At 49.3% G+C, this 56327-nt stretch carries 55 protein-coding genes, 2 tRNA genes and 1 riboswitch (1 of these 58 running past the window's edge); of the genes, 27 read left to right on the forward strand and 30 right to left on the reverse strand.

The genetic code is table 11. From position 1 onward, the window contains the following. Positions 1–194: 194 nt before the first annotated feature. The 7 genes from HMPREF2661_RS10420 to HMPREF2661_RS10455 all read right to left on the reverse strand — a co-directional run bounded on the left by HMPREF2661_RS10420 (position 195) and on the right by HMPREF2661_RS10455 (position 5472). Positions 195–1379, reverse strand: a complete 1185-nt coding sequence (locus tag HMPREF2661_RS10420) for a zonular occludens toxin family protein (protein ID WP_070823737.1) — start codon at positions 1377–1379, stop codon at positions 195–197. Positions 1380–1391: 12 nt separating this feature from the next. Beyond that, on the reverse strand, positions 1392–1670 hold the full coding sequence (locus tag HMPREF2661_RS10425; RefSeq protein WP_070823738.1) for a DUF2523 domain-containing protein: 279 nt from the start codon (positions 1668–1670) through the stop codon (positions 1392–1394). 2 nt (positions 1671–1672) lie between these two features. After that, the gene (locus HMPREF2661_RS10430) at positions 1673–3220 is read right to left on the reverse strand and encodes an IgG-binding virulence factor TspB family protein (protein ID WP_070823739.1); all 1548 of its coding nucleotides are present in this window, start codon (positions 3218–3220) and stop codon (positions 1673–1675) included. 441 nt (positions 3221–3661) lie between these two features. Next, positions 3662–3964 carry a hypothetical protein gene (locus HMPREF2661_RS10440; protein WP_070823741.1) on the reverse strand — a complete coding sequence of 101 codons (303 nt, stop codon included), beginning with the start codon at positions 3962–3964 and terminating at the stop codon, positions 3662–3664. Positions 3965–3973: 9 nt separating this feature from the next. Beyond that, positions 3974–4195 (reverse strand): hypothetical protein, encoded by a 222-nt coding sequence (locus tag HMPREF2661_RS10445; protein WP_070823742.1) that lies wholly within the window; start codon positions 4193–4195, stop codon positions 3974–3976. 85 nt (positions 4196–4280) lie between these two features. Next, complete coding sequence (locus tag HMPREF2661_RS10450; protein WP_070823743.1) at positions 4281–4550, reverse strand: hypothetical protein; 270 nt, start codon at positions 4548–4550, stop codon at positions 4281–4283. Between the two features lie 16 nt (positions 4551–4566). Next, complete coding sequence (locus tag HMPREF2661_RS10455; RefSeq protein WP_070823744.1) at positions 4567–5472, reverse strand: rolling circle replication-associated protein; 906 nt, start codon at positions 5470–5472, stop codon at positions 4567–4569. Between the two features lie 481 nt (positions 5473–5953). On the opposite strand from HMPREF2661_RS10455, the gene parC reads away from it, so the two are divergent. The 5 genes from parC to HMPREF2661_RS10480 all read left to right on the forward strand — a co-directional run bounded on the left by parC (position 5954) and on the right by HMPREF2661_RS10480 (position 13119). Further along, positions 5954–8257 (forward strand): DNA topoisomerase IV subunit A, encoded by a 2304-nt coding sequence (parC, locus tag HMPREF2661_RS10460; protein ID WP_070823745.1) that lies wholly within the window; start codon positions 5954–5956, stop codon positions 8255–8257. 70 nt (positions 8258–8327) lie between these two features. Continuing rightward, positions 8328–9914, forward strand: coding sequence for a two-component system sensor histidine kinase NtrB (locus HMPREF2661_RS10465; protein WP_036493354.1), 1587 nt, complete (start codon positions 8328–8330; stop codon positions 9912–9914). Next, positions 9907–11532 (forward strand): sigma-54-dependent transcriptional regulator, encoded by a 1626-nt coding sequence (locus HMPREF2661_RS10470; protein ID WP_070823746.1) that lies wholly within the window; start codon positions 9907–9909, stop codon positions 11530–11532. Before HMPREF2661_RS10465 ends, HMPREF2661_RS10470 begins: the two co-directional genes overlap by 8 nt. 48 nt (positions 11533–11580) lie before the next feature. Further along, the gene (locus HMPREF2661_RS10475; RefSeq protein WP_070823747.1) at positions 11581–12333 is read left to right on the forward strand and encodes a class I SAM-dependent methyltransferase; all 753 of its coding nucleotides are present in this window, start codon (positions 11581–11583) and stop codon (positions 12331–12333) included. 102 nt (positions 12334–12435) lie between these two features. Continuing rightward, positions 12436–13119, forward strand: a complete 684-nt coding sequence (locus HMPREF2661_RS10480) for a 2,3-diphosphoglycerate-dependent phosphoglycerate mutase (protein ID WP_036493345.1) — start codon at positions 12436–12438, stop codon at positions 13117–13119. Positions 13120–13253: 134 nt separating this feature from the next. Here the strand turns inward: HMPREF2661_RS10480 and HMPREF2661_RS10485 are convergent, their stop codons facing one another. Further along, positions 13254–14045 carry a DsbC family protein gene (locus HMPREF2661_RS10485; RefSeq protein ID WP_070823748.1) on the reverse strand — a complete coding sequence of 264 codons (792 nt, stop codon included), beginning with the start codon at positions 14043–14045 and terminating at the stop codon, positions 13254–13256. A gap of 135 nt (positions 14046–14180) precedes the next feature. Here HMPREF2661_RS10485 and HMPREF2661_RS10490 point away from each other — a divergent pair, with 135 nt between their 5' ends. Further along, the gene (locus tag HMPREF2661_RS10490; protein WP_070823749.1) at positions 14181–16370 is read left to right on the forward strand and encodes a primosomal protein N'; all 2190 of its coding nucleotides are present in this window, start codon (positions 14181–14183) and stop codon (positions 16368–16370) included. A gap of 80 nt (positions 16371–16450) precedes the next feature. Here HMPREF2661_RS10490 and HMPREF2661_RS10495 read toward each other — a convergent pair whose 3' ends face one another. The 3 genes from HMPREF2661_RS10495 to HMPREF2661_RS10505 form a co-directional block, all read right to left on the reverse strand. After that, positions 16451–17125, reverse strand: a complete 675-nt coding sequence (locus HMPREF2661_RS10495; RefSeq protein ID WP_070823750.1) for a hypothetical protein — start codon at positions 17123–17125, stop codon at positions 16451–16453. A 335-nt stretch (positions 17126–17460) separates the two neighbouring features. Next, positions 17461–17799: an iron-sulfur cluster insertion protein ErpA gene (gene erpA, locus HMPREF2661_RS10500; RefSeq protein WP_003680162.1), complete on the reverse strand. Its 339-nt coding sequence runs from the start codon at positions 17797–17799 to the stop codon at positions 17461–17463. 131 nt (positions 17800–17930) lie between these two features. Beyond that, complete coding sequence (locus HMPREF2661_RS10505; protein ID WP_003680158.1) at positions 17931–18617, reverse strand: S24 family peptidase; 687 nt, start codon at positions 18615–18617, stop codon at positions 17931–17933. A 261-nt stretch (positions 18618–18878) separates the two neighbouring features. Between HMPREF2661_RS10505 and HMPREF2661_RS10510 the strand changes: the two genes are divergently transcribed. Next, the gene (locus tag HMPREF2661_RS10510) at positions 18879–19154 is read left to right on the forward strand and encodes a hypothetical protein (RefSeq protein ID WP_003748371.1); all 276 of its coding nucleotides are present in this window, start codon (positions 18879–18881) and stop codon (positions 19152–19154) included. A gap of 75 nt (positions 19155–19229) precedes the next feature. Here the strand turns inward: HMPREF2661_RS10510 and argC are convergent, their stop codons facing one another. The 4 genes from argC to HMPREF2661_RS10525 all read right to left on the reverse strand — a co-directional run bounded on the left by argC (position 19230) and on the right by HMPREF2661_RS10525 (position 24700). Beyond that, positions 19230–20276, reverse strand: coding sequence for an N-acetyl-gamma-glutamyl-phosphate reductase (argC, locus tag HMPREF2661_RS10515; RefSeq protein WP_070823751.1), 1047 nt, complete (start codon positions 20274–20276; stop codon positions 19230–19232). Next, positions 20273–20509, reverse strand: coding sequence for a hypothetical protein (locus HMPREF2661_RS11530; protein ID WP_141760002.1), 237 nt, complete (start codon positions 20507–20509; stop codon positions 20273–20275). Before HMPREF2661_RS11530 ends, argC begins: the two co-directional genes overlap by 4 nt. 150 nt (positions 20510–20659) lie before the next feature. Beyond that, entirely contained in the window at positions 20660–22363 is a 1704-nt protein-coding gene (locus HMPREF2661_RS10520; protein WP_070823752.1) for an ABC transporter ATP-binding protein/permease, read from the reverse strand. Between the two features lie 129 nt (positions 22364–22492). Next, positions 22493–24700 carry a TonB-dependent siderophore receptor gene (locus HMPREF2661_RS10525; RefSeq protein WP_070823753.1) on the reverse strand — a complete coding sequence of 736 codons (2208 nt, stop codon included), beginning with the start codon at positions 24698–24700 and terminating at the stop codon, positions 22493–22495. Between the two features lie 564 nt (positions 24701–25264). Here HMPREF2661_RS10525 and serB point away from each other — a divergent pair. Then, entirely contained in the window at positions 25265–26095 is an 831-nt protein-coding gene (gene serB / locus HMPREF2661_RS10530) for a phosphoserine phosphatase SerB (protein ID WP_049321965.1), read from the forward strand. Between the two features lie 71 nt (positions 26096–26166). Here the strand turns inward: serB and lpxH are convergent, their stop codons facing one another. The 6 genes from lpxH to rpsT form a co-directional block, all read right to left on the reverse strand. Continuing rightward, positions 26167–26874: a UDP-2,3-diacylglucosamine diphosphatase gene (gene lpxH, locus HMPREF2661_RS10535; protein WP_049321966.1), complete on the reverse strand. Its 708-nt coding sequence runs from the start codon at positions 26872–26874 to the stop codon at positions 26167–26169. 156 nt (positions 26875–27030) lie between these two features. Then, on the reverse strand, positions 27031–28416 hold the full coding sequence (locus tag HMPREF2661_RS10540; protein WP_049321967.1) for a PIG-L deacetylase family protein: 1386 nt from the start codon (positions 28414–28416) through the stop codon (positions 27031–27033). Between the two features lie 239 nt (positions 28417–28655). Next, positions 28656–30464, reverse strand: coding sequence for an aspartate--tRNA ligase (aspS, locus tag HMPREF2661_RS10545; protein ID WP_049321968.1), 1809 nt, complete (start codon positions 30462–30464; stop codon positions 28656–28658). Between the two features lie 63 nt (positions 30465–30527). Continuing rightward, on the reverse strand, positions 30528–31229 hold the full coding sequence (locus HMPREF2661_RS10550) for a DUF502 domain-containing protein (RefSeq protein ID WP_003748391.1): 702 nt from the start codon (positions 31227–31229) through the stop codon (positions 30528–30530). Positions 31230–31381: 152 nt separating this feature from the next. Further along, positions 31382–32521 (reverse strand): phospholipase A, encoded by a 1140-nt coding sequence (locus HMPREF2661_RS10555; RefSeq protein WP_070823754.1) that lies wholly within the window; start codon positions 32519–32521, stop codon positions 31382–31384. Between the two features lie 169 nt (positions 32522–32690). Continuing rightward, entirely contained in the window at positions 32691–32954 is a 264-nt protein-coding gene (gene rpsT, locus HMPREF2661_RS10560) for a 30S ribosomal protein S20 (RefSeq protein WP_002212556.1), read from the reverse strand. A 308-nt stretch (positions 32955–33262) separates the two neighbouring features. Between rpsT and HMPREF2661_RS10565 the strand changes: the two genes are divergently transcribed. The 4 genes from HMPREF2661_RS10565 to HMPREF2661_RS11535 all read left to right on the forward strand — a co-directional run bounded on the left by HMPREF2661_RS10565 (position 33263) and on the right by HMPREF2661_RS11535 (position 36250). Then, complete coding sequence (locus HMPREF2661_RS10565; RefSeq protein ID WP_070823755.1) at positions 33263–34411, forward strand: extracellular solute-binding protein; 1149 nt, start codon at positions 33263–33265, stop codon at positions 34409–34411. Between the two features lie 170 nt (positions 34412–34581). Next, positions 34582–34983, forward strand: coding sequence for a GFA family protein (locus HMPREF2661_RS10570; RefSeq protein WP_019271357.1), 402 nt, complete (start codon positions 34582–34584; stop codon positions 34981–34983). An 89-nt stretch (positions 34984–35072) separates the two neighbouring features. After that, the gene (locus HMPREF2661_RS10575) at positions 35073–35492 is read left to right on the forward strand and encodes a hypothetical protein (RefSeq protein ID WP_070823756.1); all 420 of its coding nucleotides are present in this window, start codon (positions 35073–35075) and stop codon (positions 35490–35492) included. Positions 35493–35494: 2 nt separating this feature from the next. Beyond that, entirely contained in the window at positions 35495–36250 is a 756-nt protein-coding gene (locus tag HMPREF2661_RS11535) for a hypothetical protein (protein WP_107831965.1), read from the forward strand. 196 nt (positions 36251–36446) lie between these two features. Here the strand turns inward: HMPREF2661_RS11535 and HMPREF2661_RS10585 are convergent, their stop codons facing one another. Next, positions 36447–36878, reverse strand: a complete 432-nt coding sequence (locus tag HMPREF2661_RS10585) for an EamA family transporter (protein WP_063076147.1) — start codon at positions 36876–36878, stop codon at positions 36447–36449. Between the two features lie 178 nt (positions 36879–37056). Here HMPREF2661_RS10585 and HMPREF2661_RS10590 point away from each other — a divergent pair, with 178 nt between their 5' ends. Continuing rightward, the gene (locus HMPREF2661_RS10590; protein WP_070823757.1) at positions 37057–38733 is read left to right on the forward strand and encodes a formate--tetrahydrofolate ligase; all 1677 of its coding nucleotides are present in this window, start codon (positions 37057–37059) and stop codon (positions 38731–38733) included. Between the two features lie 65 nt (positions 38734–38798). Here the strand turns inward: HMPREF2661_RS10590 and HMPREF2661_RS10595 are convergent, their stop codons facing one another. Both HMPREF2661_RS10595 and fba read right to left on the reverse strand, forming a co-directional pair. After that, positions 38799–39728: a glycosyltransferase family 2 protein gene (locus HMPREF2661_RS10595; protein ID WP_070823758.1), complete on the reverse strand. Its 930-nt coding sequence runs from the start codon at positions 39726–39728 to the stop codon at positions 38799–38801. Positions 39729–39856: 128 nt separating this feature from the next. Next, positions 39857–40921: a class II fructose-bisphosphate aldolase gene (gene fba, locus HMPREF2661_RS10600; protein ID WP_003748401.1), complete on the reverse strand. Its 1065-nt coding sequence runs from the start codon at positions 40919–40921 to the stop codon at positions 39857–39859. Between the two features lie 150 nt (positions 40922–41071). Here fba and HMPREF2661_RS10605 point away from each other — a divergent pair, with 150 nt between their 5' ends. From HMPREF2661_RS10605 to HMPREF2661_RS10640, 8 genes are all read left to right on the forward strand, one after another. Continuing rightward, a complete protein-coding gene (locus tag HMPREF2661_RS10605; RefSeq protein WP_070823759.1) occupies positions 41072–41500 on the forward strand; it encodes an acyl-CoA thioesterase in 429 nt (142 codons plus the stop codon). A gap of 1 nt (position 41501) precedes the next feature. Then, positions 41502–42398: a tyrosine recombinase XerC gene (locus HMPREF2661_RS10610; RefSeq protein ID WP_070823760.1), complete on the forward strand. Its 897-nt coding sequence runs from the start codon at positions 41502–41504 to the stop codon at positions 42396–42398. A gap of 340 nt (positions 42399–42738) precedes the next feature. Then, positions 42739–43662 (forward strand): energy transducer TonB, encoded by a 924-nt coding sequence (locus HMPREF2661_RS10615; protein ID WP_070823761.1) that lies wholly within the window; start codon positions 42739–42741, stop codon positions 43660–43662. Between the two features lie 102 nt (positions 43663–43764). Beyond that, a complete protein-coding gene (locus HMPREF2661_RS10620; protein WP_049348756.1) occupies positions 43765–44424 on the forward strand; it encodes a MotA/TolQ/ExbB proton channel family protein in 660 nt (219 codons plus the stop codon). 3 nt (positions 44425–44427) lie between these two features. Continuing rightward, positions 44428–44865 carry an ExbD/TolR family protein gene (locus HMPREF2661_RS10625; protein ID WP_003748410.1) on the forward strand — a complete coding sequence of 146 codons (438 nt, stop codon included), beginning with the start codon at positions 44428–44430 and terminating at the stop codon, positions 44863–44865. A gap of 132 nt (positions 44866–44997) precedes the next feature. Continuing rightward, positions 44998–46659, forward strand: a complete 1662-nt coding sequence (locus tag HMPREF2661_RS10630; RefSeq protein ID WP_070823762.1) for an electron transfer flavoprotein-ubiquinone oxidoreductase — start codon at positions 44998–45000, stop codon at positions 46657–46659. An 83-nt stretch (positions 46660–46742) separates the two neighbouring features. Beyond that, positions 46743–47594, forward strand: a complete 852-nt coding sequence (gene folP / locus HMPREF2661_RS10635; protein ID WP_070589376.1) for a dihydropteroate synthase — start codon at positions 46743–46745, stop codon at positions 47592–47594. Positions 47595–47687: 93 nt separating this feature from the next. Continuing rightward, a tRNA-Ile gene (locus HMPREF2661_RS10640) sits at positions 47688–47763 on the forward strand. A gap of 599 nt (positions 47764–48362) precedes the next feature. Here the strand turns inward: HMPREF2661_RS10640 and HMPREF2661_RS10650 are convergent. After that, positions 48363–48821 carry an RrF2 family transcriptional regulator gene (locus HMPREF2661_RS10650; protein WP_004518811.1) on the reverse strand — a complete coding sequence of 153 codons (459 nt, stop codon included), beginning with the start codon at positions 48819–48821 and terminating at the stop codon, positions 48363–48365. 146 nt (positions 48822–48967) lie between these two features. Here HMPREF2661_RS10650 and HMPREF2661_RS10655 point away from each other — a divergent pair, with 146 nt between their 5' ends. After that, a complete protein-coding gene (locus HMPREF2661_RS10655) occupies positions 48968–49348 on the forward strand; it encodes a hypothetical protein (RefSeq protein WP_070823763.1) in 381 nt (126 codons plus the stop codon). 86 nt (positions 49349–49434) lie between these two features. Then, complete coding sequence (locus HMPREF2661_RS10660; protein ID WP_070823764.1) at positions 49435–50592, forward strand: NnrS family protein; 1158 nt, start codon at positions 49435–49437, stop codon at positions 50590–50592. 101 nt (positions 50593–50693) lie between these two features. Here HMPREF2661_RS10660 and HMPREF2661_RS10665 read toward each other — a convergent pair. From HMPREF2661_RS10665 to ispB, 3 genes are all read right to left on the reverse strand, one after another. After that, a tRNA-Arg gene (locus HMPREF2661_RS10665) sits at positions 50694–50768 on the reverse strand. A gap of 18 nt (positions 50769–50786) precedes the next feature. Continuing rightward, positions 50787–51233, reverse strand: coding sequence for a DUF441 domain-containing protein (locus tag HMPREF2661_RS10670; RefSeq protein ID WP_004518807.1), 447 nt, complete (start codon positions 51231–51233; stop codon positions 50787–50789). Positions 51234–51238: 5 nt separating this feature from the next. Next, the gene (gene ispB, locus HMPREF2661_RS10675) at positions 51239–52213 is read right to left on the reverse strand and encodes an octaprenyl diphosphate synthase (protein WP_070823765.1); all 975 of its coding nucleotides are present in this window, start codon (positions 52211–52213) and stop codon (positions 51239–51241) included. A 262-nt stretch (positions 52214–52475) separates the two neighbouring features. Between ispB and rplU the strand changes: the two genes are divergently transcribed. The 3 genes from rplU to ubiM all read left to right on the forward strand — a co-directional run bounded on the left by rplU (position 52476) and on the right by ubiM (position 54542). Beyond that, on the forward strand, positions 52476–52784 hold the full coding sequence (rplU, locus tag HMPREF2661_RS10680) for a 50S ribosomal protein L21 (RefSeq protein WP_002216394.1): 309 nt from the start codon (positions 52476–52478) through the stop codon (positions 52782–52784). Between the two features lie 27 nt (positions 52785–52811). Beyond that, entirely contained in the window at positions 52812–53084 is a 273-nt protein-coding gene (rpmA, locus tag HMPREF2661_RS10685) for a 50S ribosomal protein L27 (RefSeq protein ID WP_002212328.1), read from the forward strand. Positions 53085–53357: 273 nt separating this feature from the next. After that, positions 53358–54542 carry a 5-demethoxyubiquinol-8 5-hydroxylase UbiM gene (ubiM, locus tag HMPREF2661_RS10690; RefSeq protein ID WP_049351134.1) on the forward strand — a complete coding sequence of 395 codons (1185 nt, stop codon included), beginning with the start codon at positions 53358–53360 and terminating at the stop codon, positions 54540–54542. A gap of 67 nt (positions 54543–54609) precedes the next feature. Here ubiM and HMPREF2661_RS10695 read toward each other — a convergent pair whose 3' ends face one another. Together HMPREF2661_RS10695 and queF are read right to left on the reverse strand one after the other, a co-directional pair. Continuing rightward, entirely contained in the window at positions 54610–55287 is a 678-nt protein-coding gene (locus HMPREF2661_RS10695) for a 7-cyano-7-deazaguanine/7-aminomethyl-7-deazaguanine transporter (RefSeq protein WP_070823766.1), read from the reverse strand. Between the two features lie 100 nt (positions 55288–55387). Then, positions 55388–55861 carry a preQ(1) synthase gene (queF, locus tag HMPREF2661_RS10700; protein ID WP_070823767.1) on the reverse strand — a complete coding sequence of 158 codons (474 nt, stop codon included), beginning with the start codon at positions 55859–55861 and terminating at the stop codon, positions 55388–55390. A 3-nt stretch (positions 55862–55864) separates the two neighbouring features. Then, a riboswitch (PreQ1 riboswitch) is annotated at positions 55865–55909 on the reverse strand. Positions 55910–56057: 148 nt separating this feature from the next. Here queF and rfaQ point away from each other — a divergent pair. Continuing rightward, positions 56058–56327: the 5' portion of a putative lipopolysaccharide heptosyltransferase III gene (gene rfaQ, locus HMPREF2661_RS10705; protein ID WP_070823768.1), read on the forward strand. It continues 813 nt past the right edge of the window; the window shows 270 of its 1083 coding nt (coding positions 1–270); it begins with the start codon at positions 56058–56060; the stop codon falls past the right edge of the window.

Genomic DNA, 56327 nt, shown 5'->3' on the forward strand with positions numbered 1-56327 from the left:
TCGCCACGTGGCAGGGGTTGGCGCAAAAAACCGCACCAACCCTTCTTTAAAGCGTTTTTGGGTGGGCTAGCGTCAAGGGGTATCCAAAAAGATTTATAAAGACGATAAAGCTGTCTTTACAAATCTTTCTGGACGTCCTCCCCCTGACTTGATTAATGGTTGTTTTATTGATTTAGGTTCAATCCTGATCGGATTCATGAACCTGTTTTAGCGCCATTTTGTGCGCCGATTTCGTTTCCTTTTTCAACATAACCGTCATACATTAGATTCTGTTGACTTTTACCGCCCATAGATAAAACTTGTGGCCTTTCTATTTCTTGTTCGGTTTCTTTAACTTCTGCTGTTTCGGTCTTTTTGGCTTTATAAGGATTGAACGGCAAGCCATCTTTGATATAGCTTAAACAGGTTTTTTTGCTTATTTCCGCAATCTTAGAGCCTTGGTCTGTATAGCAATTACAGCCATTATCACTTTTTACGCAAGCAGAAGGCCAAGGCATGGCGGTTATTGATTTATTCACGCCGTCATATATTGGTGCGGTTTCAGGTCTATCTTCAATTCTCGGCTTGTAGTCATCTTCTGATAGATGTGGCTTCGGCGGTTCAGGAACAGCCGTTTGTGGCGTGTATTGCCCTTCTGCGTTGGTGCCGTTTGCTGTTGGAACAGCAACCGCCCCCACCGCTTCAGGGCTTGAGGCTTGCGCCTCAATTTTGGGCTTTTCCTGTTCTGCCTTCATTATATCTATCCGAGTATTCCAGCTTGAATAGATATACCAACCAGCGGTAATTAATAAGGCAAGGACGGCGGGGAAGATATATACAACACGGCTTAGCTTGGTTTTGATTTTGGTGTGTTCTTCGGCTGATTTATATACACCAAAAGCTTTTTTATTCAACGTATAAACGCTTTTTACAGCAGATGATACGTCTCTTGATGATGTCGGGTCTGCACACCTTTCCCATTCCAACATACGGCGAACGCCTAGATTTGTTTTACCGATATGGCAATGATGGCCAACCAAGGCGCGGACGTTACTATCAATTAATCTAGGATGTTGGGTCAACAAGAAAATATCAATGCCTTTATGGCGGTGCGTTTCAAGTTCGGCCACAAAATCGGGGACTTTTGAACCGCTTGGGCGTGGCCTAAATACGCGCTGACATTCGTCAATAACGAGTATTGCGCCTGTCGGTGCCCATTTGTGCCACGTCTGCATTGTTTCGCCTTCAGGAATAGGCAAATTTGGAATGATTTTTTCATCTACTTCAGGAATGCCGTCAAGATATAAAGGACGGTTTTTTAAGTCTTGACGTGTCATCAAGTCTGAAATCATTTTCAGGGTTTTGCCCGAACCCGGAACACCTGTAATTAAATAAAGCATACGTTACCCTTTTTATTTTTTACTGATAGAAGCTGACAATTTAGAAAGACTTTTAAGCGAAACAACAAAGGCGAAAGTGCCAAAAATCCAGTTCAGACAAACGCCAATTCCTGCGATATAGGCTAGATTCATTGCATCTGAAGGAATACCGCCGATTTGCGTTTGAACGTGTGATAAAAGAAAGCCTTGAATTTCGTTTAGCCCTACATAGCTGACGAATGACAGACCAAGAGCGGTTATAACTTTTCCTGCAACGGTCATTAAAACGCTTGTTATTAATTTGCCCCACATGATTAAAGCTCCTTGACTGCGTTAAAAGCGAAGAATCCGCACATTATGATCGTGCCTAAAATCAATATTGGGCGAAGTAATCGGGCAATATTACAGAAATAGTCATAGGGAATATCAAACGTTCCTAATACTCCTAAACTGAACGTAGGGTTTGCCGGGCAAGTGCCGTTAGTGCTGAATATATCTAGAGGTTTTAATTCTAGGTTGATTGCTTTTTCAGGGATTTCTAAATCTTTATAGTCAGTATCTCCTAGGTCTTTACATGCCGAAGCTTCAGGATGTTTTTCACAAAGGTCTTGCGCGTCTTTGCCATCTTTACCGTCCTTGCCGTCCTTGCCGTCTTTTCCATCAGGCTTATCATCTGGTCTGTCATCAGGTCTATCGTCTGGCTTGTCATCAGGTCTGTCATCGGGTCTGTCATCAGGTTTACTGTCAGGTTTTCCATCAGGTTTTCCATCAGGTTTTCCATCGGGCTTACCGTCAGGATTACCGTTAGGATTTCCATCAGGACTACCGCCAGTATTGCCAGTCGGTGCAGGGCTATTATTAGTCTGTACAGTGGCTTCACTACTTCCGCCAGTAGCAGGATTTGAAAAAGTAACTGTATAGGTCTTTTTGCCTTCGGGCGTTTCGACAGGGCCGATTGTAACGACTGTTCCGGCAGGTACTTTGATATTTTCTTGATATTCGGGTTTGCCTGTGCCTTCTACAAAGGGGGTAGGGTTTGCATCAATTGATGGGGTAGCGATTTGTAGGAATTTTTCTTGATCAAGAACTTCTGTATCTCTCATATATAAAGTAAATGAAATTGGGCTTCTTCCGTCATCGCCTCTTTTAACTGAACAACTGCCACCATTTAAATTAAATTTACATCCATCTAAAAAAAAGTATTGCCAAAATTTGGAATTACTTCTTTTATCCAATGCTATTTTTTCTTTTTCCCAAAAAGGACCTGCCAATTTTTCCATTTGGCCTTTCATTAATTCTTCTGCTTCTCTTTGGCTTTTACCGCCTTTTCTGTAAGCACTTAAAACCGAACTATCTACGCCATAACATGAAACTTTATGTACTACATTATTTTCGTCTCTAACCCAAATACAATTTCTAGCCGGCCATTCTTTTAGGAATTCTTCGCTGACTTCATTCCATTTGTAGCCTTCGCTTTCGAGGTCTCCTTTAACAGCTTGATAGGCTTCGTAAGCCAGCAATGCACCTCCTACATAAACATTAGCTCTAGAAGCTACGAGTTTTGCGCCTTGTTTTACTAAAGCAAATGAACCATTCAGAACGGTTTTTCTTGATACAGAAGCCTCAATAGTCGCATTTACTGTCTGTTTTGATAAATAACCCTCATATCGTGCCTTCATGGCCTCTGTTTGAAATTTTCTATAAGAATTATCTGATACAGAACGCGCCCACGGTTTCTTGTCCCAGTGTTCAGTATGCTGTTTCGTATAAGTAACAGTCTTTGAATTATTAACGTTAATTTCGCCAGCAACAGCAAAACTAGAAGTAAATAAAACTAACAAAGGAATGAGGAATTTATTCATTTTTAACTTTAATCTTATCTAGTTTCTTCTTCTCTATGGATTGGTTCAAATCATGCATGAACTTTTCCATATTTGAATCAGATGGACTTGGTTTATTTGGATTCGTAGTCATTACAAAAATGTCATCATCTCCATTTGATTTATTATTCGTCTTTTTATTCAAAAGGCTATAAATTAACAAAATCAGATAAAAGGCAATCATTAAATATCTAATTTCATTAGGAATGGAAATAATGCCCAAAATGTGCAATGTGAAGAGAATAATCAAAACAAGGTTATAAATTCGAGTAAACATATTTCTAACTTTCGTAAATGTTTCAGAAAATTAGATTCTATGCTTTATGCCTTGTTATGACTACTGAAAACTACGGATTAAGACGTATAAACAGATAGCTACCGCAAAAGGCGGTAACATACCTATAAGAAATTCAATTTCGGGGGTCATTCTTCCTCCTTGTGGCTTATCATGCCTACAACTTTGACGGCAATCACAATTAGAAATAATGAAACCATTATTAAAACAAGCTGATAGCCTAGCTCACGGCCTGCTTGTGCAAATTCGCCAAATTCGCATTGAGGGAACGTAAGTTTTACTGTCTGTTCTTGATACTTCCAAGCTTTACCATCAAAAACGGCGTGATGTAACACGCCGTCTTTGTCAATCGCTGGTGAAACTTGGGTCATCAAGACATTGACGGCTTCTTGTTCGGTTTCGTAACAAATTCGGCCTACTTGATAACCCATGATTACACCTTAAACCGCATTTGCACCGCGTTTACTAATACGGATAACGGCAAATGCAATAGAAATACCTACAACGATGGCGCCCAATGCGATGATTTCGGCTTTGTAACCTGTGATTTCTTGTTTCACGGTGTCCAAAATGCCTTCAGCCATTACAGGTGCAGACATTGCAGAAACGGCAACAGTTGCCAGAGCGTACTTCGCCTTGTTTTTCAGATTTTGGAATTTCATTTTGTTTTCCTTTAGTTAATGTTGAAAAAAGTTTTGCGGTGTTTCGGGGTCAATTCAAGGCACACCGCAAAGCCTTGAATCTTGTTTATGCTTCGTCTGAAAAATAAATGTTGTCTTTAAATGCGCGTGGGAATACTTGCATTGAAACGATTTGCTGTGGCTTATAGCCTTCATATTTTTCAGGATGTTTGGTGCGAACTTCGCAAAGGCGCGTTTCAGTTTCGCTACGGATAATCAGGCCGACATAATGCGTCTTGGTAAATGTGCCGTCTTGGTTTTTGCGTTCACGCGTGAACATTCGATCAAAAGAGGCGATAACAAACATACCTTGTCGGCTTTCTGTTTCTTGTGTCATGTTTTTTCCTTTCTGTTTAAATCAGATTTACGATGGTTTCTCGGTTTTTAAATGCCCATTTTGGGCTTAGGTAATCAGATAAAATGTGGTTGTAATTGTCCTGATGGATTGATTCGTATGGACGCAATTTATAAAGGGGCATGGACTTTAAATAAGAGTCAATGCGATTAATCCATTTCCTTAGCTGTTCTCGCCATTTGCGAGAACCAGCAGATACAAACGAAAAATTACTGTTTGCCATCTTCCAAAGGTGTTTTTTGTCTATAGTCGTTCTTATAAGGCGGAATCCCTTATCTTCAGGTAAACGGCTATCGATATGTTTTGCAATGTATTTGGCAACATATCGGGCAAGGCCTTTACTATTGGTTTTAACCGGCAGTAATTCGGATCGTCCAAAGCCATATTTACCCATGTTTTCACGGAGCAAAACCCAAAGTTGACGAAGGGCTTTATTCGCGCTTGAGTAATTTTTAGCTTGAATTTGGCGGAAATTGAGACCGTTTCTGATGTTTTGTCTTGTGTTCACGATTAAATGAAAGTGAATACGACCGCTTTTCATGCGCTCGTAAACGCAGATATAGTGTTCAAAATGGCGTTTCAGAAAGTTCGTTCTAAGGCTATGAAAACGGCGACTTGCTTCTTTCACGTCTTGAACATCATCAGCAAAAGTCAAAGTTAGGAAACCAACGTTATCAATTCCGAAAGCTTCGATGAATTGATGTACATTCATCTCTAAAGCTGAAGCAGATTTTTTGTGCGAAGTTGAAAATTCGTTTAGGTTTTCATTTGATTTAGCGAATTTTTCCGCATTTACTGGAAATTGTTTTTCCTTGTTTTCCAAAGAGTTTTCAATCTCAATGCAGTTGTTACTATTTAGACAAGGAAGAGCGCGTTCCGCGCTTGCTGAAGCTGAACGGTTCATGCGTTATCCTCCTGATTCATGAAATCAGTAACGCATAACTCGCCATATAAAGAAGCGGTTTCTTCTGTTGCTTTTGGATTTTGGGGATTAGTTACGGGGAAAGCTCGTGTATTAATGAGCTTGGAATAGCCGTTTTTATCGGAGAAAATACGGATGATGTATGCAACTGGGTTTTGTTCCGGTTGCGGTGTGATTGTGTAGAAACAAATTGACATTTTAGACCCCTCTCAAATATCGGTTAAAAATATTTGTCAAGGGGTTTTAACTAAGATTTACGCCCCTTGCTTGAGGCGTAATATATAAGGCCGTCTGAAACATGAAAGGGTTTCAGACGGCCTTTTTGGTCGAAACAAATCATATTTGCCGAATTGATTCGGTAAGCCTTATTGCCGCCGAGCTACCGTTCATCACTCAAATTGGCTATGACTGCCGATTTTGCTTTACAATATCCTTCTTTAATTGATTTCGTTTTACCATCCTGATGACAGAACACATTTCCGCTCCAAGTCCATCTCCTGTCGGCGAAGACTACCTGCTGTTAGGTCAGTACGCCGAACGCGCCTATCTCGAATACGCCATGAGCGTGGTCAAAGGCCGTGCGTTACCTGAAGTTTCAGACGGCCAAAAGCCTGTACAACGACGTATTTTGTTTGCCATGCGCGATATGGGTTTGACGGCGGGGGCGAAGCCGGTGAAGTCGGCGCGCGTGGTCGGCGAGATTTTGGGTAAATACCACCCGCACGGCGACAGTTCCGCCTATGAGGCGATGGTGCGCATGGCGCAGGATTTTACCTTGCGCTATCCCTTAATCGACGGCATCGGCAACTTCGGTTCGCGCGACGGCGACGGGGCGGCGGCGATGCGTTACACCGAAGCGCGGCTGACGCCGATTGCGGAATTGCTGTTGTCCGAAATCAATCAGGGGACGGTGGATTTTGTGCCGAACTACGACGGCGCGTTTGACGAACCGCTGCACCTGCCCGCCCGCCTGCCCATGGTGTTGCTCAACGGTGCATCAGGCATCGCGGTGGGCATGGCGACCGAAATTCCGTCGCACAATTTAAACGAAGTCACGCAGGCGGCGATTGCGCTGTTGAAGAAACCGACGCTGGAAACCGCCGACCTGATGCAATATATCCCCGCGCCCGATTTTGCCGGTGGCGGTCAAATCATCACGCCGGCGGACGAATTGCGCCGGATTTACGAAACCGGCAAGGGCAGCGTGCGCGTGCGTGCGCGTTACGAAATCGAGAAGCTGGCGCGCGGACAATGGCGCGTGATTGTGACCGAACTGCCGCCGAACGCCAATTCTGCCAAAATCCTTGCCGAAATCGAAGAACAAACCAACCCGAAACCGAAAGCGGGTAAAAAGCAGCTGAACCAAGACCAACTTAATACCAAAAAGCTGATGCTGGATTTAATCGACCGCGTGCGCGACGAGTCCGACGGCGAACATCCCGTGCGCCTGGTGTTCGAGCCGAAATCCAGCCGCATCGATACGGATACCTTCATCAACACGCTGATGGCGCAAACTTCGCTGGAAGGCAATGTGTCCATGAACTTGGTGATGATGGGGCTGGACAACCGTCCCGCGCAGAAAAACCTGAAAACAATTTTGCAGGAATGGCTGGATTTCCGCGTCGTTACCGTAACACGCCGTCTGAAATTCCGTTTGAACCAAGTGGAAAAACGGTTGCACATCCTTGAAGGTCGTCTGAAAGTCTTTCTGCACATTGACGAAGTGATTAAAGTCATCCGCGAATCAGACGACCCGAAAGCCGATTTGATGGCGGCGTTCGGGCTGACCGAAATCCAAGCCGAAGACATTTTGGAAATCCGCCTGCGTCAGTTGGCGCGTTTGGAAGGTTTCAAACTCGAAAAAGAATTGAACGAATTGCGCGAGGAACAAGGCCGTCTGAATATCCTTTTGGGCGACGAAAACGAAAAACGCAAGCTGATTATCAAAGAGATGCAGGCGGATATGAAGCAGTTCGGCGACGCGCGCCGCACGCTGGTGGAAGAGGCCGGACGCGCCGTGTTGACGCAAACCACCGCCGACGAACCCATCACGCTGATTCTGTCGGAAAAAGGCTGGATACGCAGCCGTGCCGGACACAACCTTGATTTGAGCCAGACAGCGTTCAAAGAAGGCGACCGCCTCAAACAAACCCTTGAAGGCCGCACTGTTTTGCCCGTCGTCATTCTCGACTCATTGGGCAGAACTTACACCCTCGATGCTGCCGAAATCCCTGGCGGACGCGGCGACGGCGTGCCGGTTTCATCCTTAATCGAGCTGCAAAACGGCGCAAAACCTGTCGCCATGCTTACCGGCCAGCCCGAACAGCATTACTTGCTCTCAGGCAGCGGCGGCTACGGCTTTATTACCAAGTTGGCCGATATGGTCGGACGCGTGAAAGCGGGCAAAGTAGTGATGACCGTGGACAGCAGTGAAACCGTCCTGCCTCCGGTTGCCGTCTATGCTTCTTCGCTCATCAATCCCGACTGCAAAATCGTACTGGCCAGCAGCGACCACCGTCTCTTGGCGTTTTCCATCGGCGAGCTCAAAGTCATGCCCAAAGGGCGCGGTTTGCAGCTGATGTCGCTGACCGACGGCGCGTCTTTGGAACACATTATGGTAACGACTGCTCCTGAATTTACCGTTGTATCGGTCGGCCGGCGCGGCGCCGAGCATCAGGAAAAACTGCGGATTGCCGATATTGACGGCAAGCGCGGTAAAAAAGGCAAAGTATTGGAAATATCAGGCCGTCTGAAAAGTTTGTCTTAAGGCAAAAACCAATATATTCAAATAAATTAAATTTACTACGACATTGCATGAAAATAAAAAAGGTTCACTTATGAACAGAGCCAATCTTCAAGAGCTGGGTAATCTGAGGGAGCGGATTCCCGGCGTCATCAACATCGCCCGAATAGCCATCGTCTTGCCGCTTTTGGTTTTGCACGCTTTCGGCAGCTACACGGGCGGCAATCTGATTGGCGTTTCGTTGCCGGCGGTTGAGTTTTATATCTGGATAACGCTGTATTTCTTCCTGATTATGCTCTCCGTGCTCCGCCCGGGCTGGCAGTGGCAATCCTTGGATTTGCCCAACGCCAGCGCCGTGGTCGACATCACCATGATCATGGTTTTAGTGTATATCTCCGGCGGTACGGCTTCCGGTTTCGGGATTTTGGTTTTGCCGTTTGTCGCCACGTCGTGTCTGCTCAGTTATGGCCATTATCCCATGCTGTACGCAGGCTATACGGCAATGCTGTTTATTTTGAACCTGTTTTTAGACGGCAGTATGCGTTTCGATTCGTTTAATTGGGACGCAAAATCAGTGGCAAATTCTTTAATGCTGATCGGCGCCAGCTATCTGGTGGCAATGCTGACCTCGTTTGCCGCCCGTTATCTCGAACAGGCCACAGAGTCCGCCAGCCGCCATCAATTGGCCTACCGCCGTATCAGCGGCCTGAACCATTTGGTTTTAAACCGCGTACAGGAAGCGGTGGTGGTGATTGATGCGACCCAGCGCGTGTGGCTGTTTAACAAACAGGCAAAAATCTATTTTCCCAGCCTGATTATCGATCAGCAGGAAATCGTGTTTGGCGAACTGGTGGCCCGATGGCAGCGCCAACCCGACAAGCCTTTTGAAACCGATATCCATATTTTCCAACACGCCATGCACGTCCGAGCCGTACCGCTGATTCAGGAGCAAACCGAGCTGCTGATGTTGTATGTCCGCTCATTGCGTGAAGTGGCTGCGGAAGCCATGTCCACCAAGCTGACTTCGCTCGGTCAATTGACTGCCAACCTTGCCCACGAAATCCGCAACCCGATGTCCGCCATCCGCCATGCCAGCGATTTGTTGCAGGAAGGCGACGAGGCAGATCCGCTCAAGGCCAAGCTGTACAACATCATCGACAGCAATATCCAACGTATCGACAAAATGTTGGAAGACGTATCCCTGATTAACAAACGCGACAACATCAGCCGCCAGCCGATTAATCTGATGAAATTCTGGTTGGAATTCAAGCAGGAATTTACCTTGAACAATCCCGATGCCATTGGCTGTCTGCGCATGAATATGGACGGCAACAACCTGACTGTATTGGTCGATCCCATGCACTTGCAGCAAGTGATGTGGAACTTGTGCAACAATGCTTGGCGACACAGCCGTCAGGACGAAAACGCCATTACCGTCCTGATCCGCCCCAGCGGCAGGATGCATATTTCCATCGTCGTGGCGGACAACGGCAAAGGCGTGCCGCCGGATGTGCGAAACCATCTGTTCGAGCCGTTTTACACCACCGAAAAACAAGGCACCGGTTTGGGGCTTTACGTCGCACGCGAGTTGGCACACGCCAATATGGGACAGCTGCATTATCACCCTGAAATGAACGGGTTTGAACTGATTTTACCGAAGGAGCAAGCGCAGGATGAATAAATTGCAAGAGCCGGTTTTGGTTGTCGATGACGAGGCAGACATCCGCGACCTGATGGAAATGACCCTGATGAAAATGGGTCTGCGCGTCGATACTGCGGCGGGTGTTGAAGAAGCCAAAGACAAGCTGGACAACAACGATTATTCGCTGGTGTTGACCGATATGCGTATGCCCGACGGCTCCGGCCTCGAGGTGGTCCAATACATCGACGAGTTGATGCTCGACACGCCCGTTGCCGTGATTACGGCTTTCGGCAATGCCGACCAAGCCGTTGAAGCCTTGAAAGCAGGCGCGTTTGACTATCTGCAAAAACCGATTACGCTGTCGCAACTGCGTTCGTTGGTGAAATCGGCCGTATCGGTTTCAGACAATACCAACGAACCCACGCCGTCTGAAAAAGTCAAATCTCAGCCTGCGCCTGTTTCTGCCGCCCTGTATAAACCCGAACCCCAGCCGGTCAAGCCTGTTGTTACGACGCCCAAGAGCGTACAGAGCGAATTTAACCGGCCTTTGACTGTTCCGGAAGGGCTCAATTCCTTAAAAGAGCGGTTTTCAACCGGCAACATCAATCCTGCTTTGCAAGAAGAGCCTATCCTGAAAGGCGACGACGATATGCCGCGCCTGTTGGGTACTTCGCCGCAAATGGTTGAAGTACGCCACCTGATTCGCAGATTGGCACGTAGCCTTGTTCCCGTTTATATTTCCGGCGAATCCGGTACCGGTAAAGAGCAGGCGGCGCGCACGATTCACGAGCTGTCCGACCGCTCCGACAAACCGTTTATTGCCGTCAACTGTGGTGCGATTCCTGAAAATCTGATGGAAAGCGAATTCTTCGGCTACAAAAAAGGCAGCTTTACCGGCGCGGATCAAGACCGTCTCGGCTTCTTCCAACACGCCGACGGCGGTACTTTGTTTCTCGACGAAGTTGCCGATTTGCCGCTTGCCATGCAGGTCAAACTCCTGCGCGCCATCCAAGAAAAAGCCGTGCGCCGTATCGGCGATGCGCGGGAAACCTTTGTGGACGTACGCATTATTTGTGCAACCCATAAAAACCTCGAAGCCTTGGTTGAAAGCGGCGCATTCCGCCAGGACTTGTATTACCGCCTCAACGTAGTTTCCCTGCACATGCCGCCTTTACGCGAAATGCGCGAAGACTTGGGCGCGCTGATTCTGTATTTGCTGTACAAACACCGTCACGGCAATCAAACCTACAAACTCAGCCCGAAAGCCCAAGAAGCCCTGCTGCATTACAGCTATCCCGGCAACTTCCGCGAGCTGGAGAATATCCTTGAACGCGCCGTTGCACTGACGGTCGGCCAAGTGATACAAGTGGACGACTTGCAGATTCAAAACGCCCCGCAGGCCAAAGCCGATCGCAGCAGCCTTTCTTTTGACGACATCGCCGAACCTGACGCGCGCGAAACCACGCTCAATCACAGCCCCATTCCGCCGTTTGATCCGCGCACCATGCAGATACAGGATTACCTCGACCAAGTGGAACGCAGCATCATCGAGCAGGCCTTGCAGCAAACCCGTTACAACCGTACCCAAGCCGCCAAACTTTTGGGCATCAGCTTCCGCTCCATGCGCTACCGCATGGAACGCTTGGACATCAATTAAAACGTTCAGACGGCGCAAGTTTTCAAGGCCGTCTGAAACATAAGCCTTATGTACAAGATTTATTTTGACGAAACCGCATCTGCCGAACTTCGCAGCCTTGCCGCGCCTTTCGGGCTGACCGTTATCGACCGGCAGCCTGAAGCAGGCAGTTTCCTTATTGCTGACGAAAGCGGCATCAGTTTATGCCGTGCCGGTGAAAAAGGCCGTGTCCGCGTTGATTTTGATGGCGGTGCCGCCCATTACCGGCGCACTAAAGGCGGCGGCGAGCTGATTGCCAAAGCCGTCAACCATACTGCGCAACCGACTGTCTGGGACGCTACCGGCGGGCTGGGGCGCGACAGCTTCGTACTTGCCTCGTTGGGTTTGAATGTACACACTTTTGAACAAAATCCTGCGGTTGCCTGTCTACTTTCAGACGGCCTCAACAGGGCGGGGCAAAGTGAAGAAACACGGGAGATTGCCCGGCGAATTACTTTGCACTTTGGCAATGCCGTTGATTTGATGCAGGAATTATCTACGCAAAACGGCAGGCCCGATGTAGTGTATCTCGACCCGATGTACCCGGAACGCCGCAAAACCGCCGCCGTGAAAAAAGAAATGGCTTACTTTCACGACTTGGTCGGCGCGGCACAAGACGAAGCCGAGTTGTTGGATGCGGCATTGGATACCGCCAAAAAGCGCATTGTCGTCAAACGCCCGCGCTTGGGCGAATTTCTCGATGGACGCAAACCGGCATATCAATACACCGGCAAAAGTACGCGTTTTGACGTTTACCTTCCGACAAGGCCGTCTGAAGACTAGAAGCAAATTTGCAACATATCAAAAGAAGCCGCCGACGTTATCAGCGCGGCGGCAAAGTGTGCTATAAATACCTTTTCCCAAACTTCATTGGAGCAAACAATCATGGAATTAGTATTCATCCGTCACGGACAAAGCGAATGGAACGCGAAAAACCTTTTCACAGGCTGGCGCGACGTTAAGTTGAGCGAGCAAGGTTTGGCAGAAGCCGCCGCAGCAGGTAAAAAGCTGAAAGAAAAAGGCTATGAATTCGACATCGCCTTTACTTCCGTCCTGACCCGTGCCATCAAAACCTGCAACATCGTTTTGGAAGAATCCGACCAACTGTTTGTTCCGCAAATCAAATCATGGCGTTTGAATGAGCGCCACTACGGCCAGCTGCAAGGTTTGGATAAAAAACAAACCGCAGAAAAATACGGCGACGAGCAAGTCCACATCTGGCGCCGCAGCTACGACACCCTGCCTCCGCTGCTTGATCCTAAAGACCCGCATTCCGCGCACAATGACCGCCGCTATGCCAACCTGCCTAGCGATGTTATTCCCGATGGCGAAAACCTCAAAGTTACCCTCGAGCGCGTCCTGCCTTTCTGGGAAGACCAAATCGCTCCGGCCATCCTGAGCGGCAAACGTGTTTTGGTTGCGGCACACGGCAACTCCCTGCGTGCGTTGGCCAAACACATCGAAGGCATTTCAGACGAAGACATCATGGGCTTGGAAATCCCGACCGGCCAGCCGCTGGTGTACAAATTGGATGAAAACCTGAAAGTGGTTGAGAAATTCTACCTGTAAGGTAAAGGGAAAAAGGACGTGGCGGACACGTCCTTTTTTGTATTTGTCTGTTTGAGGCCGTCTGAAAGCAATTGATGGCGGACGAAATGAAAAAAGGACGCGTAAAGCGTCCTTGATGGAGATTAAACCCGGTATTACTGGTTTTTCTCGATGACTTCTTTGAGGTGGGGCATAGGGCTGTAACCGCTTTGGCTGCGGCCGTTAGGGAAGACCAGGGTCGGCGTGCCGTTGAAGCCGAATTGTTCGCCCAATGAAGTGGTTTCCGCAACAGGGTTTTCGCAGTTTGCTTTGCCGCTTGGGAGTTTGCCTTTGCGCATCCAGTCGGTCCATGCCTGAGTCGGATTAGGTTGGCACCACAACAGCTCGGCTTTGCGCGCGGCATCAGGGTGCAGGCTCGGAATCGGCATCATGAAGGTGTAAATCGTGATGTCGGTCATTTTTTCAAATTCATGCTCCAAGCGTTTGCAGAACGGGCAGTCCGGATCGGAGAAAACGGCGACTTTCAGTTTGCCGTTGCCGCGCACTTCTTTGATGGCTTTGTCCAAAGGCAGGGAAGCGAAGTCGATTTTGTTCAAATCGGCGGCGCGTTCTTCAGTCAGGCTTTGGCGTGTGTTGACGTTGATGAGGTCGCCGACGAGCATATAGTCGCCTTTGGCGTCGGTATAGATGATTTGTTTGCCGCTGACGACAACTTCGTAAATGCCTTTAATCGGTGTTTCACTGACGCTCAAAACTTTCAAATCTTGGGCGGCATAGACTTTTTCCAAACGCGCTTTCAAAGAAGCGGCAACGGATTTGTCGGCAGGCGCTTCCGTTTTGGCAGCCGGCGCAGGCGCGGCGTTGGCGTTGGATACGGCAGGTTGACCGCATGCCAACAAAGGAAGGACGGCAAACGGTGTTAATATTTTGATTAACTTGGTTTTCATGCGAGAGACTTGAGTGTGTTAAAAGTAAGGCATTGTATCAAACCTCTGTCATGCCTGCATTGTATTGAGGCTCAATTTATCGTCTGAAAATAGCTTTCGGCTGTTAAAATACGAAAAAATGATTTGATTGTTTGTATGATTTACCACCGCATTGCTGTGAACGTGCCGCTTTCAGACGGCCTTTTGACTTATTCGCATTCCGAGCCGCTTCCTCCGGGAACGCGGGTGCTTGTGCCTTTCCGCAATAAAACCGTGGTCGGGATTGTGTGGGAAACGGATATTGCGCCCGATATGGATACGGCGCGGATTTTGAGCGTTCAGACGGCCTTTGTGGAAGAAAAGCCGTTGCCTCAAAGCTGGCGTGATTTGTTGGCGTTTACGTCGCGTTATTACCACTATCCGACCGGGCAGGCTGTATTTGCCGCGCTGCCGCAGGGTTTGAAGGAAACGCGCGCAGTGGAAATGCCGCAGCCACCGTTGTTTTATGCTTTGAACGAAGCAGGCAGGGCGCAAACACCGCCACCGACGCGGTTCAACAAAAAAGTGGCTTTGTGGGACGCGCTGCTGTCGGGCGGAATGACGATGGCAGCGTTGAAGCAGGTGAACGCGCAGGCGGCGAAATTAATTGAAGATTGGGCGGAACAGGGCTGGATTGAAACGACGGAAGCGGCAAAGCCTATATTGAGGCCGTACCACGGGCAGGCTTCGCACTCTAAATTTGTGTTGAATGCCGACCAACAGAAGGCTTCCGATGAAATTCAGACGGCCTTTGGCAAATTCCAGCCGTTTTTGCTGTACGGTATTACCGGCAGCGGCAAGACCGAGGTGTATTTCGATGCGATGGCAAAAGTGTTGGCGCAGGGGCGGCAGGTGTTGTTTTTGTTGCCCGAAATCAACCTCACGCCGCAGCTTTTGAAACGGGTGGAAAACCGTTTTGCCGACGTACCGATCGCCGTGTTGCACAGCCAGATGGCGGCAGGCCGGCGCACGCAGGATTATTTGCGCGCGATGTTGGGGCAGGCGAAGCTGGTGATAGGCACGCGGCTGGCGGTGTTCACGCCGATGGATGATGTCGGCCTGATTGTGGTCGATGAGGAACACGACGGCTCGTTCAAACAAGACAACGAATTGCGCTACCACGCCCGCGATTTGGCGGTGTGGCGGGCGAAGCAGAGCGGCTGTCCGATTATATTGGGCAGTGCTACGCCCAGCTTGGAGAGCTGGCACAAGGCGCAAAGCGGCGCGTACCGCCTGCTGCAACTGACTGAGCGCGCCCATACCGCCGCGCAACTGCCGCAAGTAGAAATACTTAATGTAGGCCGTCTGAAACTCGACAACGGCTTCTCGCCGCAAGCCTTGCAGCTTTTGAAACAGAACTTCGAAGCGGGCGGTATGTCGCTGGTGTACCTCAACCGTCGCGGCTTCGCGCCCGCACTGTTTTGCGGCGACTGCGGCCATACCTTCGGTTGTCCGAACTGCTCCGCCAAAATGGTGCTGCACCAACGCGCCCGCCAACTGCGCTGCCACCATTGCGACCACCGCGAACCCATCCCGTTCAAATGCCCCGACTGCGGCAACCAAGACCTGACCGCCGTCGGCCACGGCACGCAGCGCGTCGAAGAAACCCTGCGCACCTTCCTGCCCAAGGCCGCCGTCGTCCGTGTCGACAGGGACAGCACCGCGCACAAAAACGACTGGGCGGATTTGTACCGCCGCATCGCCGACAACGAAATCGATATTCTGGTCGGCACGCAGATGCTCGCCAAAGGCCATGATTTCGCGCGGCTCAACCTCGTGATCGTGTTGAACGCCGACGGCAGTCTGTACAGCGCGGACTTTCGCGCGCCGGAAAGGCTGTTTGCCGAGCTGATGCAAGTGTCCGGCAGGGCGGGGCGCGCCGACAAACCCGGCAAGGTGCTGATACAGACCCAACTGCCCGAACATCCCGTCTTCGCCGCCGTCAAAGCGCAGGACTACGCCGTGTTTGCCGAAAACGAATTGAACGAGCGGCAAATGTTTGCCATGCCGCCCTTCGGTTTCCAAACCGCCATCCGCGCCGACGCGCCGCGCGTTGCCGATGCGATGGAATTTCTCAACGCCGCCAAAGAAACCCTCGCCCCGCTTTTGCCCGAAAGCGTCTCCCAGTTCGGCGCCGCCCCCATGCTGATGGTGCGACTTGCCGAACGTGAACGTGCGCAAATCTTTCTCGAATCGACATCGCGACAGGATTTGCACCGCGCCGTGAGTTTGTGGGTGCAGGTGTTGCAGCAAAACCGTGACGGCAAAATCCGATGGTCGGTGGATGTAGATGTGCAAGAGGCTTGATTGGAATGATGCAATCAATATAAATATAAAAGGCCGTCTGAAAATCTGTTTTTCAGACGGCCTTAAGTTTTGAAATCAGTTTAGAAGAATTTTGCAGCGATATAGCCGAGAGCAAGCAGGCTCAAAACGGCGAATACGATGGCCATTGTAAGCAGAAACTGTGTTTTCTTCCTCGCTGCCAGCGCGGCCAGCTCAGGATTTTGGCCTAACTCTTCGCGTAGTTGGGATTCCAATTCGGCGCGGATTTTTTTGCGCAGTTTTTTCTCTTCCTGCTCGCGTTCGTATTTGAGCTTGTGGGCAATTTCGGTTTGTTTTTTGTGCTCGAAAGAGATTTTTTCCTGCCATTCAATGCGCTTGCGCTGGATGGCCAGCTCATTTTTTTCTGTCAAATCAAAGTGGCAGGTCTTACATTCTTGTGCATCGAGTTCGTCAATAATCGTCATGCAGACGGGGCATTGGATGGGGTCGGGGATATTGACTGCCGAAACGGGTTCTTCTTCGAGCGCTTCCAATTCCATGGCCTGACGGACAATGACGTCCAAACCCAAATAGCTGAAGTAATGCTGCGCATTTTCGCGCTCGTCTTGCGTGCATTTTTCGGCCACAATGGCTTGTGGACGCTCTGCCAAGGCTTGAATCAGGCTCTCGGCTTCGTTTTCGGGCAGGTTGTCATACAGGCAGGCATGGATGCGCTCCTTATCCGTGTTCGGCGGATAAGAAACATATACGTCGAAAAATTTTTCTTGTTTGCTCATTGATATCCCATGAATATTTCGACTGCGTCAACCCAATGGGTTGGGCCTGAGGTTTTGTTATTGTGTTTGAGCTGTTTTGGCTTGAGATGCAGGCAAAAACAGAGGCCGCAGTCTGAGGCAGACCGGATAGGGGATGCCTTCGTGTCGTTAATCGGCTGGACAATGATTTTTTATTTATATGGCAATATTCATGTCCAATGTTATGTCTATTGTAGAGTAAATATTCACGCCCGATATTATTATTATAAGATAAATCCAATATTGTTTAAAATAAATTCACACAAAAGGCCGTCTGAAGATACAGACGGCCTGTTTTTCATGAAGAAACGGATTGTTTATACGGAGAAGGACGAGCCGCAACCGCAAGTCGTTTCGGCATTCGGATTGCGGATGACGAATTGAGAACCTTGCAGGCTTTCGGTGTAGTCGATTTCCGCACCGACCAGATATTGGTAGCTCATCGGGTCAACTAAGAACGTCAGGCCGTTTTTCTGGATTTCAAAATCGTCGTCGTTTTTGATTTCATCAAAGGTAAAACCATATTGGAAGCCGGAGCAACCGCCACCGTTGACGAATACGCGCAATTTCAGGTCGGGATTGTTCTCTTCGGCAATCAGGTCGGCAACTTTGGTGCAGCAGCTGTCAGTAAAGATAATAGGGCTTTCGTCTGACATGATGTGATTCCTTTTATATGAATGTTTTTACTATTGTCGCGCAAACCGTTGGCCAAAGCAAGTTTGTGCAGACAGGTCTGCCAGCTTACATGGAGGGCATGGCAGAAATTTCAAGTGCCAGTATGTCAGATTTAGATGCTTCTGCCAAACCATTCGACTCGGCCGATGATGGCAACGTCGTCGGTCGGGTTTTTCAGGTCGATTTCAAAAGTAGGGTAGGCTTCATTGGCGGAAATGACGTTGACGATGCCGCCGGGTATCAGTTGCAGGCGTTTGACCAGAAGGTTTTCGTTGAGGCGCAAAACATAGAGTCCGTCGCGCGGCGTGGTTTGGCCGTGGTTGATGAGGATGGTGTCGCCATCATTCAGCACGCCTTCCATCGAGTCGCCTTTGACTGAGATAACGGAAAGGTTTTTGATGTCGCGCGTCACATAATTTTCTATCCAATAGCGTCGGAACGCCATGGCAAACATGGGCTGCTCATCGCCGACGAGCTGACCGTGTCCGGCCGCGGCTTGGATGTCGTAACGCGGTACGAAGACAAATTCGTCTATATCGACAGGGTTGCCCAGCGTATCTGTTGCCGTGGCTTTCGGGGCTTCGGAATCGGGGAAAGGGGAACCTTCTCCTGTTAAAAGCCAGTCTATGCTGCAGCCTTTAAGTTGTTTGATTTTTTTTAGCGTTTCCGATTTCGGCAGGCCGCCTTCGTTCCAGATACGGCTGAATCCGGCGATGGTCATATCGATGTCGGCGGCGATTTTGGCTTGGCGGGCTTCATCTTTCCATAAGAAAGCCAGGCGGTCTTTAAAGGTATCCATGTTTATGCCTTTATGGAGGTATGTTTTTTATATGGTTTGGACGATTTGAGTGTATTTTACCTTAGTTTTTATAAAATTGTAAGAAAAAAATTACTTAATCTAAGAAAAAGTATTGCATATTTTATTTTTCCTTAGTATTATTCGTTTTGTCTTAGATAAATCGATATTTCTAATTTTCTATTCGATTTTTCTTAGTTTAGTTTTATTTGGTTTAGTTTTTCTGATTTAAACCTGCTATGTGATTATGATGAGAGGTGTGAAATGACTCGTTCGCGTAAAAATATTTTTTGGGTGCTGCTGGCGTTGGTGCTGGGTTTTTTTGCCCTGCCTTTCGGATCTTCGGAAGCGCATGAAGCGGACGGTAATCTGACGGCTTCGGAATGCGAACGCTTGGGCAGTTTGAGTCTGGATCAGATGGACGGCAGGCTGCTTGCCTTCGCCAAAGAATGCGATATGGTGGAGGCTACCCACGATTGGGAGCAACAGTACGGCAACTTGAATGAAGAAGAAATGCTTGCCGGCGTGGTGTATGAGTGATGTTTGCGTATGAATTAATAAAGGCCGTCTGAAAACCATTGTTTCAGACGGCCTTGTGTTTTTAATAAGGATGGCTTAAGGCATCAATGGTGCATTGGTCAGGCCGATGGTTTCGGGCAGGCCGAACATGATGTTCATATTCTGCACGGCTTGACCGGCTGCGCCTTTAACCAAGTTGTCGATGACGGAAAGCACAATCCACACATTGTCTTGATCAGGCGCTTTTTGAACGCTGATACGGCAAAGGTTGGCGCCGCGCACGCTGCGGGTTTCGGGTGTCGAACCTGAAGGCAGGATATCGACAAAGGGGCTGTCGCGGTAGTATTCACGCAGCAAGGCTTCAGGATCGGTGTGTTCTTGCAGGTGCAGATACAGGGTGGCGTGCATACCGCGTATCATCGGAATAAGGTGTGGCACGAAAATCAGGCCGTCTGAAACCTGGTCTTGCAGTCCGGACAGGGTTTGTCGGATTTCAGGCAGATGGCGGTGGCCACCGACGCCGTAGGCTTTGAAGTTGTCGCCTGCTTCGCACAATAGGGCATGGGTGCTGGCTTTGCGGCCTGCGCCGGAAACACCGGATTTACAGTCGGCAATCAGCGGCGCATTGGTTTTCAGACGGCCTGCTTGAAGCAGCGGCAATAAGGGCAGGGAAACGCAGGTGGGGTAGCAGCCCGGATTGGCCACCAGCATGGCTTTGACGATGTCGTCTTTGTGAAGTTCGCACAAACCGTACACTGCTTGGGAAACGAGTTGCGGCGCGGCATGGGTCATTTTGTACCATTGTTCCCATGTGGGGATGTCGCGGATGCGGAAGTCGGCAGACAGGTCGATCACGCGTACGCCTTTTTCGACAAGGGCTGGCGCTTCTTTCATGGCCACGCCGTTGGGTGTGGCGAAGAATACGAGGTCGCAGCGGTCAAGCCCGGCCTCTTCGGGCGTTTGGAATGCAAGGTTGTAAATGCCGCGTAGGCTGGGGAAGTAGTCCGCTACTTCAATACCGGCTTCGCTTCGGCTGGTAACGGCGGTAACTTCTGCGTTGGGGTGGCTGCTGAGCAGGCGCAACAATTCGACGCCTGTGTATCCGGTTGCACCGACAATACCGATTTTAATTTTTGTGGTCATGGTGTGGCTCCTTTGTAGGGATGACGATGCGTTTGATTATATAGTAATTGATTGCCGTCGGTCAGCGGTGCTTGTGCCAAGCTTTGCAAGGGACGGTTAAACAGGCCGTCTGAAATATGGAATGAATAATATTCGAGAGCGGGTTTCAGACGGCCTGGGTGTTGGGAAAACGCAGCTTGCGGTTTGATTTGTCTGTTGATTTGTGGTGGGTGTTTCGTCTTTATCCTATCCATACGAACACAAAATAAAAATGTAAAAAAATGCCCCCGGGTTGGAGGACCGGAGGCAAGTATCCAAGGAGTAGCTCTCATCAATAAGAACTAGTTACTTGGTACTATATCCCTTGTTAGGATGGAAAGCAAGCGTTTTGCACATTTTAACGTTTAAATAATTTTTTCATTCAAATTCAGCGAACTATCAAACAGGGCTTGAATCTTGGGTTGGTGGCTGATGCCGATGACCAAAGTGTCGGGCAAATGGTGCTTGAGGGTCTGCATCAACATCAGGGCGGATTCGTCATCAAGCTGGTTGGTGGCTTCGTCGAGGAACAGGATTTGCGGTTTGTGCAGCAGTGCGCGTGCGAGGCTGAGGCGTTGCTGTTCGCCGCCGGAGAGGATGCCGTGCCATTCGTATGAAGTGTCCAAATCGTTCATCAACGTGTGCAGCCTACCCGTGGGGCTGTTTAGGCCGACTTGTTCCAAAACGGTTTGAATCAAATGGTCGTCTTGGCAGGCCGCATAGGGATAGCTGACGGTTTGACGCAGGGTATCGGTAGGCAGGTAAGGGCGCTGCGGGAAAAACAGGCGGCTGCCTTCGAGTGAAAAACTGCCTTGATAATACGGCCATAAACCGGCCAGCACGCGCAACAGCGTGGATTTGCCGATGCCGCTTTTGCCTTCGAGCAATAGCCATTCAGGGGTATGGGCTTCAAGGCTGATGCCGGAGAGCAGGGGGGTGCCGGTTTGGGTGTGGACGGTAAGGTTGTGCAGGACGGCTTTGCCGCGATGTTGCGGCAAATCTGCTTGGTGTGGTTGAAGGACGGGGCTTTTGTGTTCTGCTTGTTCCAAGGCCGTCTGAAAACCGGAAAGCCGCTCGATGACTGCTGCCCATTCAATCAGGCGGCGGTAGGAGTCGGTAAACCAGCCGAAGCTGTCTTGGACGCGGGCAAACGATGTGCGCGTCTGCATCATGTCGCCGAAGGTCATGGTTTTGGCGAGGTACATGGGCAGGGTGGCGAGGATGGGGATGAAGATGCTGATGCGCACATAGGTCGCCCAGAAGGTTTCTTGGCGAAATTCGCAGTTGGTCAATCGCCGCCAGTTGTCGCGGATGCGGAGGTAACGTTGTTTCAGACGGCCTGTTTCCGCTTCGCCGCCGTTGTAGAAGGCGATTTGTTCGGCATGGTCGCGCACGCGCAGGAGGGCGGCGCGGTAGTCGGCTTCGCGGTGTTGGCGGTCGATATTGAGGTTTTTCAGTTTGCGGCCGACGAGGTGGGCGATGACGGTGCTGAAGATGGAATAAATCAGGGCAACCCAGACGAGGTAGCCGTAAACGGTAATGCTGTATCCGCCGATGTTGAAGGTCTGCACGCCGGAGAGCGTCCACAGTACGGCGACGAACGCGCTGAATTTGGCAACATTATTGATGAAGGAGCGAAAGAGGCTGATGCTTTTGTCGGCGAGGAGGTAGATGTCTTCGGCGATACGTTGGTCGGGGTTGTCCGGTTCGCCTGTCAGGCGCAGGCGGTAGTGTTTGTGGCCTTCGAGCCAGTTTGTTTGGAATTGCTCGGTCAGGTGGGTACGCCAGCGGAAGATGAGGCGTTTTTGCAGCCAGTCGCCGCAAACGATGCAGCCGATGATCATCGCCATGTAGCCAAGGTATTCGACGATAAGCGCGGGCATGGACGCGCCGTCAAATGCGGCCAGTGCGTCGTAGAAACGTTTGTCCCACGCGGCGATCCAAACGCTGATGGTGATGGAGCAAAGGGTGAAGCCGATGAGGACGGCGAGCATCAGCCATTGGAGGCGGCCGTGCGCCCCCGACCAGAAAGGACGGGCGAGGTAAAAGAATTTTCTGAGTGTTTTCATAATGTTTGCGAATGCGTGCGAATAGCCGTCTGAAAGTGAAATTGTACTTTCAGACGGCCTTTTTATCAGCAATAGTTGGTTTATGCTTTTAAAAAATGAGTGGTCAACCCGTGCTTGTTATGCTGCTATTTACATTTTCCACTTCAGGCTGAACACGGCGTTGCGCGGTTCGCCGTAGAAGCTGCCGCTGTTGGCGGCCCGGCCGTATTGGTTTTCGTAGTAGCGTTTGTCGGTCAGGTTGTTGACCGCCAGCCCCAGTTGCAAGTTTTTGCTCGGGCGGTATTGGACGTTGGTATTCCAAATGGTGTAGCCGCCTTGCTTGATGGAGCCGTAGGAATTGGCGGTTTTGCTGCTGCTCTTCAAGCCAAGACCGACTGTCCATTTGCCGTTATCTACCGGCAGGACATAGCTGGTGTAGAGGCGGAACATATGCTTCGGCGTATGGCTGCTGAAGTTGTAGCCTTTTAGGCGCGATTCAACATTGTTACCGACGCTGTTGCGGTTGGTGCTGCGGTTGAAGGTGTAGCCTGCGTAAACTTGCCAACGGTCGGTCAGACTGCCGGAGATTTCGGCGTCCAAGCCGCGGCTGCTTTGATTGAGCGGTTCCCAATAGGGATGCGGTTTGGCATTGACACGTTGGTTGTTGTTGTCTTTGTCGGTACGGTAGAGGGCGACGGAAGTATTCAGACGGCCTTCGTTCCATTCGCCTTTCCAGCCGAGTTCGTAGTTGCGTCCCATAATCGGCGGCAGCAGGTTGTCGTTGTAGTCGCGGTTCATTGTTTGTTTGAAGATGGACGTATAGGCGGCGTAAATACTTTGTTTAGGCGTGATGTCGTAAGTGATGCCGGCATAAGGAACGAAGCGGTTGCGTTTGAGCGAGTCTGATGAACCTGCTGCCCCGTCTTTGAGGTCGCGATCCCAATAGTAGTCGCGTTTCCAGCTGGTATAGCGTCCGCCTGCGATGATGTGCAGTTTGTCGGTGGGATTGATGCGCGCGCCCAAACCGAAAGCATGGGTAGTATAACGGCCGTCGCCGCCACGGGCTTTGGCTGCGGCAGAATCCCAATCGGGTTTGGCTTTTTCGCTGCCGTTGAAGGCATCTGCGTTATAGGTACTGCTGTCATCAAACCAGCGGTTGCTTGAGTTCACGTTCTCTTTGGAATAGCTGTGCATGAAGAAGAGGTCGTGATTTTGGCCGAAAGCGAAGATGCGGCCGGTCAGGTTGTTTTGGAAAGTGAACTGGCGGTTGCCTGCATCGTAACGGTCGAAGCTGTATGTGGTTCCCAGGCCGTCTGTACCGATGCCGTTACCCGTGCCGCCCAGCGTGTAATATTCTTTTGAACTGGTGTTCTTGCGCCAGTCTAGTTTGCTGCTCAGTTTCCAGTTGTCGTTGAAATAATGTTCTAATTCGACGAAAAGATTGTATTTTTTCAGGCGGGCTTCGTTCCAATCCGCACCCAAATAGCGGCTGCGTTTCCACTCTTTGCCGTCTGCACGCATCGGCAGGCCGTCCGGATCGGGCGTTTCGGTTTGGTTGAGGTAGCTTGCGCCCCAAGTAAGTTTGCTGTTGTCGCCGATGTCTTTGTCCATCACGCCATACAGAAGGACGTCACGGCCGCCGGATTGGTCTTTGAAGGTTTTGTTGCTGCCTACCGAGCCGACAAAGCGTCCACGCAGGCCGTGTTCTTGGCTTAAGGTGCCGGATGCATCAAAGGTACTGTTTACTTTGCCCCATGAGTTTGCCATCAAATCGGCGGAAAGTTGGCGTTTTGCAGTTGGTTTTTTACGGACGGCGTTTACCGTGCCGCCGGGTTCGTTGTTTGCCTGTGTCAAACCTGCCGCACCGCGCACCACTTCAATGTGGTCGTACATTGCCATATCGGTTGCACTGGTCGGGTCGCCGGCCGGGCCGCCCAAGCCGAATCCGCCGGGAGAGCCGAGTTGCGTGGCAATGCCGTCCTCTTCAAACTGTTCGATAAAATAGCCGCGCGACATGAAATGCGTGCGTCCGCCGCTTTTGAAAACATTGATGCCCGTAGCGTTTTGCAACGCACCTTCTAAGTCGGTGATGCCTTGGTCTTCAATTTGTTTTTTGGTAATGACGCTGACGGATTGGGGGATCTCCCGCGGAGAGAGCACCAGCCCTGTGGTTGAGCGCAGGGCGGATACGGTGTAGCTGTTTTGACTTTCAGTACGCAGGCTTTTGTTTTTACCTACTACGGTAACTTGTTCCACTTCAGCCTGTTGTACTTCTTCGGCAGCTTGTGCGGCTTGGGGCAGTGCGGCAAGGCAGAGGGCAAGTGTGCTCAGTTTGAATAGTTTCTCAGAATGGTGCATTGGGAGGGATCCTTGATAAAGAAAGGTCTGTTTGTTTTTAAATATTGGCGGCAATATCTGTTTAAATTGAGCCGTTGTTTTTGATAAGCCGTTTTGTTTTAAAAATTAAATATAAGTCCCCGAATCATTTTATTTGATTCAATTTCGATTTTGCCAAACCATCGGGTCAAAAAAAGGTTGCCGCCGGAAAGGGAGCCGTTGGCAACGAATGGAGGTGGTAATGCAATGAAAACTAGATACAAAGGTTAGTATCAAACTAGACATAAATAACTATATCGAAACGGTGAAAAAAATCAACAGAAAGTTATCTGTTGCTTGCAAAGTTTTTCAAACAGCTTGTCCCAAATCAAATTTTTGAGTAATTGCTTGGTTTGTTGATGTAAATATTGGTATTGGCAGCTCGAGCTGAATTTGTTTCCAGGCCGTCTGAAAATTGCCGGGGTTGTTCGGCTATAATGCTGTTTTGGTTTTTTTAAGGCCTTTGCAAAAATACGGTTTGTGTTGTTTTAAGCTGAATGTGTACCGGATTTGTTTGCAAAGGTTTTGGGGCATGAGGAGAAAGAGATGAAGAAAGTTTTGGTGTTGCAACATGGGGATTTGGGCGCGTGCGACTGGTCGGCGTTTGGCGGTTTGGTGTCTGCGCCATCAGGGAAGTCGGTGTTGCGTGTGCCGGTTTCGGATGATTTTGAACTGACGGACGGGATGCGTGCGGCGTTGATTGCGCAGCAGATAGATGGCGCGGTGTTGCCGGATGTGGCTTTTGCCGATTTGGGGCTGATTGTCAGCGATATGGATTCGACGCTGATTACGATTGAGTGTGTGGATGAGATTGCGGCTGGTGTCGGACTGAAGGATGAGGTGGCCAAGATTACGGAGCAGTCGATGCGCGGCGAGTTGGACTTTGAGCAGTCTTTGCGCAAGCGTGTGGCTTTGCTGGCCGGCTTGGACGAGCGCGTGTTGGAAGAGGTGTACGAGAATGTGTTGCAGTTGTCGCCGGGCGCGGAATTTTTATTAGAAGCGTGTAAACGGAATGATGTGAAGTTTATGCTGGTGTCGGGCGGATTTACGTTTTTTACGGAACGCCTGCAACGGCGTTTGGGCTTGGATTTCCATTTTGCGAATGTGTTGGAAGTGGAAAACGGCAAGCTGACAGGCCGTCTGAAAGGGCGGATTATCGATGCGCAGGCTAAGGCGGATTTGTTGCGCGAATACCGTGAGCGTCTGGGTTTGGCTCCGTGGCAGGTGGTGGCGATGGGCGATGGTGCGAATGATATTCCGATGATATTGGAAGCGGGATTCGGCATTGCTTATCGGGCGAAACCGAAAACTGAAGCGAATGCGGATGCGTGTGTGCGCTTTGGTGGTTTGGAGCGGATACGCGGTTGGTTTGCGTAAACTGTTTGAGGATGTTTGTCAGTCAGGCCGTCTGAATAATCGGGAAACCGGTTTTCAGACGGCCTGATGTTTTATAAGGCGATAAAACGGTAGCCTTCGGCATCGACTTCGAGAATGGAGGCGTAATTGTCGCGCCAGTCGCCGAGTACGATGCGGGTGTAATCGGCGTTGCGATGGATGTTTTCGCGGTGGGTATGGCCGTGAATGAGCAGGGGCGTGTGGAAGCGTTGGATGGTTTCGTGGGTAAAGGTTGGATTAACGTCCATGATGTCGGCGGTTTTGTGTTGTTTGTCCTGTTTGCTCTGCCTGCGGATTTTGGCAGCGATGTTCAGCCGGAGTGTGAGCGGCAAAAGCAGGAACAGGCGTTGCAGCCATTTTTGATGGACGGTACGGCGGAATTTTTGATAAGAATGATCGTCGGTGCAGAGGGTGTCGCCGTGACAGAGCAGGGTGGGCGTGCCGAATAGGTCGATCACGGCGTACTCTGGCAGTAAGATCATGCCGGTATCGCGGGCGAAGGTTTTGCCGATGAGGAAGTCGCGGTTGCCATGGATAAAATAGCAGGCGACGCCGCGCTTGGTCAGGCTGCGGATGGTTTGCTTGATGGTTTGCACCAAAGGGCTGTTTTCGTCATCGCCGATCCAAAAATCGAAAAGGTCGCCGAGGATGTACACGGCTTGGGCATGGACGGCTTTTTCTTGGATAAATTTTTGGAAGAGAGCGGTCAGTTGGGGATGGGATTCGCTCAGGTGCAAATCGGCGATGAAGTAAATCGGCATGATGATGTGGGGCGTATGGGAAGGGTTTTATTATAACTTGGGTTGTCGCGTTTGGATTTGGGCTTGGTGTTTTTCGTTTGTAATGCGGTGATTTTGTTGTTTTGATTGGGTGTGATAAAGGCCGTCTGAAACATCTTTTCAGACGGCCTTTATGGTTTATTGGGCTTTGCCCTGATAGGTAATTTTTTTCAGCGTTTCTTCTTGGTACAGGTCGGTAATGGGGACACTATAGAAGAATTCGTTGCTGCGGACAAAGCGGTTGACCAAGTCTTTGTCGATGTGGAGGACGTGGTGCCGCAGTTTGTTTAGGCCTTTGAATATCATGGTGCTCCAGCGCATATAGCCGTCTGAATTGGGGCGGATGTCGTTCATGGCGTCAAGGGCAAGGAGTTTGCGGTTTTGCTCTTCTTTATCCAAAGGATGGGAATAAATGCTTTGGAAGTAAAACGGTTGCTCGGCAAGCGGCGGCAGGCTGAGGGAAGAGCCTACTTTGCCGATTGGGAAGTCGTCGCTCAGATAATGGATGGTGTGCAAAAACAGATTACCGCGGCGGTAATTGATTTTGCGCAGGGCTTCGATGGCGGCCAGCGTTGTGTGTTGGTGGTCGGGATGCGTGTCAATATTGGGGGAAGGCGACACGATAATGTCCGGCTGGAATGTTTCTATCAGATAGCCGAGATTGTCCACCAAGCTGTTCCAGGTTGAGCCGGGCTTGAGTTGTTGCGCCAATGGGGAGGTATTGGCATGGCGGAAAATATCGATGTCGGCCGTATCGATTTTGGTCGATTTAATCTCTTTTTCCGGATTTTGGCGCATGGCGGTCAATGTGCTGTCGAAGTAGCCCAGTTGCAGGATATTTTCAGACGGCACGCCAGCTAAAAGGGGGACGGTCAGGCTGTTCCAAACGCGCATCCGGCCTTTTTGCAGATATTGGGCCTGAGTGTCGCAGTCGCATTGGCCGTAAAGGTTACCATAGTGGAAGCTGCCGCCTTCGCTGGCGGTTAAGGTGCAGATCATTGAATTGGCGGCGTGTTTTTCATACAAACCGTATGCGCTGAGTTCGGCATCGTCGGCATGGGGCGCAAGGACAAGGATTTTTTTGCCGTCGAGGTTTTCACGCGGATAAACGGAAAGTTCGATTTCTTGATCGGCCAAAGTCAGGTATCTACCTTCCAAACGGACGGTTTTGTCGCTGTCGGAGAAGGTGTCGCTCAGATTGATATAGCGCACGCCTTTTGCGCCGTATTCGAAATATTGCTTCCATTTGCCTTTGGATGAAATGGTTTCGACAAAAGGCAAGAACAATAGTCCCATCCAGTTGGACTTGATACGGATTTTGGCAATGACGGTATCCCGTCCGCTGACAGTGGCGGGCAAGGTCAGGCTGCCGCCTTTGAGGGTTGCATGCGCGGTAGAGGGGAGGGAGGGATAGTTATAGTCTTGGTGTGTGTTATAGGCAAACTGTTTTTTATGAATAATTGAAGTAATAATAAACAACAAAACAAAAAAAGTCAGTATCAGCCCCGTCAGTATCAGAAACATTGTTGGGTTCCTTTATTGTTATAACAGTCATGATAGTGCTTGTGGAGCTTATTTGTTTGTTTTTCTTACAAACGGTTGTTTTTTATACTCTAACGTCATTAAAGTGAACGTTTAAAATAAAACAGTTTATAAGTTGATTATATATAAACGACTAAAATACAGAAAGGCCGTCTGAAAAATTTGAAAGAAATTTCAAATTTTTCAGACGGCCTTGATATTTTAAAGGTTAAGCCGATAAATTATGCTTCTTTTGTTTCAACTGCTTTCTGACGCAGACGCAGGCTCAATTCACGCAGCTGTTTGTCATCGACCACATTAGGTGCATTGGTCAGCAGACATTGTGCACGTTGTGTTTTCGGGAAGGCAATCACGTCGCGGATGGACTCGGCACCGGTCATCAGGGTAACCAGACGGTCGAGGCCGAATGCAAGGCCGCCGTGAGGAGGCGCACCGAATTTCAAGTTATCCAAGAGGAAGCCGAATTTCTCTTGTTGCTCTTCAGGGCTGATTTTCAGCGCGGCAAACACTTTCTCTTGTACGTCTGCGCGGTGGATACGGATAGAGCCGCCGCCGATTTCCCAGCCGTTCAATACCATATCGTAGGCACGGGCCAGGCAGTTTGCCGGGTCGGAAACCATCAGGTCTTCATGACCTTCTTTAGGCGCGGTAAACGGATGGTGTACGGCAACGTAGCGGTCGGCTTCTTCGTCGTATTCGAACATTGGGAAATCGACAACCCACAAAGGTTTCCATTCGTCTACGAAGTAGCCGTTGTCTTTGCCGTGTTCCAAGCCGACTTTGATACGCAGCGCGCCGATGGCTTCGTTCACGACTTTGGCTTTGTCTGCGCCGAAGAAGATGATGTCGCCGTTTTGCGCGCCGGTACGCGCAATGATTTCTTTCAGGGCGTTTTCAGACAGGAATTTCACGATTGGAGATTGCAGGCCGCTGTCTTCGCCGTTGGAGAGGTTGCTCACATCGTTTACTTTGATGTAGGCCAGGCCTTTCGCGCCGTAGATGCCGACAAATTTGGTGTATTCGTCGATTTCTTTGCGGCTGAATTTTGCGCCGTTCGGCACGCGCAGTGCAACCACGCGGCCGCCTTTCATGTCGGCTGCGCCACGGAAAACTTTGAATTCTTCCGTTTTCATCAGGTCGGTCAACTCGGTAAATTTCAAGTTGATGCGCATGTCCGGTTTGTCAGAGCCGTAGTAGAACATGGCTTCAGAATAAGGCATGCGTGGGAAGTCGCCCAAATCCACGCCCAATGCGTCTTTGAAGACTTGTTTGGCCATGCCTTCGGTGATGTCCATGATTTCATCCTCGTTCAAGAACGAGGTTTCCAAGTCGATTTGAGTGAATTCAGGTTGACGGTCGGCACGCAAATCTTCGTCACGGAAACATTTGGTGATTTGGTAGTAACGGTCGAAACCGGCCACCATCAGCAATTGTTTGAATAATTGTGGAGATTGCGGCAGCGCGAAGAATTCGCCCGGATGAACGCGGCTCGGCACGAGGTAGTCGCGCGCGCCTTCCGGAGTGGAACGGGTCAGCATCGGGGTTTCGATGTCGATAAAGCCTTGCGCGTCCAGATAACGGCGAACGCCCATGGCGACTTGGTAACGCAGACGCAGGTTGCGTTGCATGGTAGGACGGCGCAAGTCGATAACGCGGTTGGTCAGACGCACGTTTTCGCTGATGTTTTCGTCGTCGATTTGGAACGGAGGCGTAGCGGCGGCGTTCAAGACTTCGATTTCTTTGGCGAGGATTTCGATTTTGCCGGAAATCATTTTGTCGTTGGTTGTACCTTCAGGACGGTTGCGTACGTGGCCGGTAATGCTCAAAACGTATTCGTTGCGGGAAGAGTCGGCAGCGGCAAATGCTTCGGGCGTATCAGGGTCAATCACGACTTGAACGATGCCTTCGCGGTCGCGCAGGTCGATAAAAATCACACCGCCGTGGTCGCGTCGGCGGTGTACCCAGCCTTTGACGGTAACGGTTTGGTCTAAGTATTGCTCGCTGATAAGGCCGCAATAGTTGGTACGCATAAAATCACCTTTTTATATTGTTCAATTTGAAAAGAAGGAAAGGCCGTCTGAAAAAAGAAGACCTTAATTGTTGTGTTCGGTATGACCGTCTTTAGACGGTTTTTGGGCGGGTAGGGCTTTAACCGGCAAGTCGTCCGGCATCACCATGCCCAGCGAAATCACATATTTCAATGCCTGATCCACGCTCATGTCCAGCTCGCGAACGTCGCTTTTTTTCACCATGATGTAATAGCCGCCGGTCGGGTTGGGCGTGGTTGGGACGTAAACGGAAATATAGTCGTCATCTTGCGGCAGGCTGCCTTTGAGTTTGGCGGGGATATGGCCGGAAACAAAGGCTATCGTCCAAATGCCCGGTTGCGGAAAGGGAACCAGTACGGGGGTTTTGAACGAGCGGCTGCTGTCGGAGAGCAGGGATTCGGAAACTTTTTTAACGCTGGAGTAGATGGATTTGACGACGGGGATACGTCCTAAAAGGCTGTCCCATGCGCCGAGAATCCGTCTGCCCAATACGTTGGCGGCAAATACGCCGGTAACGAACAAGACGACTGTGGCGGCGACGATGCCCAAGCCGGGAATGTTGAACCCCCAGAAATGCTGGGGCTGCCAGCTTTCCGGTAATAGGTTGATCAGTCTGTCGGCGGCGGAGATGATATAGCTCATCGCCCAGATGGTTACGGCAATCGGTAACCAAACCAGCACGCCTGTAATCAGGTATTTCTTTAAAGCCTTGGCGATTTTTCCGCTTTCGGCTGCGGCTTCTGTCATCTTTGTTTCATTCCGGCAAGTTTTGCCCAAACTTTGCATTATACGCGTTTGGACGCTAGGAAACGAGTATTTTAAACGAATGGCTTGTTTTGTCTTATTGTTTCAGACGGCCGCCTTGATTGCAAAGGCCGTCTGAAACAATATGGGGTCATTTAGATGCCGTCCCAGTCGTTGAACATCAGGCCGAAGCCGATGCCGTTTTGTTTGTGGTTGTAGTCAATCAGGCTTTCGCCGTAGCCGTGGAAGCCGCGGACAACGCCTTTGAGTTTGCCTTTGATGGGGAAAGTATAGGCCGCTTCAACGGCGCCGCGTCCGCTTTTCGGATTGTAACGCAGGACGGAATAAACATTTTGTTTGTCATTGAAGCGGTATTGGACTTTCAAGTCGCCGTAACCCATGTATTTGTTGATGTCCGGATTGTCGTCATCGTCTCCTTTTTGGTCGAAGGCGCGCATCCAAACCCTAGGGATGACGGTCAGCTTGCCCCATTCCATGCCGGCCATGGCGTAAACCCGGTTCCATGAGCGTGATTCGGGGCGGCTTTGACCATTGGACTCGTGAACAAAACCTGCGCCGACCATGCGCAGTTTGCCGCCGAAAGGCAGGTCTGCTTTAACGGGTTGGGTAATGAAGATTTCGGGTTCGTAGTCGGTATTGCGGAACGGAGCGGATTTGCGGCCTTGGTTGAAGATTTGCCAGTCGGATTTTTGGGTGTAGCCAAACCATACATCGGCACGGGTTTTGAATAAATCTTCGGCAATCTTGCTTTTGAAGGAAACCTGCATTTTGGTTTCGAGGCGTTTTTGTTCGCTGAATTTTTCCTGCGTGGTTACGCCGCGGCTGGGGGATTCCGGGTAATAGTTGGGGCTGCTGTTGTACCAAACAGGCATGAGGTACATAGGATTATGCTCGCGTACGCTCAATAGGCCGCGTGTGTCGTTTTTATCTAAATCGTACATCAGGCTTAGAGGTGTGTAGCTGTCGGCAGTTTCACTTAATACGTCGTCTGAAATATTCGGGTGGGTAGGATTGTCGAATACAATGGCCGCTTCTTTTTTCTCAATGCTCTTGCGCACGCTTTTTTCGAGGTCGACCGGTGTTTTGGCCGTTTCGGTTTGCGCTTGCGGCAGTGGGGATTGAGGGGGGAGTTGCGCCGAGTAGATGTTGTCGTAACACGCCAAACGGGTGGCGTTGTCTTGAATGGTGGTGCAGTGTAGGGCGGTATCGGCGGCGGCCAGCGGGGCGGCGGCAATGAATCCGATACTTAGGGAATGTTTCAACATCTTGTTCATGAGAGTTTCCGTTGTTTTTCAGACGGCCTGATGAGGGGGTAAATAGGTTTATTTAGTCGGTTTGGGTTGTGAATACGGCAATGCCCCTGAAAGGCAGGACCTCAGGGGCATCGTATCAGCTCGATTCATCCTGTTTTGATTGTCAGGATTTCCGGCATCTGCGTCAGTATTAAGCCAAAGCTTTTACTTTTGCAGACAGACGGCTTTTGTGACGGGCTGCTTTGTTTTTGTGGAATACGCCTTTGTCAGCGATACGGTCGATGACTTTAACGGATTCTTGGTAAACTGCTTGAGCAGCAGCTTTGTCGCCGGCTTCAACTGCTTTCAACACTTTTTTCACAGCGGTACGGAATGCAGTACGCAGGCTGGCGTTGTGGGCGCGTTGTTTAACCGACTGGCGGGCACGTTTGCGGGCTTGTGCGCTGTTTGCCATATTGAATATCTCCTGAAAAATAAATTCTGTAAACGCGCAATTTTAAAGACAGATTTCCTTGTATGCAAGCTTTTTCTCTATAAACGCGCGCAAATTAGCCGTATTTTGCCCAAAAACGACAGCCGGTGCAACGCTTTTGGTAAAAAGATGGTGTTGCTTTGCCTTATTTCAATAAAAATCAGATGGATATTGCTTTGCGTTTGCTTACGTTTCCATTACAATAGCCTAACTCTGCGCCGGGGTGTTTATGGGGTGCAGGGTTTCTTATTTATTGACATTAACCACTCTTTCATCAGGAATCTGCCCGTATGAAAAAATCTGTATTAGCCGTATTGGCCGCATTGTCTTTGGCCGCGTGCGGCGGTGGCGAGAAAAAAGCCGAGCAACCTCAAGCAGGCAGCGCGCCTGCTGCCAATGCCGAAGCAGCCGCCACCGATACTTTGAATATCTACAACTGGTCAAACTACGTTGACGAAAGTACAGTCGAAGACTTCAAAAAAGCCAACAATTTGAAGCTGACTTACGATTTGTATGAAAACAACGAAACGCTGGAAGCCAAAATGCTGACCGGCAAATCTGGCTATGACTTGGTTGTGCCCGGTATTGCCTTCCTGCCGCGTCAAATTGAGGCGGGTGCATACCAAAAAATCAATAAGGACTTGATTCCGAACTACAAAAACATCGATCCTGAATTGCTGAAGATGTTGGAAACCGCCGACCCGGGCAATCAATACGCCGTTCCATACTTCTCAGGTGTGAATACGATTGCGATTACGGCGAAGGGCAAGGAGCTTTTGGGCGGAAAATTGCCTGAAAACGGCTGGGATTTGCTGTTCAAACCTGAATACACCAACAAGCTGAAATCTTGCGGCATTGCTTTGTGGGATACACCGAGCGAAATGTTCCCAATCTTGTTGAACTACTTGGGTAAAGATCCTAAAGGCTCGAATCCTGAAGATTTGAAAGCGGCGGCGGAAGTGTTGAAGTCTATCCGTCCTGATGTAAAACGTTTCAGCCCTTCCATTATTGACGAACTGGCGCGCGGCGACATCTGCTTGGCGGCAGGTAACGGCGGCGACTTGAACTTGGCCAAAGCGCGTTCCGAAGAAGTGAAAAACAACGTCGGCATCGAAGTGTTGACGCCGAAAGGCATGGGCTTCTGGATTGAATCTTGGTTGATTCCGGCCGATGCGAAAAACATCGCCAATGCCCACAAATACATCAACTACACGCTTGATCCCGAAGTGGCTGCAAAAAACGGTATCGCCGTAACCTTCGCGCCGGCCAGCAAACCTGCACGCGAAAAAATGCCTGCCGAGCTGGTGAACACTCGTTCTATTTTCCCGAACGAGCAAGATATGAAAGACGGTTTCGTCATGCCTCAAATGAGCTCAGATGCGAAAAAACTGTCTGTCAACTTGTGGCAAAAAATCAAAGTCGGTTCAAACGTTCGGTAATGTGGACGGGCGGATTTGTCTGCACCATCGGGCTGTTTGTAGCCGCTGTCTGACAGCGGGGTCGTCATGAAAATGAGCGCAGCGAATTTCGCCAAAACGAGCGACGTAAGTTTTGGCAACACCGTTTCAGACGACCTAGAAGTCAGCTTTCAAATATAAGGAGTTCGACCATGAAAGCAAAATGCCTGTGCGGCGACGTATCTTTAGAAGTGGAACACGACAAACACGTCCACGCCTGCCATTGCGGAATGTGCCGCACTTGGGGCAGCGGCGCGACGTTTTCGCTGATTGCCGCCAAGCCGCCGAAAATCGACGGCGGTGAAAACATCTCCCGCTACCATTCGTCCGAATGGGCGGAACGCGCGTTCTGCAAAAACTGCGGTACACACCTTTTCTACCATTTCCTGCCGAACGACAGCTATTTCGTCTTCGCCGGACTGTTTGCCGACAACGCCGATTTCAAATTGGAAGAACAGATTTACATCGATGCCAAAGCCCCGTATTACGAACTGGCAAACGACACGCCCAAGCTGACTGAAAAAGAGTTTTTGGCACAATTCGGCGGCGAATAAAGTGTTGTGAGCAAAAACCTTCCGAAAACTGGATACGGTTCAACTTACTGCCTAGAGCTGCCCTGCTATGAAACACAAAGGACATTAATATGAAAAAATCTTCCATTATCTTGATTTCATCATTCTTTCTAACTGCTTGTGATTTGGGCTTTCCAAGGATGTCTGTCAATTATGATCACCTGCCTAAAGGAGAAATCAAAGAATATATTACTAAAATATTTCCCAATAAACCGGAGAAAGAAGAGTTGGGAAAAATGGTTTCGTCCCATTTAAACGGCGACAATAGCCCTGAAAATATCCAAAATGTAGTTTCAAATATGGGTATGACTTGTGTGGCAGGAAAAGAGTTTTGCGAATATAACGGGTATATTCGGTCAAGAGCTACAGGAGGGCATTCCGGAAGCGGTCGTGCAAAACATATTTACCGCATCATTGTCTCTCCTAAAAAGGGGTTGGATTCTTTGAATGTTGAAAAACAAATCGTAGAAGATACTGAAAAAGGAAATTGAAAATGGCAGATACCGGAAACTATAAAATCGTTAAATCACAACTTCCGCTAATTGGTGGCACGGCAGGACATAATTTTATTGTCGTATTGGACCCGAATAACCGTCCGATACACGAATTAAACGGGCTAGCAACTTCACAAGACGGAGAAATTAAACCAATAGGTTATTTACCTTCTGACAGATTACGTGTCTACAATGAACAAGAAGCTAAAATGAGGTTTTATCATCCCTCTCAAAACCAAGAAATAGTTTTCGAGGGAAGCTACGAAGAAGTCATGCATAAATTCAATTTAGGGTATGAAATAGGCCAGGAAATTAATAGACGCAATCCCTCATACCCTATATTGGGCTTGGGACGGAACAGCAATTCGGTTGCTTCTACCTTGTTAAGGGGCATGAATTTAAAAGACCCTGATTTGGGAATGGCCCTTACGCCTGGAGAAAATTCTTTGTTAATCCCTGAAGAAGAATTGAAACGTATCCGTCAAAATTGGGAACAACAACATAAACCCTTAAATTCTTCTCAAGAGAAACCCCAATCCAAATACGAAGAAACTATGGCTATGCTGCAAGGACTATTGAATGATACCGACGGTTCGTATGCAAAAAAACTTTTGGCTGATAATCCTGACAAAGTTGCCAGCTTCAACGAAAGAGTCCAACAGGCTTCAGAAGAAGAGCGGCAACAGCAGTTTGTTGCTCAAGAAAACCAAAATATTCAACAAGAACAACAACGAGGCTTCTCCCGTTCTGTCTGAAGCAAACATTGCCCTGACTAATGCAGCTTGAAGAGGCCGTCTGAAAAACGGTTTTCAGGCGGCCTTAATACCTGTTTCATAATCAGTTACTTTCACAAATAATTGGAGAATCACCATTTAATATTGAGCTGATTGTTTGAAGCAAAGCAAAGGCCGTCTGAAATTTTTCAGACGGCCTTTTTTGATGTCCCAATTTTTATCGTTTCAAAGCCAAAGTCAATACGCCTGCGGTTACCAAGCCTAAGCCTACCCACTCCTGCGTGCTTGGCCGTTCGTCTAAGAAAACGACGGCCATCAGGGCGACTAAGACCAGGCTGAATTTGTCGACGGGTGCGACTTGTGAGGCATTGCCCAGTTGCAGGGCTTTGAAGTAGGCAAGCCAAGATGCGCCGGTAGCGAGGCCGGATAGGATGAGGAATGTCCAGTTGCGGCCGGTAAAGCCGTTCACGCCCTGCCATTTGCCGGTGTAGGTTAAAAACAATACTAAAGCGGCGAGGATGACCAAGGTGCGGATAAAGGTGGCGAAATCCGAATCTATGCCCTGTAAACCCATTTTGGCGAAAATGGCGGTCAATGAGGCGAAGCCTGCCGATGCCAATGCCCAAAACAGCCATGCGTTGCTGCTCATATTTTATTCCTTTGTTTTAAATTGTTGACAATATGAATCCGCTTGTTGATGAAATATCGAAATTTTCACTGCGGTTTGTCTTTGGAAAACGTTATAATAGAACTAATATTCTTTTTCTTCCAGCCGTCTTTATTGTATTGTTTCAGACGGCCTTTCCCTCTCTCAATAAAGGAAAATCATGAGCTTCAAAACCGATGCTGAAATTGCCCAGTCTTCCACCATGCGCCCGATTGGTGAAATTGCCGCCAAGCTGGGTTTGAACGTTGACAACATCGAGCCCTATGGTCATTACAAAGCCAAAATCAATCCTGCCGAAGCATTCAAGCTGCCGCAAAAACAAGGTCGTCTGATTTTGGTTACCGCCATTAATCCAACTCCTGCGGGTGAGGGTAAAACCACCGTGACCATCGGTTTGGCGGATGCATTGCGCCATATCGGTAAAGATTCTGTTATCGCCCTGCGCGAGCCTTCTTTGGGTCCGGTATTTGGTGTTAAAGGCGGCGCGGCGGGCGGCGGCTATGCCCAAGTTTTGCCGATGGAAGACATCAACCTGCACTTTACCGGCGACTTCCACGCCATCGGCGCGGCGAATAACTTACTCGCCGCCATGCTCGACAACCATATCTACCAAGGCAATGAGTTGAACATCGATCCGAAACGCGTGCTGTGGCGTCGCGTGGTCGATATGAACGACCGTCAGTTGCGCAACATCATCGACGGCATGGGCAAACCTGTTGACGGCGTGATGCGTCCTGACGGTTTTGACATTACCGTTGCGTCCGAAGTGATGGCGGTATTCTGTCTTGCTAAAGACATCAGCGATTTGAAAGAGCGTTTGGGCAACATCCTTGTCGCCTATGCCAAAGACGGCAGCCCCGTTTATGCTAAAGATTTGAAAGCGAATGGCGCGATGGCGGCATTGCTTAAAGATGCGATTAAGCCTAACTTGGTGCAAACCATCGAAGGCACTCCGGCATTTGTACACGGCGGTCCGTTCGCCAACATCGCCCACGGCTGTAACTCTGTAACGGCCACCCGTTTGGCGAAACACCTTGCCGATTATGCCGTAACCGAAGCAGGCTTCGGCGCGGATTTGGGCGCGGAAAAATTCTGCGACATCAAATGCCGTCTGGCGGATTTGAAACCTGATGCGGCTGTTGTCGTGGCCACTGTCCGCGCTTTGAAATACAACGGCGGCGTGGAGCGTGCCAACCTTGGCGAAGAAAACCTTGATGCTTTGGCAAAAGGCCTGCCTAATCTGCTGAAACACATTTCCAACCTGAAAAACGTATTCGGCCTGCCTGTGGTGGTTGCCATCAACCGCTTTGTGTCCGACTCAGATGCCGAGTTGGCCATGATTGAAAAAGCCTGCGCGGAACACGGCGTTGAAGTTTCCCTGACTGAAGTATGGGGCAAAGGCGGCGCGGGTGGTGCAGACTTGGCGCACAAAGTCGTTAACGCCATCGAAAATCAACCGAACAACTTCAATTTTTCCTACGATGTTGAGTTGAGCATTAAAGACAAAATCCGTGCGATTGCCCAAAAAGTGTACGGCGCGGAAGATGTTGATTTCAGCGCGGAAGCGTCTGCTGAAATCGCTTCACTGGAAAAACTGGGCTTGGACAAAATGCCGATCTGCATGGCGAAAACCCAATATTCTTTGAGCGACAACGCCAAACTGTTGGGCTGCCCCGAAGGCTTCCGCATTACCGTGCGCGGTATTACTGTTTCCGCTGGCGCAGGTTTTATCGTTGCGTTGTGCGGCAATATGATGAAAATGCCGGGTCTGCCGAAAGTTCCGGCCGCCGAGAAAATCGATGTGGACGCAGACGGCGTGATTCACGGCTTGTTCTGATTTAGATTGATCTTGAAATAGACAAAGGCCGTCTGAAACTTAGGTTTCAGACGGCCTTTTATAATTTAAGTGAATTTTAACTGACTTTTTAAGAAATTGAAGAACTTGTCTATCATGTCGAACATGGTATTGCGGTCTTCGCCAAACAATGAAATGCTGCGGTCTTTGCTGATTCTGTCATAAGCGGCAAAAATGGTTTTCAGCTCTTCAGTGGTCAAGCGCAGTTGCTTTTCGTACAAGATGCGGCTTAAGAGCGTTACTTCCGTCGCGTTCAAATCAGGGAAGAGATGACTGATCCACAACTCCATGGTGTATTGGACGGATCTGTTGATTTTGTCTCTTTTTTTGCTTTCTTGAGTTTGGTGTATCCTGTAAAACAACAAAGGTTCGGGCAGATTGGCAAAGGTTTTGCCATGTAGGGCGCATTGCACCCACATATGGAAATCGGGCGCGGTTTCCGTCGCGGTGTAGTTTATCCCGAGGTTTTTAATGCTGTCGTGCCGCCACATGGTGGTGGGGTTGAACATATTTTGAGCGGCCCTAGAAAAAAAGGCTTTAATGTCTTTGTCGAGCAGGGGCAGATCGCTTAAAACGGGTTCTCTTCCGGTTTGGTCGTCGAAAAAGATGGTGGCTTGGCTGCCGACAATATCGATTTCGGGATGGCTGTCTAAAAACTGAATTTGTTTTTCAAAACGATCCAGAGTGCAAATATCGTCCGCGTCCATCCGCGCCACGTATTCAACCTCTACATCTTTGAGCATATCCATGGCAAATTGGCAGACAAACGGTTCGCCCCTGTTTTCCGGGAGGTGGAAAACCTGCAAACGTGAATCTCTGGCTGCGTAAGCTTCGAGGATTTCGCCGGTTTTGTCTGTTGAGGCATCGTTGACGGCGATGACGAAAAAGTCGCGGAATGTTTGATTCAACACCGAATCCAAGCATTCGGGCAAATAAGTTTCGGCACAATAGGCCGGCAAAATAACGGCGAGTTTCATGTTTGCTTTCGATGTGTTTTGATGTGTAGTTGGCGGAAGATTTTACTATAAATTTCCCCAAAGCTAAGGCCGTCTGAAACCTTATTTTCAAGTTTTCAGACGGCCTTAGTGTGAATCCAATGTACAGATTATTTGATGATTTGGTTCAATTCGCCTTTGGCGTATTTGGTTGCCATTTTTTCCAAAGAAATCGGTTTGATTTTGTCGGCTTGGCCTTCGCAACCGAATGCGAGGTAGCGGTCGAGACAGATTTGTTTCATGGCTTCGACGGTTTTGCTCAGGTATTTGCGCGGGTCGAATTCGGACGGATTTTCTGCCATGAAGCGGCGGATGGCGCCGGTAGAGGCGAGGCGCAAGTCGGTGTCGATGTTGACTTTGCGCACGCCGTGTTTGATGCCTTCGACGATTTCTTCAACCGGTACGCCGTAGGTTTCACCGATTTTGCCGCCGTATTCGTTGATGACTTTCAGCCATTCTTGCGGAACGGAGCTGGAGCCGTGCATCACGATGTGGGTGTTGGGCAGGGCTTGGTGGATTTCTTTGATGCGGTCGATACGCAATACGTCGCCTGTGGGTGGACGGGTGAATTTGTATGCACCGTGGCTGGTGCCGACGGCAATCGCCAGTGCGTCAACGCCGGTATCTTTAACGAAACGTACGGCATCTTCGACGCTGGTCAGCATTTGGTCGTGGGAAAGTTTGCCCACTGCGCCGACGCCGTCTTCTTCGCCGGCTTCGCCGGTTTCGAGGTTGCCCAATACACCGATTTCGCCTTCAACGGACACGCCGCAGGCGTGGGAGAAGTTAACCACGGTACGGGTGGCGTTGACGTTGTATTCGTAGGTGGACGGAGTTTTGCCGTCTTCGAGCAGCGAGCCGTCCATCATGACGGAGGAGAAACCCAGTTGGATGGAGCGTTGGCATACATCAGGAGATGCGCCGTGGTCTTGGTGCATCACGACGGGGATGTGTGGGAATTCTTCGACTGCGGCCAAAATCAGATGGCGTAGGAATGGGGCACCTGCGTATTTGCGTGCGCCTGCGGATGCTTGAACGATAACGGGGGCGTTGACTTGGTCGGCCGCCTCCATAATGGCGCGCATTTGTTCGAGGTTGTTAACGTTGAATGCGGGCAGACCGTAGCTGTTTTCGGCGGCATGGTCCAACAGTTGGCGCATGGATACGAGTGCCATGAGAAGCTCCTGAAGTAGTGAAGGGTAAATTTATCCGATAAATTATAATGTTTTTTGCCATGAAAAACTACAAGCCGCTACATTGTTTTTATATATTAACGAACAGGGTCTCGGTTTATAATGGTAGAGTATTGAAAACGGGTGTGCAAAATGGATAGGATTTCGGTGGCCGAATGTGATAAGCCTTTGTTTCAGACGGCCTTGACGGTGCAGGTGGGCGATGTGAACTATGGCGGCCATTTGGCGAACGATGCAGTGTTGCGTTTGTGCCATGAAGTGCGGATGCGTTGGCTGGCGACGCTGGGTTGGAGTGAAATGGATGCCGGTGGGGCTGGCCTGATTATGGCGGATGCGGCGGTGCAGTATTTGGCGCAAGGTCATCATGGCGATGAGCTGTCGGTGGAGATGGGTGCGGCAGGCGTGGCCGGTGTGGGTTTTTCTTTGCTGTACCGTATCCGCAGGATTTCAGACGGCCTTGTGTTGGCGAAAGTACAGACAGGCATGGTGTGTTTCGACTATGGCAAACAACGCGTCTGCCGTCTGCCTTTGGCCTTGAAGGCAGCATTGGAGGCCGTCTGAAATGGCGGAATCAAATCATTTTGCGCTTCATCTTGAGCGCTATCTGAAAACCTTGTCGCAACAAGGTAAGTCGCAGCATACCGTTTCCGCTTATCGGCGCGATTTGAGTGAATTGATGCGTCTGTTGCCCGATAATCTGAAAAACGGCCTGCCGATGCGCCGTGATTTTGTGGCGGCATTGAAAAAGCTGTCGCAAAAGGGGTTAAGCGAAAGCAGCTTGGCGCGGAAATTGTCGGCATGGCGGCAGTATTGCAGTTGGCTGGTGCAGATAGAAGTCATGGAAAGCGACCCGACGTTTAATATGAAAGCGCCGCGCCTGCCCGAACGCTTGCCTAAAGCACTACCGCAAGAACCTTTAAACCATATCCTTGACCATGCGCCTGTTGATGACGAATTGGACGTGCGCGATAAGGCCATGTTTGAATTGATGTATGGTAGCGGTTTGCGCCTGAGCGAGATACAAGGTTTGAATCTGGACGGTATCGTTTTGGACGAAGGCTGGGTCAGTGTGAAGGGTAAAGGCGGCAAGCAGCGGCAAGTGCCTTTGGTGGGCAAGAGCATTGCGGCATTGCGTGATTATTTGGCAGTGCGTATTGCCAAAGAGGGCGAGCAGGCCTTGTTTACTAATAAGAACGGCGGCAGGCTGGGGCAACGTCAAATTCAAAAACGCCTGCAGGCGTGGGCAGTGCGCGTGGGCAGCGCCAGCCATATCTCGCCGCACATGATGCGCCACAGCTATGCAACCCATCTTTTGCAGGCATCGGGCGATATCCGCGCCGTACAGGAATTGTTGGGTCACAGCAACCTTTCCGCTACGCAAGTTTATACAAAGCTGGACTTTGACCATTTGGCGCGCGTTTATGATGAGGCGCACCCAAGGGCGAAACGGAAAAAATGATTTTGTTTGAATCAGGCCGTCTGAAAGAATGTTTTCAGACGGCCTGATGTTTTATACAGATGATTTGAAACCATTTGAATTTTGATCGGTCTGATGAGGTTTCGATATTGGTTTAATGTGCGGATAGCATAAACGCCGGAAGAATAGGCTGTTTTGTCTTACCGTTTATCTTTTAAAACGACCTTTTGTTTGATAATATTAGTAATGAGAGCTAATATCATATTATGATATGCAGCCTTTAAAACAGCAGGTCTATAAACTTTCTCTATAAGCATTAATGCTTATTTTGACTGTAAAACGACTTGCAAACGGGAATTGTTGCTATTAACATAACGGAATTATGGATAAAAAACGAATTTTAACTCCAGCCGTCGTGACTTCCGTTGCGTTGATTCACGTCGGCTTGGTTGCACTTTTATGGCACGCGCACAAACCGCCTCCTGTCGAAATGGCGAATATTGAATTTGTCGATTTGGGCGATTTCGGCGGAGGCGACGGCAGCCCTGAGGGCGAAGGCGCGCCTGCTGCACCGGAGCCTACCCCCGAACAGCCGAAACCTAAACCCAAACCTAAGCCTGTCGAACCGCCCAAGCCTGTTATCAAACCTGTGGTAACGAAAAAAGAAAAAGCGGATATCGTACAGCAAAAGGAAAAACCGAAACCCATCGAGAAACCTAAGCCCGAGCCTAAGCCGGAACCCAAACCTGAGCCGAAGCCCGAGCCAAAACCTGAACCAAAACCAGAGCCGAAGGCAGAGCCTAAACCATCTCCTAAAGCATCTGAATACTCAGGCAACAAAACCGGGCCGAATACTGCTGAAAACGGTAAAGGCAACGGCGAAGGCAAAGCCTTGAACGGGGAAGGTAAAGGCAACGGTGGCGGTACGAAAGGTACTGGCAGCGGACGCGGCGAAGGCAGCGGCTCCGGCAGCGGCGGTGCGAAAGGCGAACATGGCTCCGGCACCGGCGGTGACGGAGGTGGCAGCGGTACAGGTGCCGGCAGCAGTAAAGGCAATCCTGCAAAAGGAACCTGCCATATTCCGAGACCCCCATATCCGACAATGTCAACTGAAAATGGCGAAGAGGGCTTGGTCGTGCTGAAAGTCTTGGTTGGTCCGGGCGGTAAAGTGGATTCAATTAGTGTGAATAAGTCAAGTGGTTATAGTCGTCTGGATAATGCGGCGCGTAAAGCCGTTAAAGATGGTAGCTGTCATGCAAGCGTTTGGACTGAATTTAAAGTACCTGTCAAATTCACGCTTGAATAAGTATCTAGGACTAAGCTGATTGATTGGAAAATATATGCTGTTGGGAAATATTTTTAAATGACCCAATAGAAATTTTAATTTTATTTTTAACTTGGAAAAATTATGGATTTAAGTTTAGTTTTCAAATCAGGTGATGTGGTACTGATTGGTGTATTTGTCCTGATGTTGTTGATGAGCGTGGTAACGTGGAGCGTTATCGTGATCCGCTGCATCAAATACCGCAAAGCGAAAAAAGGCAATGCACAGGTGAAAGAGCTGATGTTGAATGCGTTTACGCTGGCCGATGCCGTACAGAAAGCCAAAGCGGTAGAAGCACCGATGAGCCGCGTTGCCGATGAATCTCTGCGTGCATACCAAAACTACCGTCAAACAACAAGTAAATCGCTGATTGACGAGTTGCCTTTGAACGAATACTTGGTTGTTCATATCCGCAACAGCATGTCCCAAACCATGCGTCAGTTCGACTACGGTATGACTGCTTTGGCCTCCATCGGCGCAACCGCTCCGTTTATCGGCCTGCTGGGTACTGTTTGGGGTATTTACCATGCTCTGATCGGCATCAGCGAAAGCGGCCAAATGAGCATTGCTGCGGTAGCTGGTCCGATTGGTGAGGCTTTGGTATCGACTGCTGTCGGCTTGTTTGTAGCGATTCCGGCCGTATTGGCGTACAACTTCCTCAACCGCGGTACAAAAACCATCGCGCAAGATATGGACGCATTTGCACATGACCTGCATGTCCGCCTGCTGAACCAAAAGGATTAAACCATGGCTTTCGGATCAATGAATTCCGGCGATGATGCGCCGATGTCGGATATCAACGTTACACCTTTGGTGGACGTGATGCTGGTGTTGCTGATTGTATTTATGATTACCATGCCGGTGCTGACCCACTCGATTCCTTTGGAATTGCCGACTGCTTCGGAAAAAGCGGCAAAAGAGGATAAGCAGCAGCCTAAAGATCCTTTGCGTTTGAGCATTGATGCCAGTGGTGCTTATGTTGTTGGCGGTGATTCTGATGCCAAAGTGGATTTGGCAACGGTAACTGCCAAGCTGAAAGAAGCCAAAGCGAAAAACGAAGATGTGATTGTGGCGATTGCGGCGGATAAGGCGGTTGAATACGATTACGTCAACCAAGCCCTGCAAGCGGCGCGCGAAGCCGGTATCAGCAAAATCGGTTTTGTAACGGAAACCAAAGCGCAGTAATCTTTTGAATACAGTAAAGGCCGTCTGAAATTTGAGTAAAGTTTCAGACGGCCTTTTGTTGTATTTGGTAACTATATGTCCAGGCTGTATAATTAGCGGATTAAATTGAATAATGACAATACAGGAACCACTATGACAGAAACCATCGAGCGCGACAGTATGCAATACGATGTCGTGATTGTCGGCGCAGGCCCGTCGGGTTTGTCTGCCGCCATCAAACTCAAGCAGCTTGCCGAAAAGAATGGACGCGAAATCAGCGTTTGCGTGGTGGAGAAGGGTTCGGAGGCCGGTGCGCACTCGCTAGCCGGTGCCATCATCGATCCGATTTCTTTGAATGAGTTGATTCCTGATTGGAAAGAAAAAGGCGCGCCGCTGACGCGTACAGTGACGAAGGACAGGGTTTTGTTCCTGACCGAGAAAAAAGCCTTCAACTTGCCGGTTACCCCGAATTTCGACAACCATGCGAACTATATTGCCAGCTTGGGTGAAGTCGTGCGCTGGTTGGCAGAGCAGGCGGAAAATTTGGGCGTGGAAATCTATCCGGGCTTTGCCGCCGCCGAAGTGCTGTATCACGAAGACGGTTCGGTCAAAGGCATTGCGACCGGCAATATGGGTGTGGGCAAAGACGGCGAACCGACCGATTCATTTCAGCCCGGCATGGAGCTTTGGGCGCAGCAAACCCTGTTTGCCGAAGGCTGTCGCGGCTCGCTTTCCAAGCAAGTCATTGAACAATTCAAGCTCGACCAAAACAGCGAACCGCAAACTTACGGCTTGGGCATTAAAGAAATTTGGGAAGTGCCGTCTGAAAAACATCAGCCCGGTTTGGTCATGCACAGCGCAGGCTGGCCGTTGGACAGCAAAACCTACGGTGGCTCGTTTATTTATCACTTTGATGAAAACAAAGTCGCTGTCGGTTTTGTGGTCGGCTTAGATTATCAAAACCCTTATCTGTCGCCGTTTGAAGAGTTCCAACGTTTCAAAACCCATCCTGAAATCCGCAAAACCTTTGAAGGCGGCCGCCGTATCGCGTATGGCGCGCGTTCGCTGATTGAAGGCGGTTTGCAAAGCCTGCCGAAGCTATCGTTTAAAGGCGGCGTTTTAATCGGCGATGCCGCAGGTTTCCTGAATATGCCGCGCATCAAAGGCATCCATACGGCCATGAAATCCGCTATGCTCGCCGCAGAAGCCGTGTTCCCCTTGTTGGAAAACCTTGAAGAAGTGGAAAGCTTCGACAGCGGCAAAGAGGCAGTGGATTATCAGCAACGTTTTGAACAAAGCTGGCTGTATCAAGAGCTTTACGCCGCGCGCAATGTCCGTCCGTCATTCAAATGGGGCGTTTACCTCGGCTCAATCTATACCGGTATCGACCAGATGATTTTCAGAGGCAAAGCCCCGTGGACTTTGAAACATCACGGCAAAGACAACGAGCAGCTCAAAAAAGCAGCCGAATGCAAACCGATTGATTATCCGAAGCCCGACGGCGTGTTGACCTTCGACCGCTTGAGCAGCGTGTTCCTTGCCAACCTTGCGCACGAAGAAAACCAGCCCGACCATTTGGTGCTGAAAAATCCGCAGGTCATGATAGACGTAAACTACAAAGAATACGCCTCGCCCGAAACCCGCTATTGTCCGGCTGGTGTATATGAAATCGTCGAAGAAAACGGCAGCCCGCGCCTGCAAATCAACGCCGCCAACTGCGTACACTGCAAAACGTGCGACATCAAAGACCCGACGCAAAACATCACTTGGATTTGTCCCGAAGGCGCAAGCGGGCCGAATTACGGCGGAATGTAATTGACTGTTTGAAGTCAAAACCTAAAGACCGTCTGAAAAATTTCAGACGGCCTCTATCCTATTATTTCATCAATGGACGCATTATGAACACACGCATTTGGCAGGCAGGCCGATTTGAAATCGCCTTGGACAAACCGAAAATCATGGGCATCGTCAATCTGACCCCCGATTCATTATCCGATGGCGGCACCTATTCGCAAAATGTCTCAACAGCATTGGCACATGCCGAGCAGCTGCTGAAAGACGGCGCGGATATTCTCGATATCGGCGGCGAATCTACCCGCCCGGGTTCGGATGGTGTTTCTCTCGAAGAAGAATGGGCCAGAGTGCAGCCGGTTTTGGCGGAAGTGGCCAAGTGGAATGTTCCCGTCAGCTTGGACACGCGCCACACGGCAATCATGGAAAAAGCCTTGGCGCAAGGCGGCGTCGATATTATCAACGATGTTGCCGCATTGAGTGATGAAGGCGCAGTCGCATTATTGGCGCAACAGCCGAAGACAGGCGTGTGTCTCATGCACATGCAGGGTTTGCCCAAAACCATGCAGCTTAATCCGCAATATCAAGATGTCGTCGAAGAAATCGCGCGTTATTTAAAAGCACGCGCGGCAGAATGCGTTCAAGCAGGCATTGACCCTGAACGCATCACGCTCGACCCCGGCTTCGGTTTCGGCAAAAACCTGCAACACAACATTACCCTGATACAACATTTGCCTGAGTTGATGGAAGCAACCGGATTCCCCCTTCTGATCGGCATATCGCGCAAAAGCATGATTGGCGAGCTGACAGGCGAACAAGATGCCGCCAAACGCGTACACGGCAGCGTGGCAGCCGCTTTGGCCACAGTCGCCCGAGGCGCGCAAATCATCCGTGTTCACGATGTTAAAGCAACGGCAGATGCTTTGAAAGTTTGGGAAGCATTGGGCGTATCGGCATAATGCCCGGATAGAAAACCAACAGGCCGTCTGAAACATTTGCCCGGCATCTTGAACAAGCAACAAGTTATGCTATAATCCGCTTCTACTCTTGACGGGTCTGTAGCTCAGGGGTTAGAGCAGGGGACTCATAATCCCTTGGTCGTGGGTTCGAAACCCACCGGACCCACCAAATATTAAAAATGCCCGAGGCTTTTGGCTTCGGGCATTTTTGTATTCATTGGTTTGCGAAAGATTGGAATATAATGTCGACAATAGCAATTCGGTTATGTCGTCTAATATGTTTTTTAGGGAAAATCCTTTTTAAAAAAGAAGGAGTAGTTTGGTGGAGTTATTTCCTTATTTTCAGTTTTTTTTAGCATTTTTGTATTTTATTGCAGTTATCATTAATCTAGTAATGCTATATAAAATATTAAAATCAGAAGGGATGGATATAGGTTTTTTTGAATATCTATTTACTCATAGAAGTATGCAATTAACATTTTTCAAGATACTGTTTGGAATACAAAAAATATCCAATAAATTTTATTTGAAAATATTAAGAATAAATTTTACGGTTGCTATGATTATTCTTATTTTAGGTTTTTCTGTTGTCTTATATTCGATATATTTAGCATAAAAATTAACCTATCGAATGAAAGTCAGCTATTTAAGCTGTAGAGTGTTTTGTAAACCAATGCCGTCTGAAAATCTCCATTTCAGACGGCATTTTTTATTATTTCAGTAATACCATTTCAGTATGGCTAGATTGTTTTCAGACGGCCTGAAGATTTAGTCGGCCGTTCCGCGTATTTCGTTGATCGGGATGCGCGGTGTATAAAGTATGTCGTAAGTCGGCTTGTCCAGCAGATCTTGCAGTGAGTATTGATCTAAATGATTAAAGAAGGCTTTGATGGCGCCGGTGATGATACCGGTCAGTCGGCAGGAAGGGGTGATGAGGCATTCGTTGTTGTCGCCCATGCATTCGACGACCTGCATCGGCTCAAGATGGCGTACCACTGCACCGATATTGATGTTTTCAGGATTGTCTGCCAAGCGCAAACCGCCGCCTTTGCCGCGCACGCTGACCAGAAAACCGCCTTTGACTAATGAGGTAACCACTTTCATCAAATGGCTTTTGGAAATATTGTAAGTCTCGGCAATGGTGCCGATATTGACGAGGGTGTCGTCGTTGATGGCGGTATAAACCAATACGCGCAATCCGTAATCGGTATGTTGGGTCAGATACATGGCTGGCTCTTTAGATATTTTTATTATATGTCAAAAGCGTAGTGCTTGGAGAGGGGCTGTTTGACTTTATGTGGGATTGGGTTTCATAATATCTGAAACATTTGAATTAATCCAGTTTGACAAACTGTTACCATTATAACGAACTTATGAAGCCCTTGAAACGCCATCCTGCCTTAATAGAACTTTCCCGCGAACATCATGGCTCGCTGTCGTTGTGTGTCCGTCTCCTGCGTACGCCCGATCAAAGCCATCAGGCGGAGCTGGAGCCTCATTTTATTGAGCTTGAGCCACATTTCTTGGAAGAGGAAACCATGTTTGCGCCGTATTGGGATAAAATTGAGCCTGCGTTGCGTCAGCGTTTTGAAGGCGATCATGCCAAATTGCGCGCGATGATGGCGCATCCTGAATATATGAATGAATCATGGAATAAGGAGTTTGCTGTTACTTTGCGCGATCATGCGCGCTTTGAGGAGCGCGAGCTTTTCCCTGCGATTGAACCTTTTTTGCCTTTGCCTGAAAATGTGTAACAGGGAAAGGAATCGATGGCCGTCTGAAAAGTTTCAGACGGCCTCTGTTGCTGTTTTATGATGATATAAAAATTGAAGGAACCACCATGACCGATTTGTTCAAACACCCGGTTTGGGCAATGGCCTTCCGCCCGTTTTATTCGTTGGCGGCTTTGTATGGCGCATTGTCTATACTGCTTTGGGGCTTCGGCTTTCAGGGTACGCCTGAGTTGCCGGGTTTTTATTGGCATGCCCATGAAATGATTTGGGGCTATGCCGGATTGGTTGTCATTGCATTTTTATTGACGGCCGTGGCGACTTGGACAGGCCAGCCGCCGACACGCGGTAAGGCGTTGGCCGGTTTGACCGCATTTTGGCTGTTGGCCCGCATTTGTATGTTTATCCCCGGTTGGGGGGTAACGGCAAGCGGCATATTCGGTACGATCTTTTTCTGGTATGGCGCGGTATGCATGGCTTTGCCGGTAATCCGTTCTCAAAACAAGCGCAACTATGTTGCCGTGTTCGCTATTTTTGTTTTGGGCGGCACCCATTTCGCCTTCCATCTGAAAGTGCAGCTGTTTGATGCCATTGCGCTGATGACCGGTTTGCAATCCGGTTTGATTATGGTGGCCGGGTTTATCGGTTTGATCGGTATGCGGATTATCTCGTTCTTTACGTCCAAACGCCTGAACGTGCCGCAAATTCCCAGCCCTCAATGGGTGGCGCACGCATCGCTTTGGCTGCCTATGCTGACCGCCATGCTGATGGCGCATAACATTTTGCCGGGACTGGCCGCGTTGTTTGCTCTGGCTGCCGGTGTGATTTTTACCGTGCAGGTGTACCGCTGGTGGTATAAAGCTGTACTGAAAGAGCCTATGCTTTGGATTTTGTTTGCCGGCTATCTGTTTACCGGCTTGGGCTTGATTGCAGTCGGTCTTTCTTATTGGATTTCAAACTTCCTGAATTTGGGCGTGCACCTTATCGGCGTTGGCGGTATCGGCGTGCTGACTTTGGGCATGATGGCACGAACCGCGCTTGGCCATACCGGCAACTCTATTTATCCGCCGCCTAAAGTGGTTCCTGTCGCCTTTTGGCTGATGATAGCCGCAACGGTTGTCCGTGTTTTGGCAACCTTTGTGAACGGTACGGCATACACGCACAGTATCCGTTGCTCCGCCGCTTTGTTTGCTGCTTCTTTGCTGTTGTACGCATGGAAATATATTCCTTGGTTGATCCGTCCGCGTTCGGATGGTCGTCCGGGTTAACGGTTTGGCGAAATGAGAAGGCCGTCTGAAAAGTTTCAGACGGCCTTTATTATTGATAATAAAAAAGCCTTTCAAAGTATGAAAGGCTTTTATTGAAACTGTGGCCTCGCCAACAGGAATCGAACCTGTATTTTACGCTTAGGAGGCATACGTTCTATCCGTTGAACTATGGCGAGGCGGTAAAGGAGGGGATTTTAAACCTTTCCGGCAAAAAAAGACAATAAGCCAGCGGCAATCAAAGGGCCGACCGGAATGCCGCCGACAAAGGCAACGCCGATGACTGTGCCGATTAATAATCCGGTTACTAAAACAGGCTGTTCGCTCATCAATGGAACGCCGCGTCCGGCAAGCCATGCAACCAAAATGCCGATAAGGACGGCGGCAATCATTTTAAAATTGATAAACTCGGAAACCGGCGGAATCTGGATTTTACCGGAAACCAACGGGCTCAATACGCCGATGGTCAGCAGGATGATGCCCAGATGCAAACCGTGTTTTTCCACCAAGGGAAGATATTGTGACAAGGCCGTCTGCTGCATGAGCAGCAATACCGCTGCCGAAATCGTAATCGAGTTGTTGTTGCTGACGACGCCCAAAAAAATCAGCGTAACCAGAAACAAAGGGACAAAGCTGAAATTCATCGAATTTAAGATACTCGGGCCAAAGATTCTTTTGCCAGTTGGATCATGGCTTCTTTGACTTCGCTGTCAGTCAACACGTCCAATGAAGCGATGGCTTTGTCGACGGCTTTTTTCGCTTCGGAAATCGAATACGGCAAAGCATCGGAGTTGACGACATAGTCGTGGATTTTTTCAAAATAGCTGCGGTCGGCATTTTCCAAAGCGTGGCGCACATCGTTGGCGGCCTGCTCGGAGCCGTTTCGCATCAGGTAAATCAATGGCAGGGTAGGTTTGCCTTCTGCCAAATCGTCGCCGACGTTTTTGCCGATTTCTTCGGTTTCGCCTGAATAGTCCAATACATCGTCAATGATTTGGAAAGCCGTACCGACGTACATACCGTAGTCTTTCAAGGCTTGCTCGTGTTCGGGGGAAGCTTTGCCCAAAATTGCGCCGACTTGCGCGGCCGCTTCAAACAATTTTGCTGTTTTGTATTGGATAACTTGGACGTATTGCTCTTCGGTAATATCCGTATTGCCGATGTTCATCAGCTGCATGACTTCGCCTTCGGCGATGATGTTGGTCGCATCGGCCATCACTTCCAAAATACGCATGCTGCCCGAACCAACCATCAGTTGGAAGGCGCGTGTATAGAGGAAGTCGCCGACCAAAACGGCCGCCGCGTTGCCGAAAAGGTTGTTTGCGGTTTTACGGCCGCGGCGCAATTCGCTTTCATCGACGACATCGTCGTGCAGGAGGGTGGAGGTGTGGATGAATTCCACCATCGCCGCCAGCGAATACAGCTTTTCATCGTCATGCCCGACTGCTTTGCCTGCCAAAATGGTAATAATCGGACGCAGTCGCTTACCGCCCGCGCTGATGATGTATGTGCCGATTTGCGAAATCAGCGCGACATCGGATTGAACAGCTTGGTTGATGACCGCGTTCACTTTGGCAAGGTCATCGGGCAGGTGGCATTGGAAGTAAGGCAGGTTTTCGAGCATAAAACATTCTCTGTTGACAAAACGGAGCGGGGCTCCAATGAATCTGTTTAAACCCGTACATTCGGTCGGGGTAATAACGTTGCATAAAGATATCAGCAATCCAGCGCGTGATTATATCAGTTAAAAAGCATGCAACATATCTTTCAGACGGCCTTTTCACTTGTAAATAAAATAAATTTTGACAAAACAGGCAAATAGAAATAGAATAGCTCGTTTCGCACATGGTGTGCGGAAAGTTAACCTAATTCTCATGGAGTTGAGTATGTACGCGGTCGTAAAAACCGGCGGTAAACAATACAAAGTTTCCGTTGGCGAAAAATTGAAAGTAGAACAGATACCAGCCGAACTCGACAGCCAAATCGAACTGACTGAAGTTTTGATGATTGCTGACGGCGAATCTGTAAAAGTAGGCGCACCTTTTATCGAAGGCGCAAAAGTAACAGCTAAAGTCGTTGCTCATGGTCGTGGCGAGAAAGTACGTATTTTCAAAATGCGTCGTCGCAAACACTACCAAAAACGCCAAGGCCATCGCCAAAATTTCACCCAAATCGAAATCGTGGCAATCGCCTAATTTCAAGTAAGTTCAGGAGTATTACAAATGGCAAGTAAAAAAGCAGGCGGTAGCACCCGCAACGGTCGCGATTCAGAAGCCAAACGCTTGGGCGTTAAAGCCTACGGCAACGAGCTGATTCCGGCAGGCTCTATCATCGTTCGTCAACGTGGTACTAAATTCCACGCAGGTGACAACGTAGGCATGGGCAAAGACCACACTTTGTTTGCTAAAGTCGACGGTTACGTTGAATTCAAAACCAAAGGCGCGCTGAACCGTAAAACCGTCAGCATCCGTCCTTACACCGGTTCTGAAGAATAATCGTTTTACGATTGAAAGCCGCATTCCTTTCGGAATGCGGTTTTTGTTTGTCAGACTGTTTTGTCTGTTTGATAAAATCCGTATGTCGTGAAGCTTGATTTATATTAAGGTCAAAGTAAAAACGCGCTTACAATCGATAGCCTTTGTTTTATTCTATCGACTCTTTCTATATAATCTATCAAATGCCTTTGATTTACCCTCATGTAGCTAAACACAGTAAACTTAAGGCCGTCTGAAAAAATCCGTATCAGTTGAATACAAGGAATTCCTCCCATGAGCTTACACAGTGATATTCTCGTCGTCGGCGCAGGCCCTGCCGGATTAAGTTTTGCCGCAGAGTTAGCCGGAAGCGGTTTGAACATAACCCTGATTGAAAGAAGTCCTTTAGAAGTGTTGCAAAATCCGCCGTATGACGGCCGTGAAATCGCACTGACGCATCTGTCGCGTGAAATCATGCAGCGATTGGGTATGTGGGATTTGATTCCAAAAGACGAAATTTATCCTTTGCGCGATGCCAAAGTGTTGAACGGTCATTCCGATTACCAGCTCCACTTCCCGCAACCGACTCAGGCGCGCGGCGAGCCTGCGGACTGCTTGGGCTATTTGATTTCCAACCACAATATCCGCAAAGCCGCTTATGAAGTTGTGTCCAAATTGGACAACGTGAAAATCCTGACCGGCACCAATGTTAAAGAAGTCAAAACTTCCGACAATGAGGCGCAAGTTATTTTGGAAAGCGGCGAAGTATTGACCGGCCGTCTGTTGTTGGCCGCGGATAGCCGCTTCTCGCAAACGCGCCGTCAATTGGGTATTTCTTCCGATATGCACGATTACAGCCGCACCATGTTTGTGTGCCGCATGAAGCATACTCTGTCCAACCTGCATACCGCATATGAATGCTTCCATTACGGCCGTACCATTGCGTTGCTGCCTTTGGAAGAACACTTGACCAATACAGTGATTACGGTGGACAGCGATAAAGCCGAAACGATTAAAAATATGTCGCCGGAAGAATTGGCGGCCAGCGTGAAAGAGCAACTCAAAGGCCGTTTGGGCGATATGGAATTGGTCAGCACCATTCACAATTATCCTTTGGTCGGCATGATTGCCCAACGTTTCTACGGCAAACGCAGTGCGTTAATCGGCGATGCCGCAGTCGGTATGCATCCGGTTACTGCGCACGGTTTCAACTTGGGTCTGGCAAGTGCCGATCTTTTGGCTAAATTGGTTCTCGAAGCCGAGCAACGCGGTCAGGATATTGGTGCGAAGAGCCTGCTGGAAAAATACAGCACCAAGCATATGTTCCATGCCCATCCGATTTACCACGGCACCAATATGCTGCTGAAACTCTTTACCAATGAAACTGCTCCGGCGAAACTGCTGCGCGGTTTGGTATTACGTGCAAGCAATAATTTCCCGCCGCTGAAAAAACTGATTACCAAACAATTGACCGGTTAATTGTTTAAAACATAAAAGGCCGTCTGAACGATTAAAGTTTCAGACGGCCTTGTTTTTTATCTATTGTTTATTCGGCTAAAACCGATTCGGGCATTTCTTGACGGACGTTTAAGTAAGTCAGTTTTTTGGTCAAGATGCTCAATACGATGCCGTATGCAGGCAGGAAGAAGAGGGTGCAGATGGTAAGTTTGAACAGATAATCGACAAATGCGATGCCCTGCCAATTTGCCGCCATAAATTCATCGTTGCTCGCGTAAAAGGCAACGGCGAAAAACACCAGCGTGTCCAAAGCGTTGCCGACCACGGTAGAAGCGGTGGGGGCAATCCACCATGATTTCAGACGGCGTAATCTGTTGAATACAAAAATATCGAGGATTTGCCCGAGCGCATAGGCGGAAAAGCTGGCCAATGCGATACGGCCGACGAAGGTGTTAAATTCAGTTAAAGATGCCCAGCCTGTCCAATTGCCCTCATGAAAGAGGACGGAGAAGACGTAAGAGAGCAGCAGGGCCGGGAGCATCACCCAAAAAATAATCCGTCTCGCCAACGGCGCGCCGAAAATGCGCACGGTCAGGTCGGTAGCGAGGAAGATAAAGGGGAAGGAAAATGCGCCCCAAGTGGTAAAAATACCGAAAATTTGAAAGGGGAACTGCACCAGATAGTTGCTGGCGGCAATAATAAAAATATGGAAAAGCACCAGCCAGAAGAGCGCTTTCTTCTGCTGTGCGGCGGTAAATTCGTACATGGGAATCTTTCGGAAGTTTTTCAGACGGCATGAAACCTTGCGAGACCGTGCAATAGAGAAAGTCTTGCAATGAAAAGGACATTAGGCTGTCTGAATAGGATTATTGTGCATCGTGCTCAAACAGGCGTTTGCGTGCCAAAGCTTCAAACTCTGTGCCTGCTTTACCGTAGTTGGCAAACGGATGAATGGCGATGCCGCCGCGGGGTGTGAATTCGCCGAATACTTCGATGTATTTCGGATCCATCAGGGCGATGAGGTCTTTCATGACGATGTTGACGCAGTCTTCATGGAAGTCGCCGTGGTTGCGGAAGCTGAAGAGATAGAGTTTCAGGGATTTGCTTTCCACCATTTTGATATGGGGGATGTAGCGGATGTAGATAGTGGCAAAGTCGGGCTGGCCGGTCATCGGGCAGAGGCTGGTGAACTCGGGGCAGACGAATTTGACGAAATAGTCGTTGTCGGGATGTTTGTTGTCGAACGCTTCCAAAATTTCAGGCGCGTATTCACTTGGGTATTGGGTTTTCTGGTTGCCCAAAAGGGAGATGCCTTGCAGCTCTTCGTTGTTGCGGGACATGAGGTTTCCTTAGTTTTTTAATGTGGGAGGTTTTCGAACCACGGGGTGCGGATTGTAATATAAATTGCATGACTTGTGCGGATTTTATAGCGATGAATCAGCAAGATAGGTTTCAGACGGCTTGTTTTGTATTTTATGAAACCTGTTTTCCGCTTTACAATAGCAGCCAATCAACAGGCCGTCTGAAAGTATTTGTATGTCTTTAGCCCAACCCAAACGTATTCTGATCATCAAATTGCGCCATCATGGCGATGTGCTTTTGAGCACGCCGGTGGTCGATGCGCTGAAAACCCGTTTCCCCGATTGCGAAATCGATATGCTAGTGTATGCCGGTACAGGGCAGCTGATTGCCGATAATCCGCAGATTGCGCAGATTTTTACCATTGATCGAAATTGGAAGAAGCTGGGCGTATTCAAACAGTTGGCGTATGAGAAAAACCTTTTGTCTAAGCTGAAGGCACGCGAT

It is taken from the genome of Neisseria sp. HMSC061B04, assembly GCF_001836705.1.
In the GTDB taxonomy this organism is placed as follows: Bacteria; Pseudomonadota; Gammaproteobacteria; order Burkholderiales; family Neisseriaceae; genus Neisseria.

Coding starts and splice junctions, on each gene's coding strand:
- HMPREF2661_RS10480 (WP_036493345.1), top strand. CDS start 12,436: ATGGAATTAGTATTCATCCGTCACGGACAAAGCGAATGGAACGCGAAA.
- HMPREF2661_RS11535 (WP_107831965.1), top strand. CDS start 35,495: ATGGCAGATACCGGAAACTATAAAATCGTTAAATCACAACTTCCGCTA.
- HMPREF2661_RS11530 (WP_141760002.1), bottom strand. CDS start 20,509: ATGGATAGGATAAAGACGAAACACCCACCACAAATCAACAGACAAATC.
- HMPREF2661_RS10670 (WP_004518807.1), bottom strand. CDS start 51,233: ATGAATTTCAGCTTTGTCCCTTTGTTTCTGGTTACGCTGATTTTTTTG.
- HMPREF2661_RS10465 (WP_036493354.1), top strand. CDS start 8,328: ATGAACAGAGCCAATCTTCAAGAGCTGGGTAATCTGAGGGAGCGGATT.
- HMPREF2661_RS10570 (WP_019271357.1), top strand. CDS start 34,582: ATGAAAGCAAAATGCCTGTGCGGCGACGTATCTTTAGAAGTGGAACAC.
- lpxH (WP_049321966.1), bottom strand. CDS start 26,874: ATGCCGATTTACTTCATCGCCGATTTGCACCTGAGCGAATCCCATCCC.
- HMPREF2661_RS10595 (WP_070823758.1), bottom strand. CDS start 39,728: ATGAAACTCGCCGTTATTTTGCCGGCCTATTGTGCCGAAACTTATTTG.
- erpA (WP_003680162.1), bottom strand. CDS start 17,799: ATGTCAGACGAAAGCCCTATTATCTTTACTGACAGCTGCTGCACCAAA.
- HMPREF2661_RS10525 (WP_070823753.1), bottom strand. CDS start 24,700: ATGCACCATTCTGAGAAACTATTCAAACTGAGCACACTTGCCCTCTGC.
- HMPREF2661_RS10615 (WP_070823761.1), top strand. CDS start 42,739: ATGGATAAAAAACGAATTTTAACTCCAGCCGTCGTGACTTCCGTTGCG.
- rpsT (WP_002212556.1), bottom strand. CDS start 32,954: ATGGCAAACAGCGCACAAGCCCGCAAACGTGCCCGCCAGTCGGTTAAA.
- HMPREF2661_RS10550 (WP_003748391.1), bottom strand. CDS start 31,229: ATGACAGAAGCCGCAGCCGAAAGCGGAAAAATCGCCAAGGCTTTAAAG.
- fba (WP_003748401.1), bottom strand. CDS start 40,921: ATGGCACTCGTATCCATGCGCCAACTGTTGGACCATGCCGCCGAAAAC.
- serB (WP_049321965.1), top strand. CDS start 25,265: ATGAAGAAAGTTTTGGTGTTGCAACATGGGGATTTGGGCGCGTGCGAC.
- HMPREF2661_RS10510 (WP_003748371.1), top strand. CDS start 18,879: ATGACTCGTTCGCGTAAAAATATTTTTTGGGTGCTGCTGGCGTTGGTG.
- HMPREF2661_RS10450 (WP_070823743.1), bottom strand. CDS start 4,550: ATGACACAAGAAACAGAAAGCCGACAAGGTATGTTTGTTATCGCCTCT.
- HMPREF2661_RS10660 (WP_070823764.1), top strand. CDS start 49,435: ATGACCGATTTGTTCAAACACCCGGTTTGGGCAATGGCCTTCCGCCCG.
- HMPREF2661_RS10420 (WP_070823737.1), bottom strand. CDS start 1,379: ATGCTTTATTTAATTACAGGTGTTCCGGGTTCGGGCAAAACCCTGAAA.
- HMPREF2661_RS10610 (WP_070823760.1), top strand. CDS start 41,502: ATGGCGGAATCAAATCATTTTGCGCTTCATCTTGAGCGCTATCTGAAA.
- ispB (WP_070823765.1), bottom strand. CDS start 52,213: ATGCTCGAAAACCTGCCTTACTTCCAATGCCACCTGCCCGATGACCTT.
- HMPREF2661_RS10505 (WP_003680158.1), bottom strand. CDS start 18,617: ATGGATACCTTTAAAGACCGCCTGGCTTTCTTATGGAAAGATGAAGCC.
- HMPREF2661_RS10655 (WP_070823763.1), top strand. CDS start 48,968: ATGAAGCCCTTGAAACGCCATCCTGCCTTAATAGAACTTTCCCGCGAA.
- HMPREF2661_RS10455 (WP_070823744.1), bottom strand. CDS start 5,472: ATGAACCGTTCAGCTTCAGCAAGCGCGGAACGCGCTCTTCCTTGTCTA.
- HMPREF2661_RS10585 (WP_063076147.1), bottom strand. CDS start 36,878: ATGAGCAGCAACGCATGGCTGTTTTGGGCATTGGCATCGGCAGGCTTC.
- HMPREF2661_RS10605 (WP_070823759.1), top strand. CDS start 41,072: ATGGATAGGATTTCGGTGGCCGAATGTGATAAGCCTTTGTTTCAGACG.
- HMPREF2661_RS10520 (WP_070823752.1), bottom strand. CDS start 22,363: ATGAAAACACTCAGAAAATTCTTTTACCTCGCCCGTCCTTTCTGGTCG.
- HMPREF2661_RS10540 (WP_049321967.1), bottom strand. CDS start 28,416: ATGTTTCTGATACTGACGGGGCTGATACTGACTTTTTTTGTTTTGTTG.
- HMPREF2661_RS10470 (WP_070823746.1), top strand. CDS start 9,907: ATGAATAAATTGCAAGAGCCGGTTTTGGTTGTCGATGACGAGGCAGAC.
- parC (WP_070823745.1), top strand. CDS start 5,954: ATGACAGAACACATTTCCGCTCCAAGTCCATCTCCTGTCGGCGAAGAC.
- HMPREF2661_RS10625 (WP_003748410.1), top strand. CDS start 44,428: ATGGCTTTCGGATCAATGAATTCCGGCGATGATGCGCCGATGTCGGAT.
- HMPREF2661_RS10490 (WP_070823749.1), top strand. CDS start 14,181: ATGATTTACCACCGCATTGCTGTGAACGTGCCGCTTTCAGACGGCCTT.
- HMPREF2661_RS10575 (WP_070823756.1), top strand. CDS start 35,073: ATGAAAAAATCTTCCATTATCTTGATTTCATCATTCTTTCTAACTGCT.
- HMPREF2661_RS10440 (WP_070823741.1), bottom strand. CDS start 3,964: ATGGGTTATCAAGTAGGCCGAATTTGTTACGAAACCGAACAAGAAGCC.
- HMPREF2661_RS10445 (WP_070823742.1), bottom strand. CDS start 4,195: ATGAAATTCCAAAATCTGAAAAACAAGGCGAAGTACGCTCTGGCAACT.
- aspS (WP_049321968.1), bottom strand. CDS start 30,464: ATGCGTACCAACTATTGCGGCCTTATCAGCGAGCAATACTTAGACCAA.
- HMPREF2661_RS10430 (WP_070823739.1), bottom strand. CDS start 3,220: ATGAATAAATTCCTCATTCCTTTGTTAGTTTTATTTACTTCTAGTTTT.
- HMPREF2661_RS10650 (WP_004518811.1), bottom strand. CDS start 48,821: ATGTATCTGACCCAACATACCGATTACGGATTGCGCGTATTGGTTTAT.
- rpmA (WP_002212328.1), top strand. CDS start 52,812: ATGGCAAGTAAAAAAGCAGGCGGTAGCACCCGCAACGGTCGCGATTCA.
- HMPREF2661_RS10425 (WP_070823738.1), bottom strand. CDS start 1,670: ATGTGGGGCAAATTAATAACAAGCGTTTTAATGACCGTTGCAGGAAAA.
- HMPREF2661_RS10555 (WP_070823754.1), bottom strand. CDS start 32,521: ATGAACAAGATGTTGAAACATTCCCTAAGTATCGGATTCATTGCCGCC.
- HMPREF2661_RS10695 (WP_070823766.1), bottom strand. CDS start 55,287: ATGTACGAATTTACCGCCGCACAGCAGAAGAAAGCGCTCTTCTGGCTG.
- folP (WP_070589376.1), top strand. CDS start 46,743: ATGAACACACGCATTTGGCAGGCAGGCCGATTTGAAATCGCCTTGGAC.
- HMPREF2661_RS10590 (WP_070823757.1), top strand. CDS start 37,057: ATGAGCTTCAAAACCGATGCTGAAATTGCCCAGTCTTCCACCATGCGC.
- HMPREF2661_RS10565 (WP_070823755.1), top strand. CDS start 33,263: ATGAAAAAATCTGTATTAGCCGTATTGGCCGCATTGTCTTTGGCCGCG.
- HMPREF2661_RS10630 (WP_070823762.1), top strand. CDS start 44,998: ATGACAGAAACCATCGAGCGCGACAGTATGCAATACGATGTCGTGATT.
- HMPREF2661_RS10485 (WP_070823748.1), bottom strand. CDS start 14,045: ATGAAAACCAAGTTAATCAAAATATTAACACCGTTTGCCGTCCTTCCT.
- rplU (WP_002216394.1), top strand. CDS start 52,476: ATGTACGCGGTCGTAAAAACCGGCGGTAAACAATACAAAGTTTCCGTT.
- queF (WP_070823767.1), bottom strand. CDS start 55,861: ATGTCCCGCAACAACGAAGAGCTGCAAGGCATCTCCCTTTTGGGCAAC.
- HMPREF2661_RS10620 (WP_049348756.1), top strand. CDS start 43,765: ATGGATTTAAGTTTAGTTTTCAAATCAGGTGATGTGGTACTGATTGGT.
- HMPREF2661_RS10475 (WP_070823747.1), top strand. CDS start 11,581: ATGTACAAGATTTATTTTGACGAAACCGCATCTGCCGAACTTCGCAGC.
- HMPREF2661_RS10495 (WP_070823750.1), bottom strand. CDS start 17,125: ATGAGCAAACAAGAAAAATTTTTCGACGTATATGTTTCTTATCCGCCG.
- ubiM (WP_049351134.1), top strand. CDS start 53,358: ATGAGCTTACACAGTGATATTCTCGTCGTCGGCGCAGGCCCTGCCGGA.
- argC (WP_070823751.1), bottom strand. CDS start 20,276: ATGACCACAAAAATTAAAATCGGTATTGTCGGTGCAACCGGATACACA.